General features: G+C 59.1%; 49 protein-coding genes and 2 pseudogenes (1 of these 51 running past the window's edge). 36 read left to right on the forward strand and 15 right to left on the reverse strand.

The annotated features are described in order from the left end of the window. The 3 genes from AC1DWM_RS12645 to AC1DWM_RS12655 form a co-directional block, all read left to right on the forward strand. Positions 1 to 3,458 (forward strand): RHS repeat-associated core domain-containing protein (locus tag AC1DWM_RS12645; protein WP_477795308.1); only part of this gene is annotated, 3,458 nt, incomplete at its 5' end. Then, positions 3,458 to 3,874: a hypothetical protein gene (locus AC1DWM_RS12650; protein ID WP_223511608.1), complete on the forward strand. Its 417-nt coding sequence runs from the start codon at positions 3,458 to 3,460 to the stop codon at positions 3,872 to 3,874. The genes AC1DWM_RS12645 and AC1DWM_RS12650, both read left to right, overlap by 1 nt. Positions 3,875 to 4,317: 443 nt before the next feature. After that, on the forward strand, positions 4,318 to 4,641 hold the full coding sequence (locus AC1DWM_RS12655) for a hypothetical protein (protein WP_223511610.1): 324 nt from the start codon (positions 4,318 to 4,320) through the stop codon (positions 4,639 to 4,641). Between the two features lie 230 nt (positions 4,642 to 4,871). Here AC1DWM_RS12655 and AC1DWM_RS12660 read toward each other — a convergent pair whose 3' ends face one another. Further along, positions 4,872 to 5,078: a hypothetical protein gene (locus tag AC1DWM_RS12660; protein ID WP_477795309.1), complete on the reverse strand. Its 207-nt coding sequence runs from the start codon at positions 5,076 to 5,078 to the stop codon at positions 4,872 to 4,874. A 329-nt stretch (positions 5,079 to 5,407) separates the two neighbouring features. Between AC1DWM_RS12660 and AC1DWM_RS12665 the strand changes: the two genes are divergently transcribed. The 3 genes from AC1DWM_RS12665 to AC1DWM_RS12675 all read left to right on the forward strand — a co-directional run bounded on the left by AC1DWM_RS12665 (position 5,408) and on the right by AC1DWM_RS12675 (position 8,108). Next, entirely contained in the window at positions 5,408 to 5,623 is a 216-nt protein-coding gene (locus tag AC1DWM_RS12665; RefSeq protein WP_452625868.1) for a TOBE domain-containing protein, read from the forward strand. 222 nt (positions 5,624 to 5,845) lie between these two features. Next, complete coding sequence (locus AC1DWM_RS12670; protein ID WP_477795310.1) at positions 5,846 to 6,865, forward strand: ABC transporter substrate-binding protein; 1,020 nt, start codon at positions 5,846 to 5,848, stop codon at positions 6,863 to 6,865. Between the two features lie 16 nt (positions 6,866 to 6,881). After that, the gene (locus AC1DWM_RS12675; protein WP_477795350.1) at positions 6,882 to 8,108 is read left to right on the forward strand and encodes an RtcB family protein; all 1,227 of its coding nucleotides are present in this window, start codon (positions 6,882 to 6,884) and stop codon (positions 8,106 to 8,108) included. A gap of 238 nt (positions 8,109 to 8,346) precedes the next feature. Here the strand turns inward: AC1DWM_RS12675 and AC1DWM_RS12680 are convergent, their stop codons facing one another. The 3 genes from AC1DWM_RS12680 to AC1DWM_RS12690 form a co-directional block, all read right to left on the reverse strand. Further along, a complete protein-coding gene (locus AC1DWM_RS12680) occupies positions 8,347 to 8,760 on the reverse strand; it encodes a VOC family protein (RefSeq protein WP_223511616.1) in 414 nt (137 codons plus the stop codon). A gap of 186 nt (positions 8,761 to 8,946) precedes the next feature. Continuing rightward, complete coding sequence (locus AC1DWM_RS12685; RefSeq protein ID WP_223511618.1) at positions 8,947 to 9,549, reverse strand: TetR/AcrR family transcriptional regulator; 603 nt, start codon at positions 9,547 to 9,549, stop codon at positions 8,947 to 8,949. Then, positions 9,536 to 10,387: a 3-hydroxybutyryl-CoA dehydrogenase gene (locus AC1DWM_RS12690; protein ID WP_452625870.1), complete on the reverse strand. Its 852-nt coding sequence runs from the start codon at positions 10,385 to 10,387 to the stop codon at positions 9,536 to 9,538. Before AC1DWM_RS12690 ends, AC1DWM_RS12685 begins: the two co-directional genes overlap by 14 nt. 167 nt (positions 10,388 to 10,554) lie before the next feature. Here AC1DWM_RS12690 and AC1DWM_RS12695 point away from each other — a divergent pair, with 167 nt between their 5' ends. Further along, positions 10,555 to 11,574, forward strand: coding sequence for an AraC family transcriptional regulator (locus AC1DWM_RS12695; RefSeq protein WP_477795311.1), 1,020 nt, complete (start codon positions 10,555 to 10,557; stop codon positions 11,572 to 11,574). Next, positions 11,574 to 13,385 (forward strand): ABC transporter ATP-binding protein, encoded by a 1,812-nt coding sequence (locus AC1DWM_RS12700; protein WP_223511643.1) that lies wholly within the window; start codon positions 11,574 to 11,576, stop codon positions 13,383 to 13,385. Before AC1DWM_RS12695 ends, AC1DWM_RS12700 begins: the two co-directional genes overlap by 1 nt. On the opposite strand, the gene AC1DWM_RS12705 is transcribed toward AC1DWM_RS12700, so the two are convergent. Both AC1DWM_RS12705 and AC1DWM_RS12710 read right to left on the reverse strand, forming a co-directional pair. Next, entirely contained in the window at positions 13,357 to 14,283 is a 927-nt protein-coding gene (locus AC1DWM_RS12705; RefSeq protein ID WP_477795312.1) for an alpha/beta hydrolase, read from the reverse strand. The two genes, AC1DWM_RS12700 and AC1DWM_RS12705, sit on opposite strands and share 29 nt — an antisense overlap. 323 nt (positions 14,284 to 14,606) lie before the next feature. Beyond that, a complete protein-coding gene (locus tag AC1DWM_RS12710) occupies positions 14,607 to 15,329 on the reverse strand; it encodes a pirin family protein (RefSeq protein ID WP_477795313.1) in 723 nt (240 codons plus the stop codon). A gap of 359 nt (positions 15,330 to 15,688) precedes the next feature. On the opposite strand from AC1DWM_RS12710, the gene AC1DWM_RS12715 reads away from it, so the two are divergent. Beyond that, a complete protein-coding gene (locus AC1DWM_RS12715) occupies positions 15,689 to 16,639 on the forward strand; it encodes a GlxA family transcriptional regulator (protein WP_477795314.1) in 951 nt (316 codons plus the stop codon). 185 nt (positions 16,640 to 16,824) lie between these two features. Beyond that, entirely contained in the window at positions 16,825 to 18,309 is a 1,485-nt protein-coding gene (locus AC1DWM_RS12720; RefSeq protein ID WP_477795315.1) for an ATP-binding protein, read from the forward strand. Here AC1DWM_RS12720 and AC1DWM_RS12725 read toward each other — a convergent pair. Further along, entirely contained in the window at positions 18,274 to 21,078 is a 2,805-nt protein-coding gene (locus AC1DWM_RS12725) for an ATP-binding protein (RefSeq protein WP_477795316.1), read from the reverse strand. The two genes, AC1DWM_RS12720 and AC1DWM_RS12725, sit on opposite strands and share 36 nt — an antisense overlap. Before the next feature lie 424 nt (positions 21,079 to 21,502). Here AC1DWM_RS12725 and AC1DWM_RS12730 point away from each other — a divergent pair, with 424 nt between their 5' ends. Beyond that, on the forward strand, positions 21,503 to 22,078 hold the full coding sequence (locus AC1DWM_RS12730) for a flavodoxin family protein (RefSeq protein ID WP_223511627.1): 576 nt from the start codon (positions 21,503 to 21,505) through the stop codon (positions 22,076 to 22,078). Positions 22,079 to 22,109: 31 nt separating this feature from the next. Continuing rightward, a complete protein-coding gene (locus AC1DWM_RS12735; RefSeq protein WP_223511628.1) occupies positions 22,110 to 22,934 on the forward strand; it encodes an alpha/beta fold hydrolase in 825 nt (274 codons plus the stop codon). Between the two features lie 181 nt (positions 22,935 to 23,115). Here AC1DWM_RS12735 and AC1DWM_RS12740 read toward each other — a convergent pair whose 3' ends face one another. Next, the gene (locus AC1DWM_RS12740; RefSeq protein WP_223511629.1) at positions 23,116 to 23,556 is read right to left on the reverse strand and encodes a helix-turn-helix domain-containing protein; all 441 of its coding nucleotides are present in this window, start codon (positions 23,554 to 23,556) and stop codon (positions 23,116 to 23,118) included. A 239-nt stretch (positions 23,557 to 23,795) separates the two neighbouring features. Between AC1DWM_RS12740 and AC1DWM_RS12745 the strand changes: the two genes are divergently transcribed. From AC1DWM_RS12745 to AC1DWM_RS12775, 7 genes are all read left to right on the forward strand, one after another. Next, complete coding sequence (locus AC1DWM_RS12745) at positions 23,796 to 24,716, forward strand: LysR family transcriptional regulator (RefSeq protein WP_223511630.1); 921 nt, start codon at positions 23,796 to 23,798, stop codon at positions 24,714 to 24,716. Between the two features lie 586 nt (positions 24,717 to 25,302). Further along, positions 25,303 to 25,608 carry a DUF6124 family protein gene (locus AC1DWM_RS12750; RefSeq protein ID WP_223511631.1) on the forward strand — a complete coding sequence of 102 codons (306 nt, stop codon included), beginning with the start codon at positions 25,303 to 25,305 and terminating at the stop codon, positions 25,606 to 25,608. 308 nt (positions 25,609 to 25,916) lie between these two features. Continuing rightward, positions 25,917 to 26,333: a DoxX family protein gene (locus AC1DWM_RS12755; RefSeq protein WP_477795317.1), complete on the forward strand. Its 417-nt coding sequence runs from the start codon at positions 25,917 to 25,919 to the stop codon at positions 26,331 to 26,333. Continuing rightward, positions 26,326 to 26,919, forward strand: coding sequence for an antibiotic biosynthesis monooxygenase (locus tag AC1DWM_RS12760; protein ID WP_477795318.1), 594 nt, complete (start codon positions 26,326 to 26,328; stop codon positions 26,917 to 26,919). The genes AC1DWM_RS12755 and AC1DWM_RS12760 overlap by 8 nt, the downstream gene beginning before the upstream one ends. Next, on the forward strand, positions 26,916 to 28,760 hold the full coding sequence (locus AC1DWM_RS12765; protein WP_477795319.1) for an amidohydrolase: 1,845 nt from the start codon (positions 26,916 to 26,918) through the stop codon (positions 28,758 to 28,760). Before AC1DWM_RS12760 ends, AC1DWM_RS12765 begins: the two co-directional genes overlap by 4 nt. A gap of 70 nt (positions 28,761 to 28,830) precedes the next feature. Further along, positions 28,831 to 29,457, forward strand: coding sequence for an isochorismate family cysteine hydrolase YcaC (gene ycaC / locus AC1DWM_RS12770; RefSeq protein ID WP_223511634.1), 627 nt, complete (start codon positions 28,831 to 28,833; stop codon positions 29,455 to 29,457). 216 nt (positions 29,458 to 29,673) lie between these two features. Next, entirely contained in the window at positions 29,674 to 30,570 is an 897-nt protein-coding gene (locus tag AC1DWM_RS12775; protein ID WP_477795320.1) for a LysR family transcriptional regulator, read from the forward strand. Positions 30,571 to 30,713: 143 nt separating this feature from the next. Here AC1DWM_RS12775 and AC1DWM_RS12780 read toward each other — a convergent pair whose 3' ends face one another. From AC1DWM_RS12780 to AC1DWM_RS12795, 4 genes are all read right to left on the reverse strand, one after another. After that, complete coding sequence (locus AC1DWM_RS12780; protein WP_477795321.1) at positions 30,714 to 31,400, reverse strand: dTMP kinase; 687 nt, start codon at positions 31,398 to 31,400, stop codon at positions 30,714 to 30,716. Next, complete coding sequence (locus AC1DWM_RS12785; protein WP_477795351.1) at positions 31,397 to 32,215, reverse strand: radical SAM protein; 819 nt, start codon at positions 32,213 to 32,215, stop codon at positions 31,397 to 31,399. Before AC1DWM_RS12785 ends, AC1DWM_RS12780 begins: the two co-directional genes overlap by 4 nt. 327 nt (positions 32,216 to 32,542) lie before the next feature. After that, positions 32,543 to 32,869: a hypothetical protein gene (locus AC1DWM_RS12790; RefSeq protein ID WP_477795322.1), complete on the reverse strand. Its 327-nt coding sequence runs from the start codon at positions 32,867 to 32,869 to the stop codon at positions 32,543 to 32,545. An 18-nt stretch (positions 32,870 to 32,887) separates the two neighbouring features. After that, positions 32,888 to 33,601, reverse strand: coding sequence for a hypothetical protein (locus AC1DWM_RS12795; RefSeq protein ID WP_477795323.1), 714 nt, complete (start codon positions 33,599 to 33,601; stop codon positions 32,888 to 32,890). 429 nt (positions 33,602 to 34,030) lie between these two features. On the opposite strand from AC1DWM_RS12795, the pseudogene AC1DWM_RS12800 reads away from it, so the two are divergent. After that, positions 34,031 to 34,342: pseudogene (locus AC1DWM_RS12800) on the forward strand (LysR substrate-binding domain-containing protein); the annotation flags it as partial. 463 nt (positions 34,343 to 34,805) lie between these two features. On the opposite strand, the pseudogene AC1DWM_RS12805 reads toward AC1DWM_RS12800, so the two are convergent. From AC1DWM_RS12805 to gspG, 3 genes and pseudogenes are all read right to left on the reverse strand, one after another. Continuing rightward, positions 34,806 to 35,390, reverse strand: a pseudogene (locus AC1DWM_RS12805) (hypothetical protein); the annotation flags it as partial. 151 nt (positions 35,391 to 35,541) lie between these two features. After that, the gene (locus tag AC1DWM_RS12810) at positions 35,542 to 36,729 is read right to left on the reverse strand and encodes a type II secretion system F family protein (protein ID WP_477795324.1); all 1,188 of its coding nucleotides are present in this window, start codon (positions 36,727 to 36,729) and stop codon (positions 35,542 to 35,544) included. A 12-nt stretch (positions 36,730 to 36,741) separates the two neighbouring features. Then, positions 36,742 to 37,176 (reverse strand): type II secretion system major pseudopilin GspG, encoded by a 435-nt coding sequence (gene gspG / locus AC1DWM_RS12815; RefSeq protein ID WP_223512704.1) that lies wholly within the window; start codon positions 37,174 to 37,176, stop codon positions 36,742 to 36,744. A gap of 195 nt (positions 37,177 to 37,371) precedes the next feature. Here gspG and AC1DWM_RS12820 point away from each other — a divergent pair, with 195 nt between their 5' ends. The 16 genes from AC1DWM_RS12820 to AC1DWM_RS12895 all read left to right on the forward strand — a co-directional run. Next, the gene (locus AC1DWM_RS12820) at positions 37,372 to 37,980 is read left to right on the forward strand and encodes a lytic transglycosylase domain-containing protein (protein WP_223512707.1); all 609 of its coding nucleotides are present in this window, start codon (positions 37,372 to 37,374) and stop codon (positions 37,978 to 37,980) included. Between the two features lie 207 nt (positions 37,981 to 38,187). Continuing rightward, on the forward strand, positions 38,188 to 44,010 hold the full coding sequence (gene mnxG / locus AC1DWM_RS12825) for a manganese-oxidizing multicopper oxidase MnxG (RefSeq protein ID WP_477795325.1): 5,823 nt from the start codon (positions 38,188 to 38,190) through the stop codon (positions 44,008 to 44,010). A 126-nt stretch (positions 44,011 to 44,136) separates the two neighbouring features. Then, positions 44,137 to 46,089, forward strand: coding sequence for a YncE family protein (locus tag AC1DWM_RS12830; protein WP_477795326.1), 1,953 nt, complete (start codon positions 44,137 to 44,139; stop codon positions 46,087 to 46,089). A gap of 13 nt (positions 46,090 to 46,102) precedes the next feature. Beyond that, positions 46,103 to 46,759: an SCO family protein gene (locus AC1DWM_RS12835; protein WP_223512713.1), complete on the forward strand. Its 657-nt coding sequence runs from the start codon at positions 46,103 to 46,105 to the stop codon at positions 46,757 to 46,759. Beyond that, a complete protein-coding gene (locus AC1DWM_RS12840; protein WP_477795327.1) occupies positions 46,756 to 47,376 on the forward strand; it encodes an SCO family protein in 621 nt (206 codons plus the stop codon). Before AC1DWM_RS12835 ends, AC1DWM_RS12840 begins: the two co-directional genes overlap by 4 nt. A 9-nt stretch (positions 47,377 to 47,385) precedes the next feature. Continuing rightward, the gene (locus AC1DWM_RS12845) at positions 47,386 to 48,936 is read left to right on the forward strand and encodes a cytochrome c/ABC transporter substrate-binding protein (RefSeq protein ID WP_477795328.1); all 1,551 of its coding nucleotides are present in this window, start codon (positions 47,386 to 47,388) and stop codon (positions 48,934 to 48,936) included. 13 nt (positions 48,937 to 48,949) lie between these two features. Further along, a complete protein-coding gene (locus AC1DWM_RS12850; protein WP_477795329.1) occupies positions 48,950 to 49,903 on the forward strand; it encodes a peptidylprolyl isomerase in 954 nt (317 codons plus the stop codon). A gap of 219 nt (positions 49,904 to 50,122) precedes the next feature. Continuing rightward, positions 50,123 to 50,656 carry a response regulator gene (locus AC1DWM_RS12855; protein WP_223512719.1) on the forward strand — a complete coding sequence of 178 codons (534 nt, stop codon included), beginning with the start codon at positions 50,123 to 50,125 and terminating at the stop codon, positions 50,654 to 50,656. 85 nt (positions 50,657 to 50,741) lie between these two features. Then, positions 50,742 to 52,448: a GspE/PulE family protein gene (locus AC1DWM_RS12860; protein WP_223512720.1), complete on the forward strand. Its 1,707-nt coding sequence runs from the start codon at positions 50,742 to 50,744 to the stop codon at positions 52,446 to 52,448. Further along, positions 52,429 to 53,232 (forward strand): hypothetical protein, encoded by an 804-nt coding sequence (locus tag AC1DWM_RS12865; protein WP_223512722.1) that lies wholly within the window; start codon positions 52,429 to 52,431, stop codon positions 53,230 to 53,232. Before AC1DWM_RS12860 ends, AC1DWM_RS12865 begins: the two co-directional genes overlap by 20 nt. A gap of 1 nt (position 53,233) precedes the next feature. Next, a complete protein-coding gene (locus AC1DWM_RS12870; RefSeq protein ID WP_223512724.1) occupies positions 53,234 to 53,779 on the forward strand; it encodes a PilN domain-containing protein in 546 nt (181 codons plus the stop codon). Beyond that, entirely contained in the window at positions 53,766 to 54,314 is a 549-nt protein-coding gene (locus AC1DWM_RS12875) for a GspMb/PilO family protein (protein ID WP_223512726.1), read from the forward strand. The genes AC1DWM_RS12870 and AC1DWM_RS12875 overlap by 14 nt, the downstream gene beginning before the upstream one ends. Further along, positions 54,314 to 54,829 (forward strand): hypothetical protein, encoded by a 516-nt coding sequence (locus AC1DWM_RS12880; RefSeq protein WP_477795330.1) that lies wholly within the window; start codon positions 54,314 to 54,316, stop codon positions 54,827 to 54,829. Before AC1DWM_RS12875 ends, AC1DWM_RS12880 begins: the two co-directional genes overlap by 1 nt. Continuing rightward, positions 54,826 to 56,844, forward strand: coding sequence for a secretin N-terminal domain-containing protein (locus AC1DWM_RS12885; protein WP_477795331.1), 2,019 nt, complete (start codon positions 54,826 to 54,828; stop codon positions 56,842 to 56,844). The genes AC1DWM_RS12880 and AC1DWM_RS12885 overlap by 4 nt, the downstream gene beginning before the upstream one ends. Before the next feature lie 2 nt (positions 56,845 to 56,846). Then, positions 56,847 to 57,320 (forward strand): type II secretion system protein, encoded by a 474-nt coding sequence (locus tag AC1DWM_RS12890; RefSeq protein ID WP_223512735.1) that lies wholly within the window; start codon positions 56,847 to 56,849, stop codon positions 57,318 to 57,320. Between the two features lie 4 nt (positions 57,321 to 57,324). Further along, positions 57,325 to 57,671 carry the 5' portion of a type II secretion system protein gene (locus AC1DWM_RS12895; RefSeq protein ID WP_223512738.1) on the forward strand. The gene runs 28 nt beyond the window's last position, so the window shows 347 of its 375 coding nt (coding positions 1-347); it begins with the start codon at positions 57,325 to 57,327; its stop codon lies beyond the right edge, outside the window.

A 57,671-nucleotide genomic window follows, 5' to 3' on the forward strand; every position in this document is an offset into this window, starting at 1 on the left:
ATTCCTTATCCCATCGACTGGAAATCGACGGCGACACGGTCATCTGGATCGACCACGAAAACCGTCGCACTACATTCCCGCTGCCGTCCGCCGAACGCCCGGCCATTCACAACAGCCTGTCGCGCGCCGCGATTTATCTCGGGGCTGAACCCGAAGAATTGATCCTCGCCCGGGCCGGTGACGACGCGCGGTTTTATCACTTCCGTAACGGTCGATTGACCACGATCAGCGACGTTTACGACAACCGTCTGCGCATCACTCGCGACCGTCATGAGCGCATCCAGCGCCTCGACAACGGCGCCGGCCGCGCTTTGCGCTTGCGCTATGAACGCAGCCATTTGGTCGCCATCGACTATCAGGTGTTTGTTCCGGCGCAGACCCTCGAGGCGTCCTGGAAGACTGAGCAAACCCTGGTCAGTTACGCCTACGACGAACGCGCGCAACTCATCGAAGCGAGCAACGCCGCCGGTGAAAGCGAACGCTACGACTACGACGACCAGCACGTCATTCTCCAGCGGCAACTGGCCGGTGGGGCAAGCTTCTTTTGGGAGTGGGAACGCTTCGGCAAAGCGGCGCGCTGCATCCGCCACTGGGCCTCGTTCGCGCAGATGGACGCGCGCTATGTCTGGGATGACGCAGGCAGCGTCACGGTGCACAACCTCGACGGCAGCGAAGAGGTTTACGTCCACGACGAGCGGGCGCGGCTGGCGCGCAAGGTCGAGCTGGACGGCGGTGAACAGCTCAAGGCTTACGACGATCAAGGACGGCTGGTTGCCGAACAGGACACGCTCGGCGCCGTCACCGAATACCGCTACGACGACGTCGGACGCCTGGTGGCGCTGATTCCGCCAGAAGACGAGCCAACGGCCTACGAGTATCGCAACGGTTTCCTGCACGCCCGTTATCGCGGCAAAGCCGTGTGGACCTGGCAGCGCAATGCGCAGGGCGATGTCACCGAGGCTATCGATCCTGACGGTCAGGTCACCCATTACCACTACGACGCCAAAGGTCAGCTGCTGTCGATCCGTTATCCAGACAACAGTCGGCACGTCTTCGTCTGGAATGGCCTAGGGCAGCTGGTTGAGGAAACGTTGCCGGACGGCGGGCAGCGGCGCTTTTCCTACGATGCCTTGGGGCGGCAGCTTACCCGTCAGGACGAACACGGCGCGGTCACAAAGTCGCAATGGGATGCCGTTGGCCGACTAATCCAGACGATCCTTCCCACTGGGGCGAGCCGCGCCTACAGCTACAACGCCTACAGCAAAATCACCGCCGAACGCGACGAACTCGGCCGCATCACGCGCTACGAATACCTCGACGACCTGCACCTGGTCAGCCGCCGACTGAATGCCGACGGCACACAGCTGCAATACCGCTACGACAACGCGCAGCTGTTGCTCACAGAAATCGAAAACGAGTCCGGCGAGAAATATCGCCTGGACTACACCCCCGGCGGCTTGATCCGACAAGAAACCGGATTCGACGGCCAACGTACGGCGTACGCCTACGACCTCAATGGCCATCTGCTGGAGAAAACCGAATTCGGCGCTGACGGTTCGCAGCTGATCACCGCTTACGAGCGGGATGCGGCGGGGCGGTTGCTGGTCAAAACCCTGCCCGACGGCATCCAGGTCAAATACCGCTACGACAGCCTCGGTCGGCTGATTGGCGTCGACGACGGCCACGACCATCCGCTGGAATTCGAGTACGACCCACAGGACCGGCTGATCACCGAGCATCAGGGCTGGGGCACCCTGCGCTATGGCTACGACGCCTGCGGCCAACTCAAGCGCCTGCGCCTGCCGGACGGCAGCAAACTCGACTACCACCACGCCAAGGGCGGCGCACTCACCGCCATCGACCTCAACGGCGCACGGCTCACCACTCACCAGTTCGCCTTTGGGCGCGAGCAGCAACGCCAACAAGGCCAGTTGCTCAGCGACTATGCCTTCGACGATCAGGGCCGTCTGAAAGCCCATGCCGTCAGCCAACAGCAACAACCGCTGTATCGCCGCGACTATGCCTACAGCGCCAACGGCAATCTCGACCATATCGCCGACACCCGCCACGGCCAACGCAACTACACCTACGACCCGCTCAACCGCCTGACCCGCGTGCGCCACACCCGCGACACTCCGCCGGAAAGCTTCGCCCACGACCCGGCCGGCAACCTGCTGATGCAGGACCGGCCCGGCGCCGCGAAAGTGCTGGGCAATCGCCTGCTCCTGCAAGGCGACCGCCATTACGACTACGACGCCTTCGGCAATTTGGTTCGTGAACGCCGCGGCACCGCGCAAAAACTCGTCACCGAATACCGCTACGACTGCCAGCACCGCTTGATCGGCGTCACCACCCCGGACGGTCGCACCGCCAGCTACCGTTACGACGCCTTCGGCCGCCGCATCGCCAAAACCGTCGACGGCCACACCACCGAATTCTTCTGGCAAGGCGACCACCTCGTCGCCGAAAGCAGCCGCGAACACTACCGCAGCTACGTCTACGAACCCGGCAGCTTCCGCCCGCTGGCGATGCTCGACGGCAAAGGCCCACGCAAGGCTTGCCCGTTTTACTACCAACTCGACCACCTCGGCACGCCGATGGAACTGACCGATTTTGGTGGTGAAATCGTGTGGTCGGCGAAATACAACGCCTACGGCAAGGTTACGCATCTGGCGCTGGGCGGGGGCGAGCAGCTTGAGCAACCGTTACGGTTTCAAGGGCAATACTTCGACGCCGAGAGCGGCCTGCACTACAACCGGCATCGGTACTATGATCCGGATGTTGGACGGTATCTGACGCCTGATCCGATCAAGTTGGCGGGTGGGCTGAATCAGTACCAGTACACGCCGAATCCGACGGGGTGGGTTGATCCGTTGGGGTTGAGCGGGAACTGTCCGCAGTCGGGTAAGTCTGGGTGTCAGGCGCCGGATGATACGACTGGCGTTAAGGTTGATGAGGGTGAGCCGGCGCTGCCAAAGCTGACAGGTGATCAGCGAAGGGCGCGGATTGATGAACTAGCGGAAGCGAATGCGAAGCGGCGTGTTACGGAAATGGAAGAAAAATATGACATGCACACAGTCAAAAAACACAGCTCAGAAATATCTGACCAAGCGCTCAAACAACGAGCAGTTAATGGTGCCGATCCTCATACCGGTGAGGTTGCGAGAGGCGCTAGAGGGAACTTGAGCTCTCAATTCAGAAACTGGCGTATGCATTTGGGAGCATTGAATAAAGCTATGACAAGGGAAGTGTTAGGTTTGAGCCCGCATACAGGGAAGGATCACAATAATTACCCGATTGTAAGGATGGAGCTACCTGGGGCTGGGCGTGGTTATAAACCAAACAGGAGAGACGCTCGCAACCCAACACTAAATGAAGATTTGAATTGGTTTGAAATTAAGTTCGATAAGGACAATGTGCGTCGGCCTTTTACAGGTTTTCCTGCGGAGAGCAAATAATGTTGCGAGATCCATTTTCAAACGAAGAGTTCCAGCCCGATTTGATGTGGTTTATTGGCGTCTTTGATGTTTATGATCGCGAGGAAACTCGGGGTGTGGAGCTGGAAGTATTTAATCCTAATGATCGCTTTGACAGAGCGGAGCTGATCAAAAGATACAGCTTGAATCTAGGTTATCTGTCCTATCGACATAAGCTCGTGCTGCTGGATTTTCTTGCGGAAAAGCTAAGCGATGCGTCTTATGATTTTCAGAGTTTGTTTGATATAAACGAAGAAGATGCGGGGAGTTGGCCGCGTGGCGAGTGGTATGCATTGGAGGATTCCCGTGGATTTCTTCAAGATGTCTATTTGTTGGCTCAGGAGGCCTGGAAGGAAGACCTTCTTAAAGCGAGTCTTGAGGATCGGGCCAACTGGTGATGGAGCAGGTGGCGGCTGTCAATCTGGAATCCCACGCATCGGCATTCTCAATGCCAATCGCCAGCACTACGGCATGTTTAAGTTCTGTTTAACACAATCGTTATTATTACGAAATTTCTGGACAAGTTCGTCGGAAGTTTCCTTCAACCTGCAGCGGTTTCCATGAACTGGTGTGAAGTGAGATCCATGGATAGTCTATGGCTGTCGCTGCAAATGCAGCGGCAGGGTGTAGGAACCCTTACTCCAACGTGCATCAGTACTGTCGATTGATTGCGGCGCTTATATCGAGTCCGTAATATCCTTCGCGGCGGCTGTGTGCGGGACACGTTTCGACGTGGCTGAGTTGGAGTATCTCAGTTTCCTACTCCCGCGCACGGCTGCCACCCAAGCCCGTAGGAAAGGCCGTTGGTAGCTTCAAATACATACTCCAAGGTCTCTAAAAAATGAAAACACTTCACCCCGATCCACCCTATGAAAAACCAACCCCCCACCCCAACAACCGCTTCATGGCCCTCACCAGCAACTGCACCGACATGCCCACGCTGTTCGTCGATACCCACGCTCCGCTCGATGTTTTGTATGACGCCGCCAACTATCGAATTCGTGCCGTCACGCAGGTGCTGGAAAACATGTCGATGCGAGGTTCGGTTGAGTGTGAGTCGTTCATCCTTAGTGATTTTGCGATGCTGTGCGCCATTCCATTGCGGGATGGATGCGACGTGCTGGATGTGATTGGGCGGCGGTTGCGGGCACGGCCTTCGGAGTAACTCCGCTGAATGATCGTTCCCACGCTCTGCGTGGGAATGCAGCCCCTGACGCTCTGCGTCAAATCGGTGCCCGGCTCGACGCCGGAGGTGTGACTGGAACGCGGAGCGTCCCTGGAGGCATTCCCACGCGGAGCGTGGGAACGATCATCGGTTCGTCTTCAGCGCACCAAATAAGTGCGCAATAAGTGGTCATCAATCGATTGGTGCCACTTCTTGGTGCGCAAACACGCTCAGAGCTGGTAGGCCGGTACCTGTCCGAGGTGGTTGTCCTGCGCGCCAGCCATCAGGTGCAGTGGAATATGCGGTGGTTCTTCCAGGGAGGAGACGTCGATGCTACCCACAATTTGAACGTGCCGCTCAACCAATCCGGTCGACTCTTGTACTTGTGTTTTAGCCATTCTCGCGTGGTTCGCTGCGATTTCACTGAGGGTTGACACGTTAAATCTCCGGGTGACACACCAAGCGTTGCGCTGGGGTCCTTAATTATTAATTTGATTGTTGCCGCGTCAGAATTACGTCGTTTCCGTGCGGCTACGACCGGCCTGTGCAATCCCCGCGCCAGACACTTTGAGCATTTGCGTCCAGGGTTTCCCTATGCGACGAATGGTTGTAGTGCACCAAAACCTGACAATGGCATGACGGTTTAATATTCTATAAAGGAATAAATAGATAATTATTTATTCCTTTTGTTGTTTGTGCAGGTGGTGCACTTTGAGGGCCTGCGCATCCGAACGGATACGCCCGCCATCAGACAGGAAGCCTCATCATGACCATCAAAGCGATCAACGTCCGTAATCAGTTCAAAGGCGTCATCAAGGAAATCGTCCAGGGCGACGTGGTGTCCGAAATCGACGTGCAAACCGCCTCCGGAATCGTTACCTCCGTGATTACCACCCGCTCAGTGCGCGATCTTGAATTGAAAGTGGGTAGCGAAGTGATTGCCTTCGTCAAATCCACCGAGGTCTCGATCGCCAAGCTCTGACCCCGACAGTCAGTTCAGCCAAAACGCACTTTGTAGCAGCTGGCGAAGCCTGCGTCCGGCTGCGCAGCAGTCGTGAAACCTGAGTTTGCGAGGTCTTCCTGACACGCCGCATCGTCTGATTTCACGACTGCTGCGCAGCCGRACGCAGGCTTCGCCAGCTGCTACGGACTGTGTCATTCCTTAACTTATCGGCATTAGAGGCTCAGTCACCTTGAGGTTTTCATGACGACACCTTTCAAGCGCAACGCATTGACCCTGTTGGCCACTTCCGTGGCGGCGCTGAGTGCGTTACTCAGTCCTGTCGTTCAGGCCGAAGGCAAAATCAGCATTGCCCAGCAATTTGGTATCGGTTACCTGATTCTGGATGTGGTGCGCGACCAGCAGCTCATCGAGAAACATGGCAAGGAGCAGGGCTTCGACATCAAGGTCGACTGGAGCAGCATCTCGGGTGCCACCGCAATGAACGAAGCGCTGCTGGCCGGTGCGCTGGATGTTGTCTCGGCAGGCGTGCCGCCGATGTTGACGATATGGGATCGGACCAAGGGCAAACAAAACGTCAAGGCCATCGCTTCGTTAGGGTCGATGCCCAACTACCTGTTGACCAACAATCCGAATGTGAAAAGCCTCAAGGACTTCACCGAAAAGGACCGCATCGCGGTGCCGGCAGCGGGTGTCGGTTTCCAGTCGCGCACTTTACAGATCGAAACGGCCAAGCAGTTTGGCGCGGACAATTTCAAAAAGTTTGACGACATCTCGATCAGCTTGGCCCATCCCGATGCGACGTCGGCGCTGATTGCTGGCGGTTCGGAGATCAACTCACATTTTTCCAGCCCGCCGTTCCAGTACCAGGAACTGCAAAGTCCCAACGTGCACAAGGTGCTGAGTTCCTACGACGTGCTGGGTGGCCAGGCCACGTTTAATGTGCTGTACACCACTGAGAAATTCCACGACGAAAACCCGAAAACCTATAAGGCGTTTTACGCGGCGCTGGCCGAGGCCGAGAAAATCATCAAGGCCGATAAGTCGGCGGCAGCCCAGACCTATATCCGTGTGGAGCAATCGAAACTATCCTTACCCTTGGTTGAGAAGATCGTCGCCGACCCCGAAATCGACTTTACTGTGGTGCCACAGCGAACCTATATCTACGCCGAGCAACTGCAGGCGTTAGGTGTGCTGAAAAACAAGGCTGACAGTTGGAAAGATTACTTCTTTGAGGAAGCACATGGCGGTGCAGGCAGTTGAGAAAAAATCGCACATCATGCAAACACCGACCTATCAACTACTGGAAGTCGCCCACGGCAAACCGATCAAACTCTGGACCGAAGGCGTCCCGGTAGAAAACGAAGCCAGGCAACAGTTGATCAACACCGCGAAGATGCCGTTCATCTTCAAACACCTGGCGGTTATGCCTGACGTCCATCTGGGCAAGGGCTCGACCATCGGCAGTGTGATTCCGACGGTGGGCGCGATCATTCCGGCTGCCGTCGGGGTCGACATTGGCTGCGGCATGATCGCCGCATGCACCACGCTGACGGCGGCTGATTTACCCGACAACCTGCACGGCTTGCGCTGCGCCATCGAAAAAGCGGTGCCCCACGGCCGCACCATGGGGCGTGGCATCCGGGACAAGGGTGCCTGGGACAGTGTTCCGAAACAGGCCAATCACGCCTGGGCCGCCCTGGATCCACGGTTCAAGGCGATCACCGCCAAGTACCCGAAACTCGCCAACACCAATAACCGCGTGCACTTGGGTACGTTGGGCAGCGGCAACCATTTCATTGAGGTGTGCCTGGATGAGACCAACCGGGTCTGGTTCATGCTGCACAGCGGTTCACGCGGGGTCGGTAACGCCATTGGCAACCTGTTCATTCAACTGGCCCAGGCCGACATGCGCCAGCACCTCGCCAACTTGCCGGACCGTGACCTGGCCTACTTCAACGAAGGCAGCCGCCACTTTAATGACTACGTCGAAGCCGTGGGCTGGGCCCAGGACTTCGCCAGACAGAACCGTGCATTGATGATGCAATCGGTGATTCAGGCGACACGCAAAGTGATCAGCAAGCCCTTTGAGGTGGCGCTGGAGGCGGTGAACTGCCACCACAACTACGTGCAAAAAGAGCGGCACTTTGGTCAGGACATACTCGTCACCCGCAAGGGCGCGGTATCGGCGCAGAAGGGCGAGTTGGGGATTATTCCCGGATCGATGGGCGCGAAAAGCTTCATCGTCCGCGGGCTTGGCAATGAGCAGTCGTTCTGTTCCTGCAGCCACGGCGCCGGACGCACCATGAGTCGCACCAAGGCGAAAAGCCTGTTCACTGTCGAAGACCAGATCCGCGCCACCGCCCATGTCGAGTGCCGCAAAGATGCGGCGGTCATCGATGAAATCCCGATGGCCTACAAGGACATCGACCACGTCATGCACGCCCAGCGCGAACTGGTGGAAGTGCTGCACACCCTGCGTCAGGTGGTGTGCGTAAAGGGCTGAGCCCTTCGGCAATAGTGAGTCAGGCCAGAAAACCCAGCTATTTCAGGCTAATGCCGATCAGTTAAGGCGTTGAACGCAGCAATCCTTGTGGGAGCGAGCCTGCTCGCGAAGACGGTGGCACAGTCAACACTTGCGTTGCCTGACAATCCGCCATCGCGAGCAGGCTCGCTCCCACAGGTTTTACGCCTTAACTGATCGGCATTAGCCATTTCAGGTTGGGCTTTTTCATGCCTGACGGTCACTGATCCTTCTCGCAATTGACCATCCACGACACACCAAACCGATCCACCAGCATGCCGAAACGCGCCGCCCAAAACGTCTGTTCCAGTGGCATTTGCACGGTGCCGTCTTTCGACAAGGCCGCGAAGACGCGTTCAGCTTCCGCGATGCTGTCGACATTCAGCGATACCGAAAAACCGGCCATATCATCGACAGGACGATCCGGAGTGGTGTCGGACCCCATGATGGCCTGATCCCCCACGACGAGTCGGGTGTGAATGATCAGGTTGTGAAGATCCGTCGGCACGTGTTCGCCGGCCGGCGTCTCGCCGAAGGTCATCATGGCTTCGATCTTGCCGGGCAAGCTTTGGGCATAGAAGGTGAAGGCCGCTTTACAGTCGCCGTTGAAGATCAGGTAGGGATTGATTTTCATGATTTGCTCCCGGTAGCGAAGGAAGCCGAACGAGGTTGGATTAACCGTCAGCTCCGCAGTGATTGGACGCCATTAGCAAAGCGTTAGAGGGAGTGATTGGCAAAATTTTTTTAGATGTTTTTTCTATTGAAACGCTGGGTTTTATGACGTCTAGCGGCCTCGGTGTGCTGACATTGCGTCAGCTCCTCAGGCCACTGCACGCGGTGCCGAGGGCCGAAGCAGGCGCTCAATGGCCCCGCTCACCAGGTTCTCCAGCAGTTCATCATGCTCATGTTCGTTCAGCGAATGTTGCATCAACCAACTGGGGGCGCTGTTGAGCAAGTTGGCGATGGCGTGTGCAGTGGCACGTTGCGCCTGTTCACCGACCCGGGATTTGGTGCCGATCATCAGCAGCAATCGCTGTTCGTATTGCTCGCGCAATTGCCGGACGCGCGCTTGTTGCTCGTCATTGAGGCAACCGGCATCACGCTCCGCCAGACGAAAATGCCAGGGCATTTCCCGGTGCAGATTCAAATGCGCGCGGATCAGGCTTTGCAGTTTGTCGCGTTTGGCCGGGCCCTTTTGATCGAGGCGACCCAGGGTCGCCAACAGTTCTTCGTAGAACTCCTCGATCAGGTCGAGCAGCAAGTGCTGCTTGCTCGGGTAATGGTGATACAACGAACCCGGGGAGAGCCCCAGGCACGCGGCCAGTTCACGCATGCCGACCTGACCGAAACCCTTGCTGGAGAACAACTCCAGCACTTTGTCCCGGTACTCGGCAAAGCGCGAGCAACGTTCAGGCATAGGCATAGAATCCACGTCCTGTTTTGCGCCCCAGATAGCCGGCGGCGACCATTTCCTTGAGCAGTGGAGCAGGGCGGTACTTGCTGTCGTTAAAGCCGTCGTGGAAGGCTTCCATAATGGCCAGCAGGGTATCCAGACCGATCAGGTCCGCCAGGGCCAGCGGGCCGATCGGCTGGTTGCAGCCCAGACGCATGCCAGCGTCGATGTCTTCGGCACTGGCCAGACCTTCCTGAAATACCAGAACCGCTTCGTTGATCATCGGCACCAGAATCCGGTTGACCACGAAACCCGGGCGGTTGCCGGCGGTGATCGCGGTTTTGCCCAGGGTTGTCGCCATGTCCAGGGCGAGGGCGTGCGAGCTGTCGCTGGTTTGCAGGCCGCGAATCACTTCAATCAGGCCCATCACCGGCACCGGGTTGAAGAAGTGCAGGCCGATGAAGCGCTCAGGCTGGCTGACGCTGGCGGCGAGTTGGGTAATCGACAGCGACGAGGTGTTGGAAGCAATCACGCACTCGGCACTGACCTGCGCGGCAATTTGTTGCAGCACGCGCAGTTTCAAATCGAGGTTTTCGGTGGCCGCTTCGATCACCAGTTGCGCGTTCTGCAGGCTATCGTACTGGGTGCTGGTGCGAATCTTGTCGAGGGCTGCGTTCTTCTGCTCCTCGGTCAACGTTTCCTTGGCGACCTGGCGATCAAGGTTTTTGCTGACGGTTGCCAGGGCCTTTTGCAGGGCACTGTCGGAGATGTCGATCAGGGTCACGTTGAAGCCAGCCAGCGCACAGACCTGCGCAATGCCGTTGCCCATGGTGCCCGCGCCGATCACGCCAATGTTTTGCAGATTCATGTTGCCGTCCTTCCGGTCATACCGTGCGATACCTTGGCCGTGACAACGGTCGAAGGCGTACTATTGGCCGCGAGTCTAGAACCGGCAGCCCGGTTGTCCTATGCCGCAACTGTTCAACGGTGCTGGCGTTTTTTGCCAGTTCAAGTGTTAGGGAGAGAAACGTTCACATGCGGGAAAACGACTCGGTTGCCGTTTATTTCGTGCAGGCAATGATCCATGCACTGGCGCAAGATCCGCAGCGCCTGAAGGCTGCGCTGGAGCAGGCCGGTATCGACCCGGCGTTGTTGTCTGAGCCCACGGCGCGGGTGTCGGCCAGCGCGTTTGCCGAGCTGTGGTTGATTCAGATCCGCGAATTGAACGACGAGTTTTTCCGCCTCGACTCCCACGGCATGCCGCCGGGCAGCTTCGCGTTGATCTGCCGTGCCTTGATTCAGGAGCCCGACCTGCATAAAGCCATGCGCCAGTGCCTGGCCAATTTCGGTCTGTTCCTGCGCGACTTCCGCGGCACCCTGACGGTGCGCGGCAAGCGCGCATTCATCAGCCTGGACACCCACGCGCGAAACGACGAGGTCAGCCGTTTTGGCGAAGAGACGTTTCTGGTGCTGATGATCAGTCTGCTGTGCTGGCTCGGCGGGCGACGCATACCCATCGATCGCGCGGACTTCCGTCATGAACGCGTGTCCCTCAGCGATGACCGCCTGCTGTGGGGCCCCAACCTGACCTTCGGCGCCRAGCGCACCGAAATCGAATTCGCCAGCCACTACCTGCGCCTGCCGGTGGTTCAAGATCTGGCCTCACTGAAAGTATTCCTGCGCACGGCCCCGCAATGGCTGGTGATCCGCTTCCGCAACCAACATGGCCTGGCCTCGCAAGTCCACCAGCGCCTGCGCAACAGCGACTACAGCGAATGGCCGACCTTGCAGGACTTCGCCCTCGAGCAACACCTGAGCCCCAGCACCTTCCGCCGCAAATTGGAGCGTGAAGGGTGCTCATATCAGGAGATCAAGGACGAAGTGCGGCGAGGCGTGGCCTTTGAGCAATTACGCCAGAGCAAGGCGAGCATCAGTGATATCGCTGAGCGGCTGGGCTTTCAGGAACCGAGCGCGTTCCATCGGGCGTTCAAGAAATGGACGGGGGAGAGCCCGGGGCGGTATCGGGCGCGGTTTCAGGTGGAGTGTTCGGGGTGATCCCCATAGTTGGCCGCTTCACCGCCTTGTTCGACCAGGCCCGACGCGCCTTGCTGCTGGTCTGGGGCACCTCTCGCGGATTATTCCTCGGCCTGGTCCTGGCCACCCTGATTGCCGGTGTTCTCCCGGCGCTGGCCGCCTGGATAGGTCAACGCATCGTCGACGCAGTGGTCAGTGCCATGCAGTTGCACGCGCAGCAAGGCAGTGCGCCGTTGTGGCCGGTGGTGCGTTATGTGTTGATGGAGGCGGGGGTGCTGGCGTTGTTGTCTGGTACTCAGCGGGCGTTGTCGGTTCAGCAGTCGCTGTTGCGGGTGCAGTTGGGGCAGAAGGTCAACACGATGATTCTGGAGAAAGCCCAGACGTTGTCGCTGATGCAGTTCGAGAATTCCGAGTTTTACGACAAGCTGGTGCGGGTGCGGCGCGAGGCTTCGACCCGGCCGCTGGCGTTGGTGATGAAGTCGTTGGGGTTGATCCAGAACCTGATTGTGCTGATCAGCTTCGGCGTGTTGCTGGTGCACTTTTCGCCGTGGGCGCTGGTGCTGTTGGTGGTCGGTGCATTGCCGGTGTTTTTCGCCGAGGCGCATTTTTCCGGGGATGCTTTTCGGCTGTTCACCCGCCGGGCGCCGGAGAGTCGGCAGCAGAATTACATCGAGACGCTGTTGTCCCACGAGGGGTACATCAAAGAGGTCAAATTGTTCGGTTTCGCGCCGCTGTTGTTGAAGCGTTATCGCGACACGTTCGCGCGTCTCTACGCCGAAGACCGCCGGTTGACGTTGCGTCGCGATGGTTGGGGATTTGTCCTCGGCCTGCTCGGCACGTCGGCGTTTTACCTGGCGTATGCGTGGGTGGTGGTCGATACCGTTCACGGCAACATCAGCCTGGGGCAAATGACCATGTACCTGGTGTTGTTCAAGCAGGGGCAAACCGCGGTCAGCAGTAGCTTGAGCGCCATCAGCGGTCTCTATGAAGACGGCCTTTACCTGTCGAGCCTTTATGAATACCTGGCCGAACCGGTGGTGGCCGATTCCGGACATCTCACCGAGGGCGCGGTGCCGGGCGATGGTTTGCGTTTCGAGAACGTCAGTTTTCGTTATCCGGGTGCGAGTCGTGCGGCATTGGAAGGCATCGATCTGCACCTGGTTCCGGGGCGCAGCCTGGCGCTGGTGGGGGAGAACGGCTCGGGCAAGACCACACTGATCAAGTTGCTGACCCGTTTGTACCGACCCGATCAAGGCCGTATTTTGCTCGACGGCAGCGATTTGCAGACCTGGAAGGAGGACGTGCTGCGACAGCGCATCGGCGTGATTTTTCAGGATTACATCCGCTACCAATTCTCGGTGGGCGAAAACATCGGCGTCGGCGACACGTTGGCGTTCAATGATGAACAGCGCTGGCAGGACGCGGCGGCGCAGGGCATGGCCGCGCCGTTCATCGAGCGTCTGGATCGCGGGTATGCCACGCAATTGGGGCGATGGTTTGCCGGTGGGCAAGAGCTGTCCGGGGGGCAGTGGCAAAAGATTGCGCTATCGCGTGCTTACATGCGTCGCGACGCCGATATCCTGATTCTCGATGAACCGACGTCGGCACTCGATCCGGCGGCGGAAGCGGCGGTGTTCGAGCATTTCAGCGAGCACACCGAAGGTCGCATGACGTTGCTGATTTCCCATCGGTTTTCCAGCGTGCGCAATGCGGACCACATCATTGTGTTGGACCAAGGGGCGATTCTTGAACGTGGCGATCACGACAGCCTCGTGGACGCGGGCGGACGCTACGCGCAGTTGTTCAACCTGCAAGCCCGGGGTTACCGCTAGGTTTTGCTTTCATCAAACCATCGATTGCCTGGCGATATTGGCTTCCACCCAGACTCATGCTGTTGTTATGCGTACCACCGGGCACCAGCAGCAGGCGCTTGGGTTGATTGGCGGCGTTGAACAATTGCTGGCTGAAACGTGAAGGCATGAGCGGGTCGGCCAGGCCGTGAACCACCAACAGCGGCATGTCGATGTCGACAATCTTGTCGATGGAATCGAATTTTTGCGACACCAGCCAACGCACTGGCAGCCATTTCACCGGCAGGTTGTTGTCGGCCACTTGCGCCACGGCATCGCCCAGCGTGGTGAACGTGGACTCGATCACCAGGCCGCGCACCGGCACCGCGACATGCTGTTTTTTCGCCTGTGCGGCCAGGTCCGCCGCGAGGTCGATGGCCACCGCGCCGCCCAGGGAATGGCCGTAGATCAGACGCTTGCTGGCGTCCGGCTGCATTTGGGTGAAGCGTTCCCAAGCGGCTCGGGCGTCTTCGTAAACGCTGGCTTCCGAGGGCAGATCACCTTGGCTTTGGCCGAACCCACGGTAGTCGATGGCCAGCACCGAGTAGCCCATGGCGCGCAATTGCTCAATGCGAAACCCCTGGCCCGTCAGGTTCCAGCGCACGCCGTGCAGGTAGAGGATCGACGGCGCATCACGGCGCTCGGCGGGCCACCACCAGGCATGCAGGTTTTGCCCCGCCCTGAAACGGGAGGGATTGATGTCGAATTCCTGCACATCGTCCGGCAAGCCGCGGTACCAGCCCGCGTTACCCGGCTCGATGCGAAACAACAGCTCGCGCTCCTTGTACTTGAGCACACCGCAACTCACCGGCAGGCCGATGATCAGCATGGCCATGCACAGCAGCGGCAGCCAACGACGGCTCATCCAACTCGACAACATGCGGCGGTCCGGAAGATCAGCGGGAAAGGACGGGTTTTAACAGATGCGTGGCGGGGGCGGGGACAATTGCGACAGCCGTATGAATAGGCGGTAAATCATCGGGCCCCTTCGCGAACAGGCTCGCTCCCACATTTGACCGAGTTCTTCCAGAAGAAATGCGATCCACTGTGGGAGCCAGCCTGCTCGCGAAGGGGCCATTACTGCCAAAGCCAAATCCCGATCAATCCACCTCCCTCCATACGCGCATACGCCTGCGACGCATTGGCAAGCGTATACACCTTATCGATCATCGGTAGGCAACGCCCGGCTGCGAACTCTTGATCTTATGGCATTTCAGGCAGTTCTTGCGGGCGCAGGTCGAACACCAGTACTTCGGCATCCACACCGTTGCTTAACGTCAGCACCTGCTCATCGCGAACCCGCACGCCGTCACCTTCCTGTAACGGCACGCCGTTGAGTTCGACACTGCCACGGGCCACATGCACGTAGGCATAACGATTCGCGGCCAGTTCCAGCGCGGCGCTTTCCTTGCCGTCGATCAGCGCGGCGTACACCCGTGCATCCTGGCGCACCTTCAGCGAACCCTTGTCGCCGTCGGGGGAGATGATCAGTTGCAGGCGCCCGCGCTTCTTTTGCGTGCTGAAATGCTCTTGCTGATAACGCGGTTTTGCGCCGCTCACTTCTGGCACGATCCAGATTTGCAGGAAGTGCACGGGCCGTGTCGCCGAGTGGTTGTACTCGCTGTGGGCCACGCCACTGCCGGCGCTCATCAGCTGCACGTCACCGGGGCGGATCACCGAACCGGTGCCCAGCGTGTCCTTGTGTTCAAGCGCACCGTCGAGCACGTAGGAAAAAATCTCCATGTCGCGGTGCGGGTGCTGGCCGAAACCTTTACCGGCTGCCACGCGGTCATCGTTGATCACCAGCAGGTCGGAAAAACCCTGTTCTTTCGGGTTGCGGTAGTTGGCGAAGGAAAAGGTATGGAACGACTTCAACCAACCGTGATTGGCCGCGCCGCGATCAGAAGCTTTGCGAAGGGTCAGCATGATGAAATCTCCTGTTGGGACGTTGATTCGTCCGAGTGAGGAGAAGATTAATGGTTACTGGTTGATGCAATAAGTAGATGGAAATTGAAACACTGTCTCGTTCGGGTTGACAGTTGTGTGCGGGCGATCACGTATTCTTCTCCGACGCTGACGCCGCGATTGGCCATAATGCACAGCACCTTTTAATGCCGGACACATCACCCCTGTGGGAGCGAGCCGGCTCCGGGCGGCGTTCCGACGATAGCGGTGTATCAGTTGACATCAATATTGACTTTGCCTCCGTCATCGCGAGCAGGCTCGCTCCCACAGGGACCGGTGTCTGGCCAGTATTCTTTTCTGACTTCAGTGATTTTTAACCCATGAAAACCGTCGCTATGGTGCTGTTTCCGGACTTTCTACTGCTCGACATGGCAGGTCCCATGGAAGTGTTTTCCATCGCCAACCGATACCTGGCCCCGGCTGACCACTACATGCTCACGACCATCGGCACCGAGCCTGAAGCGTTGCGTGCCTCCAATGGCGTCAGGGTTCAGGCCGATCTGCACATTGATCAGGCAATTGAAAGTTACGACCTTCTGCTGGTGCCAGGCGGTCCTGGTGCCTATAACGAGAAATATCCACCGTTGCTCGGCTGGCTCAAGGGCGCTGTGAATCGTGCCGGACGCTATGGTTCGATCTGCACTGGCGCCTTTTTGTTGGGGCACGCCGGTTTGCTCGACGGTTACCGCGTGACCACTCACTGGCATTACACCGAACGGTTGATCAAAGGTTTTCCCAAGGCAACGGTGGAGACCGATCAGATTTATGTGCAGGACCGCAATCTCATTACCTCCGGCGGCGTAACCGCCGGCATCGACCTGGCGCTGGCAGTAGTCGCCGAAGACCATGGCAAAAAAGTCGCGCAGGACGTGGCCAAAGTGCTGCTGGTGGTGATGAAACGCCAGGGAGGGCAGGCGCAGTTCAGCCCGCTGATGGCTACGGTCGCTCCCCATGAAACACCGATCACCCGACTGCAAAACTATGTGCTCGAGCATCTCGATGAAGCGTTCAGCATCGAACGCATGGCCAGCCTGGCAGCCATGAGTGCGCGCCACTTCACCCGGGTTTTTGCCAGGGAAGTGAACATGACGCCCATGGAGTTTTTGCAAAACGCACGCATCGACCGCGCCAGGAGCCTGCTGGAAACCAGTGACGTGCCGCTCAAGACCGTGGCCTTCAAAAGTGGCTTCGGCAGTGTGCGGCACATGCGTTTTCTGTTCAGCGAAAAACTCGGCCTGACACCCAGCCAATACCGTGAACAGTTCAGCTAGCGCCTTGTGTCCGTTGCACGCACCGTGATGGCCGGTATGCTCCCTCCGTGGCCGTTGAACCGTCACTGAGGTCTGCCAAGATAGCCGTGAACTCTTTGCAATGGAGGTGCGGGAGCCTGGAGGGCGGGTGCGAAGGATGTTTGAGGCACTTTGAGCCGGGCCAGGTTTTCAGCACGCGAACGTGCATGAACAGCCTCACACATTTACACCGCGAAGCGGTGCTGCATTTCGGCCCCTACGCGTTTCACCAGCGGCAACGGCTGATCCTTGAAGGTGATCGGCCGCTGCGCATGGGCGGGCGAGCCCTGGACATTTTGCAGGTGCTGGTCGAACGTGCCGGGACGGTGGTCAGCAAGGACGAGTTGATTGCCCAGGTCTGGCCGACGTCGGTGGTCGAAGAAATCAACCTGCGCGTACACATCGCTGCGTTACGTCGCGCCTTAGGCGATGGGCAGGACGGCCAGCGCTACATCGTCAACATTCCACAATGCGGGTACAGCTTTGTTGCCCCGGTGCAGCACGTGCCGGCGGGCGTGCCTGTGTCGATCCAGACTGTTCAAAAAGCTCAGCACAACCTGCCTGCACGACTCACGCCGGTGACCGGTCGTGACTCGATTGTCGGCAGTCTGGTCCGCCAGTTACCGCTGCGGCGTCTGATGACACTGGTCGGCCCCGGCGGGATTGGCAAGACTACCGTGGCGTTGCGTGTGGCCGAACTGTTGTTGCAGCACTATCAGGACGGCGTCTGGCGGGTTGATCTGGGGGCGATCGATGATCCCGCGCAAGTGCTTGACCACCTGAGGCGCACCCTCGAACTGGACGTCGGGACGCCCCTTGATGGATGGGCGCAGCGCCATGCGTTACTGGTACTCGACAACTGCGAGCACCTGCTTGAGCGTTGCCGGACATTGGTCGAAAGCCTGCTGATCGCGGCGCCCCGGCTGTCGATTCTGGTCACCAGTCGCGAGCCTTTGCTGGCCGCTGGGGAAACGCTCGTGCGTTTACCGCCACTGGCGGTGCCGCCCGTCTGCGAACTGCAAAGTGTCGCCCAAGTCATGGGGTATTCGGCCGTGCAACTGTTCGTCAGTCGCGCCCGTGCCCGTCAACAAGGCTTTGTCCTGCGCGAACAAGACCTCATAGCCGTGGGTGACATCTGCCGCAGGCTCGATGGTTTGCCGTTGGCCATCGAGTTGGCCGCCGCGCAAATCGACGCATTGGCGCTGGTGGGGTTGCAAGCCCAGCTCGATAACTGTTTTCAACTGCTGACCCAGGGCCGCCGCACCGCCGTCCCCCGGCATCAAACCTTGAAAGCCGCGCTGGACTGGAGCTATGAACGGCTGAGCCCGTTAGAGCAAACGGTATTGCAGCGCCTGGCGGTGTTCAAAATGGCCTTCACCCTGGACGCAGCCATTGGCGTGATGAGCTGCGCGGTGCTGCTGCCTGGTCGCGTGAGGGAGGCGGTGGAACACCTGGTGCTCAAATCACTGTTATCGCTGGAGCAGGGTAGTGGTGTGAGCCGGTACCGTTTCCTCAACACCACCCGCACGTATGCCCTGGAAAAGCTTGAACACAGTGGGGGGGTGCGCGATTTTGAAAGGCGTTATGCCCGCTACATCAGCCGGGCGCGTGGAATATCAGGCGGGCAGGTGGCGTTGCAACTCGTCGAGTAACCGGCGGACTTTTATCAGGTCCGGTGTGGTAAAGCCTTCGGTGAACCGCTGGTAGATCGGCGCCAGCAGCTCATGGGCTTGCTGATAGTGGCCCTGGCGCTGCCAAAGTTGTGCCAGCGAAGTGGCGCTACGCAGTTCCCAGGCGAGGGCGCCTTGGGTTTTGGCCACGTTCAGCGCCCTGATCAGTACGGCCTCGGCCGCCTCGGTTTGCTGCGGGCAATCCTCTGCCAGCAGCGCGTTCGCGCTGGCCCGCAGAATCTCTGCTGTGCTCCAGCCTGCGGTGCCGGTATCCGCTCGCTGCAGCAAGGCGTTATCGACGAAATCGTTGTCCAGCGTGACCATGATGTCCTTGATCAACCCGGTGCCAGGTGAAACTGACAATTGCGTTTGCGCCGGGTCGATCACTTGCGCGTAGTGGCGCGCCCAGGTGTAGAACAGCAGCACAGAATGTTTTTGCGCTTGCTCCAGCAGCAAGCTCAGCAGCTCGCGAGCGCTGCGGGTGTCGCCGTTGTAATGGGCGATCAGACAGCCGGCCAAGGCCAGTGTGTAGCAAATCGAGGTGCCATGGTTGATCTGAACCGCGATGTCCAGCGCCTGGCGCGCCGTGCGCCAGGCTTGCTCCGGTTGGCCTTGCAACCACAAGATGCGCGCCAGAATCGTCAGGGCGGCCACGCTCTGATCGTATTGCACGCCAAAACCGTGGGTGAAGCGGTTGAGGTGGCCGCTCTGGGCCATGCGCTGGATCACTTGTCGGGCATCCGCCCCCGCTTGTTCTTGATCCCCGGCAAAGTGCAGGGCCAGCACCCGTAAGCGGTGAGTGCTCAGCGACAGAACGGCTTCACCTTTTGCGCTCAACCGGTCGAATTGCTGGCTTTGCTCAAGCGCCATTTGATAGTTGCCGCAACTGAGGCTGACCGCCATATGCCCGGACACCGCCCGCTGCTGACCGGCCACGTCACTGCACTGTCTGGCCAGGTTTCTGGCGCTGACGAAGGCTTCGATGGTTTCCGGCGTGCCGCCCTGGGTGTGGTAACAGGAGCTGCCCAGGGCAAGCTTCAGGGCCATTTTCAGATGAAGGCAGGGCTCGGGCGTCGCATCGAGCAGCGTCAGGGCCTTGCGTACATACACGCCATGTTCCTTGAGCAGCGAAAGTTCCTGCCACAGCGGCGTGGACGTTGCGGCCAAGCGGATCGCCAGCGCTTGCGGCCCGTGTCCGTTCAAGCCCCAATCGAGCGCCGCACGAATATCTTCCAGGCCTCGGGCATAACGCTCGATCCACACACCGGTGGGGATGTGCTCCCAGTCATTCTGGGCCTGATGCATCAAGGCCAGGCAGCGTTCGGCATGGCGGATTTGCGTGTCCGCCAAGTCAGTGGTCTGGTCGAGTTTCTCCAGGGCATAGCTGCGTGTGGTGTCGAGCAGGCGGTAGAACACTTCCTCATCGCCCACCTCCACGTTGAGCAGCGACTTGGCCACTAATTGGGTAATCGCGCCAAACACCTTGTCGGGATCGATGTGTTCACCGACGATCACCGCGGCGGCCGACTCCAGGGTGAATCCGCCCCTGAACACGCTCAATCGGCGCAGGCAGGTTTGTTCGCAGGCCGTCAGCAGTTCGAAGCTCCAGTCGAGCGTGGCGCGAAGGGTCTGGTGCCGGCCCAACACCCGCTGACACCCTTGGGTGAGCAGGCGAAAACTGCCTTGCAACTGGTCCAGCAGTCCACTCAAACCAAAGTTGCCGACTTGTGCGGCGGCCAGTTCGATGGCCAGCGGAATCCCGTCCAGACGATGACAGATGTCGACCAACAGTGGCAGCTCGTCATCACTCAATTCAAAGCTGTCGTGGCTGGCCATTGCCCGCTCGACAAACAATTGCAGCGCCGAAAACGTCATGGCCTGAGTGCGGTCCAGCACGGCGATGGAGGGTGGACAATCCAGCGATTCAAGGCGCTGAACAAATTCGCCTTCGGCCCGCAGGCTCTCGCGGCTGGTGGCCAGAATGTGCACCTGCGGCGCGCCCCGCAGGATGCCTTCGCAGAGCAAGGCAATGGCGTCGAGCAGATGCTCGCAATTGTCGATCACCAGCAGCATCTGCCGGTCGCGCAGGAAGGCGGCTAGTTCGCTCATGGGTTCGCCGTCGTGCAAGGATAAATTCAGCAGCGTCGCCAAATGCGTGGTGACCATCAACGGGTCGTTGATCGGTGCCAGGTCCAACAGGCGAATGCCGTCCCGGTAGCGCCCGATCAGTTGTTCGGCGACGCGCAGGGCCACGGTGGTCTTGCCGATGCCGCCAGGGCCGACGAGGGTGATGAATCGCTGGCGTGCCAGTTGCGTCACCAGGGTGTCGACCAGGGACTGGCGACCGATCAGGCGAGTGCGGCGCACGGGCAGGTTATGGCCGTTGGGCACAGGCCTTTTGGTGTCGGGGTTTAGTTCGATCAGTTCCAGTGAATAGGGCGCGACAAAGCTATAGCCGCGCTGCGCCACGGTGACGATATAGCGCTGGCCGGCCTGGCCATCGCCGAGGGCTTTGCGCAGTGCCGCCATGTGCACCCGCAGGTTGATGTCTTCCACCACGCTTTTGGGCCAGACCGCCGCGATCAGTTGCTGTTTGCTGACCACCTGGCCGGCGTGGTCCAGCAGGATCAACAGAATGTCCATGGCACGTCGGCCCAGGCGCAAGGGCTTGTCAGCCTCCATCACCAGGCGTTGTCCGGGGTAGATCCGGTAGGGGCCGAAATGCACAGCCTGCTTGGGGGAAAGGGTCAACGAGGCACTCCAGCTTGCATCCGTCCAGGATGTGGTTTTCGAGCATATTCCTCAGGTTTTTCCGTCAACGCAACGAGGGTTTGGGTGACTGTCGGGTGGTCGCCACGACTGCAGCACCCGACACAGGCAGCCGGTGCCATGTTTACGGTAGCAAAGGCTGCGTTATGGTTTTTGGCGCGCCATGGAAAATTAACAACGTTTAACTCGTCCTGCGTCTGGTCTACGTCCAAAACTCTCATCCTTCAACTTCCACCGATCAGTCGCAGTTCGCAACACCTGTAGGAGCCGAGCTTGCTCGCGATAGCGATGGATCAGTCGACATTGACTGTGACTGACACACCGCTATCGCGAGCAAGCTCGGCTCCTACAAATGTGGTGTTGGCATTGAAGTTAAGCAGGGATTCTTATTCATGAGGACACGGGAATGAGCAACGTGGTGGTGGTCTATCACAGCGGCTACGGGCACACCCGGGTCATGGCGCAGGCCGTCGCCCAAGGGGTGGAACGGCATTTGGGCAGCACCTGCCAATTGATTGCTGTCGAAGAAGTGGAAGACCACTGGGACCGATTGCACCACGCCGACGCCATCATCTTTGGCGCGCCGACCTACATGGGCAGCGCCTCGGCACCCTTCAAAGGATTCATGGAAGCCTCTGCGGCGTTTTACCTGGCCCAACCCTGGCGCGACAAGTTGGCGGCCGGGTTCACCAACTCCGGCAGCCTGTGCGGCGACAAGCTCAACACCTTGTTGCAGATGGCAGTGTTCGCCGCCCAACACTCAATGATCTGGGTTGGTCTGGACGTGCTGCCGGCGCGCTCCGGCACCGGCGTGTTCGATGGGCAGATGAATCGCCTGGGCAGCTCGCTGGGTGCCATGTCCCAGTCAAATGTCGAGCAACCTCCCGAACTGGCCCCGCCGCCCGAGGACCGCTGCACCGCTGCGCACCTGGGCGAGCGGGTGGCCCGGCTGGCCGAACGCATGAACCACTCACCGCTTTGATTCACCCCAACCCTCGCTAAGGAGATATCGCATGAGTACGTTCACCACCCGAGACGGCACCGAGATTTACTACAAGGACTGGGGCACCGGTCAGCCCATCGTCTTCAGCCATGGCTGGCCGTTGAATGCCGACAGCTGGGAGTCGCAGATGATGTTCCTGGCTTCTAAAGGCTACCGTGTCATCGCACATGACCGTCGTGGTCACGGGCGCTCCAGCCAGCCGTGGACCGGCAATGACATGGACACCTACGCCGACGATTTGGCGCAGTTGATCGAGTTGCTGGACCTCAAAGACGCCGTGCTGTTCGGCTTCTCCACCGGCGGTGGCGAGGTGGCGCGCTACATCGGTCGCCACGGCACTGGCCGCGTGGCCAAGGCCGGGCTGATCTCTGCGGTGCCGCCGCTGATGCTCAAGACCGAAGCCAACCCCGGTGGTCTGCCTATCGAGGTGTTCGATGGCATTCGCCAGGCATCACTGGTCGACCGCTCGCAGCTGTACATCGACCTCGCCAGCGGGCCGTTCTTCGGTTTTAACAAACCGGACGCCAAACCGTCACAAGGCATGATCGACTGGTTCTGGGTGCAAGGCATGGCTGCGGGCCACAAAAACGCCTACGACTGCATCAAGGCCTTCTCCGAAACCGACTTCACTGAAGACCTGAAGAAGTTCGACATCCCCACCCTGGTGGTGCATGGCGACGCCGATCAGGTGGTGCCGATCGAAGCGGCGGGCATCGCCTCGGCAGCACTGGTCAAAGGCTCGACGCTCAAGATCTACCCGGGTGCCCCCCATGGCCTGACGGATACCCACAAGGATCAGCTCAACGCTGATTTGCTGGCGTTCCTCAAGGGATAACGTGCCACGATGCGTTCGGCTGTAGCAGCTGTCGAGCAGCGCGAGGCGGCGTTCGGCTGCGCAGCAGTCGTGAAACCTGATCACGCGKTCTATCTGAAACACCGCGGTGACTGATTTGACGACTGCTGCGCAGCCGAATGCAGCCTCGCGCTGCTCGACAGCTGCTACAAAGTGTCGGGCTTTACTGTGCGTGAAGTTGAGCGGTGTAGGTGCTGCGCAGGGGCCGGGCGCGGGCAACACGGCAGCGCCAGGCAAACGGATTGATGCCTTCGCTGCGGGTGAAGATGTGGCAGAAGTGTGCCTGATCGCAGAAGCCGCATTCGAGGCTGATTTGCGTCAGCGTCAGGTCGGTGTTCTGGATCAGTTGTTTCGCGCGGGCGATGCGTTGGTTGCGAATCCAGTCTTGTGGCGAGAGACCGGTGCTGCATTTGAACGCGCGGGAAAAATGACTGCGCGAGAGGGCGCAGGCCCGTGCCAGTTCGCAGACCTCGACGGTTTCATCGAGACGGTCGAGGATCAGTTGTTTCACCAGCCTTTCGCGCCACGGGGTCAAGCCGCCAGTGGTCTTCTTTGGCGATTCAGTGACTGCCGCGAGGGCAGCGTTTTGCTGAGAATGAGCCATGACAAATGTCCGTGTCGGTGAGCTTCATTCTTGGGCGCGGGGCGTTGGCAGGCGAGTTAAACGTTGTTAATTCCGCCCGTGCGCAATACCCGCAAAGGCGCTAACTCAGCACATTGCTGCAATTTTTTCGGGCGCGGTACATGCACGATCGACGTCATCCGGTGGCGTTGCGCGTGACCGCTGATCGAGTAAAGTCTCACCGCTTCATGCCAGGCTCAACACACAAGGGAACAGTGCCTATGAACCGTAATGATCTGCGCCGCGTCGACATGAACCTGTTGGTGATTTTCGAAGCGTTGATGTTCGAAAAGAACCTGACCCGTGTCGCGGAAAAACTGTTCATGGGCCAACCGGCGGTGAGTGCGGCGTTGGGGCGGTTGCGCGATCTGTTTGACGATCCGTTGTTGCTGCGTAACGGGCGTGGCATGGAGCCGACCGGACGGGCGCTGGCGATTCTCAAAGAATTGCAGCCGGCGATGGATACGATCTCGGGGGCGGTCAGCCGGGCCAAGGAGTTTGATCCGGCGACCAGTTGCGATGTGTTTCGCATTGGGCTGTCGGACGACGCCGAGTTCGGCTTGTTTCCGCCGTTATTGCGGCAACTGCAAGAAGATGCACCGGGGATTGTGGTCGTGGTGCGCCGAGCCAACTACCTGCTGATGCCGGCGTTGCTGGCCTCCGGGGAAATCTCCGTGGGCGTCAGCTACACCACCGACTTGCCGGCCAACGCCAAACGCAAAAAACTGCGGGACATTCCCTGCAAAGTGCTACGCGGGGACAAGCGACCGGGCACGCTGACGTTGGATGAATATTGCCAACGGCCTCACGCCATGGTGTCGTTCTCTGGCGACCTGAGCGGCAACATCGATCTCGATCTGGCCAAGCTCGGTCGCAGTCGCCGCGTAGTGTTGGGAGTACCGCAGTTCAGCGGCTTGCGCGCATTGCTCGCCGGCACCGAAATGATCGCCACCGTGCCGGACTATGCCGCGTGTGCGCTGGTGGAAGGCTGTGGGTTGCGGGCTGAAGATCCGCCGTTTCCAATTGATGCGGCGCAGCTTTCGATGGCCTGGAGCGGGGTACATGACAATGACCCGGCGGAGCGGTGGTTACGGTCGCGGATCAGCGAGTTCATGTCCGCACCTTTACCGCTTCCGGCTTGAACACGGCGACCTGCGGGCCGACCAAATTCCTCCGAACCTGCACCAAACCACTGTAGGAGCTGGCTTGCCTGCGATGCCGCCCTCACAGCCCACCAATATCTGGCAGAAGACCCCCGGCCCAACGTGGGAGCGAGCCTGCTCGCGATAGCGGTGTGTCATTCAGCATTGATGGTGGCTGATCCTGCGTCATCGCGAGCAGGCTCACTCCCACAGGGAATGTGTACGGATTCGAAGGCTGTGTTTAATCGTGTTTAGCGTTACTTCCTGAAAGCTACAGCGCCTTGCGCCGTTGCCTATGACTACGCCAGAATCCGCCGGCTTGTGTGCTTTGACCCTGAACTCTATCGTTTCCGCATCGCTGCCAATCAGCGATCGGGTATAGCGACCCGGACTATTCAAAGTGCATCAGTGCTCCAGACTTTGTTGCAGACTTTTGTCGTCTGCAATTACGTTATGGCGGTTGTATGCGGGAGACCTTCGGGTCTACCGGGTTGCCTTTGACCGGTTCGCTAACCTGCGTACAGCCGCCACCCTTACTTGTTTAGCGACAAGTTCCGGTGGCGCCATTTTCCAAAGGAGCGTCACCATGTTCAAAGCCACACCCAATCCCCCGGAATCCGATGACCGCGCGCCGGATCACTCTCTCAATCCCCTGAAAGTCACTTTCCCACCGCGCAAGCCCAGCACCATTTATCTCATCGCCCCTGGTGTCGACACCGAAACCCTGTTGGTCAATGCCTGCGAATCCCTGGCCTCGGCCAGCGTCATGGCCAGCGATTTCGCCGGGCTGATGGAAGGGCCGCATCGCAACACGATGCTCGGTATTCAACAGAACATCATGTTGGCTGAACTGGCAGTGAATCGGGCGCTGGACATTGTTGATCCGCAATAACTCTGTCCGTTGAAAAAACGGCCTCGTCGAGGCCGTTTTTTGTGCCTGGCAGAAGCCTTCCAGCAACGAAAATCCCTGTGGGAGCCGGGCTTGCCCGCGATGGCGGTCATCCAGTCAACAATGATGTTGGCTGACCCTCCGCTTTCGCGGGCAAGCCCGGCTCCCGCAGGATATTCGTTGCATTGCAGATCAGCGTGTACTCGCAAAAAGAGCACACCCATCCAATTTTTCCCGTTCCCGCGCCGTCACTATCGAATGATGTCTCGGCACCTCGCTGCCGGTGGTTTTTTCATTTGTGAAGGTAGCCCATGAACGCTTCGCGACGGGATGAACGGGCTCAGGACTTGGGTCTGCTTTTTTTGCGGGTCAGCAGCAGTTTGTTCCTGCTGTGGGTGCACGGTTTGCCGAAGCTGCTTAACTACAGCGCTCAACTGCAAATCATCGAAGACCCTTTCCACTTGGGCGCGAACGTCACGCTGATGCTGGCAATTTTCGCCGAGGTATTGTGCCCCTTGCTGATCATCGCCGGGGTGCTGGTGCGTTTGGCGTGCCTGCCGATTTTGTGTGTGTTGTGGGTGGCGTTGTTGGTGGTGCATGCGCAATGGAGTCTCGATGAAGGGCAGTTCGGTTGGCTGCTGTTGATTCTGTTCACCAGCATTTTCATCGCCGGGCCGGGACGGCTGGCGTTCAATGTCCGATTCGCCGGAGCGTTACGGTATGCCTGAGTCCAATCGTTTTGAGGAAGTCGTGACCCTGGTCATCAAGCACCGGGTGAAGGCGGGATTTGAAGTGCCTTACGAAGCCTGGCTACGCAACATTGTCAGCATCGCCGGGCAGCAGGAAGGGCACCTGGGTGTGGACGTGATGCGCGGTAAAAGCGCCGGTCTCGACATGTACACCTGCGTGTTGCGCTTTTGCACCACCGAGGCGATGCAGCATTGGCTCGATTCGCCGCAGCGGCTGGAACTGGTCCGCGAAGCCACGCCGATGCTCGCCGATGGAGACCAGACCGAGGTTAATCCGGTCAAGGAATTTTGGTTCGCGCCGCAATCCGATACCGCGTCGCCACCGCCGCCGCGCTGGAAACAGGCCGTGGTGACGCTGTTGGTGATCCTGCCGCACACCTTGCTGGTGCCGCTGATCTGGGGGCCGCTGCTCCAGCTCAATGCCTTCCTCTCCAGTTACGTGGTCGCGACGTTCCTCATCACCCTGACCATCGTGGTGTCGGTGGTGTACCTGTTCATGCCGATGGCGACGCGCCTGTTCGCGCCCTGGTTATCTCCTTCCACTCAACCCAAGGAAACGCGATGAACGCCGATCTGATTCTATTCAATGGCCAATTTCATACCGTTGACCGTGAAAATCCGCTCGCCAGTGCCGTTGCCATCCACGACGGTCGTTTCGTTGTGGTCGGCACCGATGCCGAGGCCATGGCCCTGCGCGGTTCGGGTACGCAGGTCATCGACCTCAAGGGCCGCTGCGTCATCCCTGGACTCAACGACTCGCACCTGCACCTGATCCGTGGCGGTTTGAATTACAACCTCGAACTGCGTTGGGAAGGCGTACCGTCGCTGGCCGATGCCTTGCGCATGCTCAAGGATCAGGCCGACCGCACGCCGACGCCGCAATGGGTGCGGGTGGTCGGTGGCTGGAATGAATTCCAGTTCGCCGAAAAACGCATGCCGACCCTCGAAGAATTGAACCAGGCCGCGCCGGACACGCCAGTGTTTGTCCTGCATTTGTACGACCGCGCCTTGCTCAACCGTGCCGCGTTGCGCGTGGCCGGATACACCCGCACGACGCCGAACCCGCCGGGTGGTGAGATTGTGCGTGATGCCAACGGTGAGCCGACCGGAATGCTGGTTGCGCGGCCCAACGCGATGATTTTGTACTCGACGCTGGCCAAGGGRCCGAAGTTGCCGCTGGAGTATCAGGTCAACTCGACCCGTCAATTCATGCGCGAACTCAATCGTCTCGGCCTGACCAGCGCCATCGATGCTGGCGGTGGTTTCCAGAATTACCCGGACGATTATCAGGTGATCGAGCAACTGGCCAAGGACCAGCAACTGACCATTCGCATCGCCTACAACCTGTTCACCCAGAAGCCGAAAGAAGAACTGACCGACTTCAAGAACTGGACCAGCAACGTGACCCTGCACCAGGGCGACGACTACCTGCGGCACAACGGCGCCGGGGAAATGCTGGTGTTTTCGGCAGCGGATTTCGAAGACTTCCTCGAGCCGCGTCCGGACCTGCCACAAAGCATGGAAGACGAACTGGAACCGGTGGTGCGCCACTTGGTGGAACAGCGCTGGCCGTTCCGTTTGCACGCCACCTATAACGAATCGATCAGCCGCATGCTCGACGTGTTCGAGAAGGTAAACCGCGACATTCCGTTCAACGGTCTGCCATGGTTTTTCGATCACGCCGAAACCATCACCCCGCAGAACATCGAGCGGGTGAGGGCGCTGGGCGGCGGCATTGCAATTCAGGATCGGATGGCGTTTCAGGGCGAATACTTTGTCGAGCGTTACGGCGCCAAAGCCGCTGAAGCGACGCCGCCGATCAAGCGTATGTTGGCCGAAGGTGTACCGGTTGGCGCTGGCACCGACGCCACGCGAGTGTCCAGCTACAATCCCTGGACCTCGCTGTACTGGATGGTCAGCGGCCGCACCGTGGGTGGGCTTGAGCTGCACGCCGAAGGCTTGTCTCGGCAGACCGCGCTGGAACTGTTCACGCACGGCAGCGCCTGGTTTTCTTCCGAGCAGGGCAAGAAAGGCATGATCAAGGTCGGCCAACTGGCGGACGTCGCAGCGCTTAGCGCGGACTTTTTCAGCGTCGACGAAGAAGCGATCAAGTGGATCGAGTCGGTGCTGACGGTAGTTGGCGGCAAAGTGGTGTACGCCGCCGGTGACTTCGAAAAGCTTGGGCCGGCCAGTGTGCCGGTGCTGCCGGACTGGTCGCCGGTAGCGAACGTGCCTGGCCACTGGCGTCCGACTTCGCCGATGCAGACGCAGACGCAGGTTCACCATTGCAGCGGACCCTGTGGCGTACATTCACACAGCCATGAAAAGGCACGTTTGTCGAACGCCCCGGTCAGCGATTTTGCGGGTTTCTGGGGCGCCTTCGGCTGTTCGTGCTTCGCATTCTGACGATCAAATAAAAAGCGCCGGCCGCGTTGGCCGATGCCCTGAGCGATAAACATCCACCGAGGAGTTTCACATGAGCAACGTTCCGTACAAACGCCTGAACAAAGACGATGCCGTTGTCCTGTTGGTCGACCACCAGACTGGCCTGATCTCACTGGTTCAGGATTTCTCACCCAACGAATTCAAGAACAACGTGCTGGCCCTCGCGGACCTGGCCAAGTTCTTCAAACTGCCGACCATCCTCACCACCAGCTTCGAAAACGGCCCGAACGGTCCGATGGTGCCGGAGCTCAAGGAGCTGTTCCCGGACGCGCCATACATCCCGCGTCCAGGCCAGATCAACGCGTGGGACAACGAGGACTTCGTCAAGGCCGTCAAAGCCACAGGTCGCAAACAGTTGATCATCGCCGGTGTGGTGACTGACGTGTGCGTGACCTTCCCGACACTGTCGGCGCTGGCGGAAGGGTTTGAAGTGTTCGTCGTCACCGACGCCTCGGGCACCTTCAACGAAACCGTGCAGCAAGCTGCCTGGGCGCGTATGACCGCGGCCGGTGCGCAAATGGTGAACTGGTTCTCGGTGGCCTGCGAGCTGCAAGGCGACTGGCGCAACGACATGGAAGGCCTGGCGAACCTGCTGTCGCCGCGCATTCCGAACTACCGCAATTTGATGAACAGCTATTCGGCGCTGACGTCGAAGTAAGTCACTTCAGCTACAACGCATAAACCTGTGGGAGCGAGCCTGCTCGCGAAAGCGGTGGATCAGCCAGCATCTTTGTTGGATGGGCTTCCGTATTCGCGAGCAGGCTCGCTCCCACAGTGTTTGTGCTGCTCCTTAACGCCGTGGCCACAGATTAATAGGATGCCAAAAAGCTAAGAAGCGGCTATAAAGTTGTCGACTGTCAACCACGGTATGACAATGAACCCGTTCGAAGACATGCGTATTTTTTGCCAGGTCATGGACTCCGGCAGCTTCACGGCGGCGGCTGATCAATTGGGGCTGTCCAAGCAGTTCGTCAGCCGGCGTTTGATGCAACTCGAAGAGCGCCTGGGCGTGCGTTTGCTCAACCGCTCGACGCGGCGGCTGGACGTCACGCCACTGGGGCAGAGTTATTACGAATCAGCCTTGCGCCTGCTGAGTGAGGTCGAGCAAGTAGAGCAGGGCATTGCCGGGCAGACCACTGAGCCACGCGGCACCCTGCGCATCAGCGCACCGTTGTCGTTTGCGGTGGCGCATTTGGGTTGCCTGCTGCCAGTGTTCTTGCAGCGCTATCGTGACGTCACTGTGGAAGTGGACCTCAGCGATCGCCCGGTGGATTTGCTCGGTGAAGGCTACGACCTGGCGTTGCGCATCGGCATTCTGGAAGACTCGACGCTGATCGCCCGACGCATCGCGTCAATTCAGCGCGTGTACTGCGCCAGCCCGACGTACCTGGCCGAGCGCGGTACGCCGCTCAAACCCGAAGACCTGCACAGCCATGACTGCCTGCCCTATGGCCACAGTCGTCAGGTGCAATGGCGGTTCGAAGGGCAGGGCAAACCGCTGACCGTCAATGTCACGGGCAGGATGCGGGTCAACAACGGTGAGTTGCTCAAGGATGCGGCGATTGCAGGGATGGGGATTACCTGGTTGCCGACGTTTATCGTCGGTGCCGCCTTGAAGGACGGTAGGCTGGTGCCGGTGCTGGATGCGTTTCGGCCTGAGCCGCTGACGTTATCGGCGGTGTATCCGCAGCACCGTCAGAGTTCGCGACCGGTGCAGGCGATGATCGAGTTTTTGCGCGAGCGTCTGGATCAGACTGAGGGTGTGCTCTAAGCCTCACATACAGATCCCCTGTGGGAGCGAGCCTGCTCGCGATGGCGGAGTGTCAGACGACTTCAATGTTGAATGACAAATGGCTATCGCGAGCAGCTTGCTCCTTCGGAGGATCGTTAGTTAGTACGTTTGTCACTCGAACCCTATACCTCACCGAGTATGCTTCGTACCGCTCTGATTGCTCTATCAAGGACAGCATCCTCACTGAGGTCGGTAGTATCAATCCTCACCCAATTTGCCATTCCACATTGCTCATAGCTGGACCGAACCCTATTTTGATACGCAATGAAACTTTTAAGGCGATCTTCATTGCCACCGTCATAGGCGCCGCTCTCACTAAGGCGGAAAGCCCCCTTTCTTTGCGCTGCAAGAGTCGGATCGACATCCAGAAAAATGACGGCATCCGGCTTTCTAATTGTCGAGAATAATTTCAAAGCTTCCTCAGCCAAGTCAGTATTTTTTAATAAAAAGCGTGCTAGATATTTATAGTGCCAGCCATCTGCAATGCAACTAACGCCTGAGTCCATTAGTGGTCTGATGGCAGCATAATCTGTGGCATGAAACCAGGCAGATATTAAGCTAATCCAATGTCTATCACCTAACTGCTCCAGTGGGGCATCATCCGGATAATCCCAAAGTATTTCACGTATGCGGGACATGTGAAACTCTGCATACCCTGATGATACGGGTGGCCGATTCTTATCTATATACTTGATATCGGAACGGGATTCACAAATCTTGTCAAAGGTAGCCCTTGCAATGGTTGACTTTCCTGCTCCGTCAGTGCCTTCGAATGCGATGAATAATGGTTGCCCAAATGAAGTATTCATGCAAATCCCCCTAGGTAAGCTTCCGTATCTAATGAATTTCTACCACTGCCCTCGATTAAGGGTTGAAATCCTTCTCTGCGATATATTTCCGTCATCTTCTTCCCAATCGTCATCAGGAAGTCTATTGATGGGCGCTGTCTATCAGAGTATTGCGAGCCAGCGTCAGGGTGAAATGCTGCAACAGCAGGCACCACTCCCATATCTCCGAAATATTCGATGCCTTCAATAATTGACTCCAGCGGTTCCATCCCTGCAACAAAACCTGCATATACATTGCCACGACCTAGTACCTCGACAGCGGCTTCGAAAGCGGCCAAGAACCGTTCGCGAGTATAATCCCGAGCCTTGCCAGGGCAAACTTCTTTAAATAGAGTCGGATTAAAAACCTCTAAGCTCATTGACATATTATTGCCATTTTTTTTGAAGCGATCAAAAAGACGGAAGTCCTTAGGTGGCATAGAAATCAAGTGGTAGTCCAAAGTGTTTTGAGAATTGGTCTCTTTTATTCGCTCAAGTAAATCTATATGCATTGAGTATCCTTTGTCATAGTTTGGAACCGTGCCACCGTTCAATAGAACTCTTTTGTATCGGCCGCTCTCATCTTTCATGGCTCTAGCTACGGCTTCACCAGCGAGATCACCTTTTATGCGCATCTTGTGATCGGATAGAGTTTCTCTTACTGCTCCCAACGAGCAAAACTTGCACTCACTCCCATCATTGAAATAATAGCAGTGACCCGGAGAGAAGATTCCGAGGGTGGAATCGCCATATACCGTTATATGTTTCTCAAATGGTTCTTTGTTGCTGAGGTAAATGAAACAATTAACTCGATTTCAATGTCGTGCGTATTCAGGTCATTCGATCTGGCTATTTTGACCAGTGATGTTAAAAAAAATCCGATAGCCACCACGGTTAGAAAAGAGATCGTCGCCCAAGCGAATGACGCATCGCTAAGGGATTCAACGATGTAATGTCCAATAAACGAAAAATAAACCAATGAAGCAGCCATTTCTCCAATTCTGGAAAATATCAGGGGGATGGCTAGCCGGGTAATTTCCATATTTGGCAACCGGAGATCGTTGATAAATACAAAGGGCGTTTGAACAACTGAGTCGTTTGCGATACTGGAAAAATGACGTTCCTCAATCCCATTCTTTAAGTAAGCTAATTAAAGATGGAGTACCTTTCGCAGCGAAATATTTTTTTCTGAAGTAGTATTCACATTTTGATATTTTGTGTTTGGTTTGTTTCCGTTTGTTAAACTCCTCATCCAGGGCAAGCAGAGATTTTTGCGTTGATGGGTAAGTTTTTGATTTTTCAAGCAGCCCTTCAATTGCTAAAAATACTGTGTCCATGTAGGTGAGCGTGTCTTGGATGTATGATCTGCATTCAACTTCCGTGATCGCGCCACGTCTGGCCAAAGAAAAAAATGTATGTTTGATTTCATCGAACCCTTCAATCCTGAACATGTTTGAATAAACCCACTTTTAGTGCTTGTTTGTTGTGCCTGTTAAGTAAGTAAAGCTCATCGTGGTTTTTAGCATCATGTCCCGAGCGATCTCACAACCCATCCAAAGATTTCCTGACTGCCAGCAACCTTGAATATCTTGAAATGCATAAAACACGGGGAGTTTTTCACGATGAGCTACATAAATGTGTTTCTCCACAGGTATCTTGGATTTCAGTTCATTGAATTTTTCCTCGTTTTTCAGTGCGTGCCCAATCAATGATCTATGGATAACATTGTTCTCCGTGTTTGATAGCACTGGATCATAAAGAAAACGTTGATCGTTGGAGATTTCATCAAATGCTGTTTCTATTTTGTTAATAATGTCTTCCAATTCAGAAAATGTTATGTAGTCACCGTCAATATGGATGCTGGTTTCGCCATAAAAATCGGTGGTGTTATGTACTTCTTCATCTTGACTTATGTAGTGATAATTTATATCTGTAACTAAAGCATGGTGGCGGCTTTTAATGCTGCTTGCTTTCGGGCGTTGCTCGCACAAGATAATACAGTCGATATCGGAATGAATGGTTCCTATACCTTCTATTAAAGAGCCTGAGATGACGAGGATGCTTGTGCTCTCTAAAACAGCTCTTTCGAGTAGATAGTTTTTTGGGATCGAGATTCTGTCATTTAATATGGATATCTCGTCGTCTAATATGTTTGACTGCTCAATTTTAATGAGTGGGATCATATTTGTTGCTCCTTGCGAAAGAGTAAGCGGATCCTTTGCGTGACTTTAGTAAGCTTGAAAGGGCGCGATTCAAAAAAATCTGGATGGTGTTTGCTTGCGTGTTGAAACCCTAGTTTTGGTACGGGCTATTCGTCAATATTTGAATTGAAACAAGAATTGTCTTGCGTGCATTGAAGTCGAGGTGTCTAAACTGTAACGGAAATGTCATTTTTATTGAATGTTTACTCCTGCAGAATTAACGCGTGAAAGTATGGAGTTGTTCAATACTGCAGGGTGCTGGCCTGAAGTTCCGATGGCATATAAAGCCAAACGAGCAACTCTCGTTGGCTCGGGAATGTGTGCCGTTGTTCAATCCGTTCTCCTCCAGTGGCTCACACCAACGTGAACGCCATGGTTGTTTAAGGTTCTGGATGGGGGCCACGAAGTTGGCGTCAGGTGCAATGGCGGTTCGACGGGCAGGGCAAACCGCTGATCGTCAATGTCACGGGCAGGATGCGGGTCAACAACGGTGAGTTGCTCAAGGACGCGGCGATTGCCAGGATGGGGATTACCTGTTTGCCGACGTTTATCGTCGGCGGGGCCTTGAAGGACGGCAGGCTGGTGCCGGTGCTGGATGCATTTCGGCCTGAGCCGTTGACGTTGTCGGCGGTGTATCCGCAGCACCGTCAGAGTTCGCGACCGGTGCAGGCGATGATCGAGTTTTTGCGCGAGCGTCTGGATCAGACTGAGGGTGTGCTCTGAGCCTCACATACAGATCCCCTGTGGGAGCGAGCCTGCTCGCGATGGCGGAGTGTCAGACGACTTCAATGTTGAATGACAAATGGCTATCGCGAGCAGGCTCACTCCCACAGGGGATTGCTGGGGTTCCCGTGTTTAGCGGTTATCAGCTCTTCTTGTCATCGCCGACTTCGCCATTGGCATGTACGCCACGGTCATCGCCAACTTCGCCGTTGGCATGTACGCCACGGTCATCGCCGACTTCGCCGTTGGCATGTACGCCACGGTCATCGCCGACTTCGCCATTGGCGCGTACGCCTTTGTCGTGGGCGACTTCACCGGCGCGATGAACGCCATTGTCGTGTTCCACTTCACCGGCGCGATGAACACCATTTTGGTTGTGGGACACTTCACCGGAGCGATGAACGCCATTTTGGTTGTGGGACACCTCACCGGAGCGATGAACGCCATTTTGGTTGTGGGACACTTCACCGGAGCGATGAACGCCATTTTGGTTGTGGGACACTTCACCGGAACGATGGACGCCATTGTCGTGGGCCACTTCACCGGAACGATGAACACCATGGTCATCGCCTGCTTCGCCGTTGGCATGAACGCCATGATCGTCGCCAGGTTCGGCGTGCGTGCCACTGCGCCCGGAGTTGGAGGAGGCTGTGTTGCCGGAATGGCTCGAGCCATGGTCGCTGCCACTGTGATCGCTGCCGCTATGGCCACTGCCGCTATTACCGCCGCTGCCACTGTTGCCGCCGCCACCGTGACTGCCGCCGCCACCGCTTCCACCGCCGCTGTTGCCGCCGCCACCGTGACTGCCACCGCCGCCACCGCTGTTGCCGCCACCACCACCGTGACTGCCACCGCCTCCACCGCCATTACCGCCACCACCACCGCCACCGCCACCGCCACTGCCGCCACCGCCACCACCCCCGCCGCCACCACTACCATCCTTGGCCTGAGCGGTTGACATACTGGACAAACTGTCCGGTATCAATACGGTGGACGCCGACAAGACCGCGCCAATAGCTACTGCAAGTAAAAGCTTGTTGATGTGCATGTCGTTCTCCGTCTTCTTGTTCAGGGTTGGAGCGTTGATGAACAATGCAACGTGCTGCTCGATTCAGTAGAAGAACACCTCAGTGTTCTGATTTATTCAGATGTAACGTCGATAAAAAATGCAATGTACCGTTCGACCCTGTTCCAGAGGGTCAGTGAATGCTTGAGGCCAGCTCGAAAATCGGCATGTACATCAGGATCACGATGACCCCGATCAACAGGCCAATGAAGGTCATGAGCAGAGGTTCAAACAGCCGCACAAACCATTCGAGCCAGCGACTGATTTCTTCGTCGTAGAAGTCGGCGCTGCGCTCCATCATTTGCCCGAGGTTGCCGGACTGCTCGCCAGCGCGCAGCAAGCGCAGGGATACCGGGGTCACGAGGTGATTGAGCTCAAGCGCAGCCGACAGCGATTGACCCTCGCGCACCCGTTCGCAGGCTTCGTCCAGGCGTGTGCGGGAGGCCACGGTGAGCAGGCCACGCACCATGCCCATGGCCGTGACGAGGGGAATGCCACCTTGCAGCAAAATCCCCAGCGAGCGGTAGAAGCGCGCCAGTTCATACATGAAGATGCGTTGATGGATCGCCGGGAGTTTTTCGATCAGACGGTCTACGCCCCGACGAAAGGCCGGTTGGCGCTGGAGGAAGGCGAGGGCGGCGATGAGCGCCAGCAACCCGCCGAAAAATTCGCCCTGATGCGCGTGGAGGAACATCCCGCTGGTCATCAGGACTTGCGATAGCCACGGCAGGTTCGACCCCAGACCTTCGAACACCAGGCTGAAGCGCGGAACCACGTAACCCATCAAAAACAAAACCACGCCACCTCCCACCACCAGCAACAGCATGGGGTAGATCGACGCGCTGACGATTTTCTGGCGAACCTCGTCCATGCGCTGGCGATAGCTGACATATCGGCCCAGGGCTTCGCCCACGGCACCGGTCTTTTCACTGGACTGTACCAGCGCAACGTACAACGGCGGGAAAACCCCCGACAACTGGCCCAATGCCTGGGAAAACGATTTGCCCTCATAAAGCAAGCGCACCAGCTCACTCAAGGTTTTACGGGCTTGTGGCGCGGATTCTTTTTCGGCCAGGCTTTCCAGCGCATCGATCAACGGTAGGCCCGCATTGAGCAATGTGGTCAGTTCCTGGCTGAATAAAACCAGGTTGAAGGTCTCCCGTTTTTGAAGACGCAAGGCGCGCCAATGCCGCTCGGCGTGCAGGCTGACCACCCGCATGCCCTGGTCTTCGACAATTCGCCGGGCTTCGCTGTGGCCGGGGGCCTCGACGGTCATCGAGACCACACCGGCCTTGCCCACGGCTTTGAGATGAAAGCGCATGGTCTCCCCTCGTCATTGCCAGCTGGTGACTTCGGCGTTTTCGCCTTCGCCGCCGGGCTGCCCGTCCTTGCCCATGGACAGTAAATCGTACTCACCGTTTTCGCCAGGATAGCGGTAAGTGTAGTTACGGCCCCATGGGTCCTGGGGCAATTTTTTCTGCAGGTAAGGGCCGGTCCAGTGGGTTTCGTCGCTTGGCGCAGTGACCAGCGCCTGCAAGCCCTGTTCGGTCGACGGGTAATGGCCGACCTCCAGGCGATACAAATCCAGTGCCTTGCCCAGGCCTTCGATTTGCGCCTTGGCGACTTTGACTTCGGAACGGCCCAGTTGGGCGAAATACTTCGGCGCGACGATACCGGCCAACAGCCCCAGCACCACCAGCACCACCAGCAGTTCGAGCAGGGTGAACCCGCGTTGAGTACGCCGGGCACGAAATAGACGTTGTTTCATGATGACCTCACACAATCGGCAGAAGGGTCGCAATAAAGGCTTATGCAATAGCCATGCTCAGCTTTGGGCAACCTTCTGGACTCCCCGTGCCATGGGCCTTCGCGCTTACGGCGCAGAGCTTGCATATGGCTGATTCACGATCGGCCACTGGGGCAATACCCCCAATTTTCGGGGCCGGCCAGGGGAGGTAGAACAATGAAAACACTCACCACTGGATTACTCGGATATTTGCTGCTGACCAGCGTTGCACAGGCCGACGTATTCGTTTCCGTGGACGCCAAGGGCAGCTACGTGCTGTCCAACGTTCACCGTCCCGGCCGCACCTATGAACGGATCATTCGCGAGCCTGCCGCTGCGGTCGTCAGCCTCGATCAGCAGCCCCAGATGATCGCCGCGCAACCCTATGCCGAGCTGGTCTCGGCGGCCGCCACGGCCAATGAAGTGCCGGCTGCGCTGTTGCATGCGGTGATCCGCGCCGAGTCCCGTTACAACGCCGATGCAAGGTCCCCCAAGGGCGCTGGCGGGCTGATGCAATTGATGCCCGACACCGCGCGGGAGATGGGCGTGAAGGATGTCTACGATCCCAAGGCCAACATCCAGGGCGGCGCCAAATACCTCAAGCGTCTGTTGACCCTGTTCGATAACGACATTGCCCTTGCGGTAGCAGCCTACAACGCCGGGCCGCAAGCGGTGCTCAGCCGTGGCGGAGTGATCCCGCCGTTCGCCGAAACCCAGCGTTACGTACCGGATGTTTTACGCCAATACCGCCGCCTGCAGGGCCTGGCCGTGGATGCGCCGTTGTAATCGAAAACGGCGTGCCGACAACCCCCAATAGTGGGGAATTTTTGCCCCGGCAGAAAAGTGGGGGAATAAGTGGGGAATACCCCCCCGATTTATCAAATTATCAATATAACTAGCTGAAAAATAACAAAAATATTTGTGGCATGGGGATTGCTTTGCCGCACTTGTCGAGAATTACTCCTGTGAGCACCCACCGCGAGGCCCGTGGTCATGACCGGCATACCTTACGCTCCGACGTTGTTTCATCTGCTGCTGTTGGTGGCGTCGATGCTCGGCATCGAGCTGGCCGAAGCTGCCGTGCGTTGCGAGCGTAATCTGGTGGCGAACGTCGTGGCGCTGGATCAGCCGCTGATGTTCAACCGCCTGGGTGCACAGAACGCTAATGGCATGATGTTCGCCCTGCGCCGCGACGTGGTCGATGACAACAATATGTCTTTGGCCCGGGGCGGGGCGGCGGTGCCGGGCAAAGTCTCGCTGCGCCCCGACAAGCGTCCGCGCCCATTGGTGCTGCGTGTGGCCGCCGGTGATTGCCTGACGATCAACCTGCAAAACCTGCTGGCGTATCAGGCCAACCCTGGCAAACACGAAGAGACCGAAGTCGAGGGTGAAGAAGGGGGAGCAACCGGCAATGCCGACGAATTCAAGGTCGATGAGCAAGTCACCGACCGTCACGTCGGCTTCCAGGTCAACGGCCTGCAAGCGGTCAACAGCATTGACGACATCGCCTCCTTCACCGGGCGCAACGCCAACACGCTGATCCCGCCAGGCGCCACCCGTTCCTACACCTTGTACGCCGAGCGCGAAGGCGCATTTGCCGCCAGCAGCCGTGGCGCCACCTTCGGTGGTGAAGGCGATGCGGGCAACGTGGCCAACGGTCTGTTCGGCGAAGTGGTGGTGGTACCCAAGGGCGGCCGTACCTATCGCAACACGGTGACTGAAGAAGAGATGCGCCTGGCCAGCGCTGGCCGTACTCCGGCCGGCCAGCCGATTGTCGATTACCAGGCGCGCTACCCGCAGCGTGAGCCGTGGATCCGTGAAGGCAAGGCCGGCACGCCGATCATCAACATGGTCGACGGCAATGAAATCATCTCCAGCGAGAGCGACGCGATCGTGATGGGCAGCAACGCCGACGGCAGCTTTGCGCCCTCGACCTATCCTCTGGAATCCATCGGCAAACGCAACCCGGCGCTGCCAAACCGGCTGGAACCGTTCCGCGATTTCGCTTCGCAGTTCCAGGATGAAACCGCCGTGACCCAGGCATTCCCGGCGTATTGGGCTGACCCGGTGATGGCCCACGTGCTGGAGCCGACCCGCGACTCGTTCATGATCAATTACGGTTCCGGCGGTATGGGCGCCGAGGTGGTGGCCAACCGTTTGGGCGTCGGGCCGATGCACGATTGCCTGTCCTGCGCCTATGAAGAATTCTTCCTCAGTTCCCACACCGTGGGGGACGTGGCGATGCTGGTGGACGTACCGGCCAATGTCGGCCTGGAAAACATTCGTCCGGGTGAGACGCCACGCGCCGATCAGGTCGGGGTCAAGGCGACCATGGCGCTGTATCCGTCCGAGCCGTCGAACGTCAACCACAGCTACATCGGTGACTTCGTCAAATTCCGCAACACGCACAACGGCCACGAACAGCACATCTTCCACCTGCACGGCCATCAATGGCTGTTCAACCCCAACGACGATAACTCCGACTATGTAGACGCCCAGGGCATTGGGCCGGGCGCCGGTTACACCTACGAAATCGCCAACGGTGGTTCGGGCAACCGCAACCGCGTGGCGGGCGATGCGATCTATCACTGCCACTTCTATCCGCACTTTGCCCAAGGCATGTGGGCGATGTGGCGAGTACACGATGTGTTTGAAGAAGGCACCAAACTCGAAGTTTCCCAACAAGGTAACGACGGCTATCACAGCGAACCTTACGCCCTGCGCAGCGGTAAACCGGCGGCGGGTGCACGGGCCTTGCCTGATGGCGAGATCATTGCCGGCACGCCGATTCCAGCAGTGGTGCCGCTGCCAGGCAAAGCCATGGCGCCGATGCCGGGGAAAGTGGCAGTCGTGCCGAAGATCAGCGAAACCCTGGTGGCCGGTAATGGCGATGACGATGAGGAGGGCGATGACGACGGCGAACATCACGGTGGCAGCGGTGGTGCTCAAGCCATCGGCTCCCTGGCCCTGGTCGACCGCAGCGAAGCCAACCGCAATGCCGACGGCAGCCTGAAAAACCCTGGCTATCCGTTCTGGATCGGCGGCATGGAAACATCGGTCGGCCAACGTCCGCCAACCCCGCCGCTGGACATGCTTGACGCCGCCAAGGCGCAATCCCTGAAAACCAGCGGCAATGCCTTGTGGGCTAACCTCGACCCGGCGCAGTCCGGTGGCTGGGATGGCGGTTTGGGGCGCCACTCGCTGGATGGTTTCTCCTCGGGTGGTGAGGCGCACACCGTGACCACTTCGCTGGATTTCTCCAAGGAAGTGACCCGGGCCAAGCCGATTTACATGCCCGAAGAGGGCACCGAAGTTGAACAGGCGGCCATGGCGTTCCACGCCAAAAAAGAACACGCGAGCTACGCCGTACTGCCGGGCAATCAAGTGGTGGCGCGCAACTTCCGCACCAACGGTGCCTTGCCGACGGCGGGTGCGCCGTACTACGAACCGTGCATGGACGATCGGCAAAAACGCCTGACCGCCAGCGCCGGCACGGGCGAATTCAACAGCGGCGAACGGATCGACGGCCTGTCGTTCACCGGTTCGTCGACCTTCACCGCCGACCGCCCACGCATCTACAAAGCGGCAAACATCCAGTTTGATGCGGTGTACAACAAGGTCGGCTACCACTTCCCGCAAGCGCGCATTCTGGCGCTGTGGGAAGACGCCTGGCCGGTGATCACCAAACAGCGTCCGCCGGAGCCTCTGGTGATGCGCATGAACACCTTCGACTGCGTGCAGTACCAGCAAACCAACCTGGTGCCGGCCATCTACGAGATGGACGACTATCAGGTGCGCACACCGACCGACGTGATCGGCCAGCACATTCACCTGCCCAAATGGGACCTGACCGCCGCTGATGGCTCGGCCAACGGCTGGAACTATGAAGACGGCGTGCTTTCCCCCGGTGCCGTGCAAGAGCGCATCCACGCCATTCGTCTATTCAACCAGTGCGAAGGCACCGACCCGCGTGACGGCACGCCGGTCTGCCCTAAAGCCAAAAATCATCCGTTCTTTGGCCAATATGGCCGGGCTGACTGGGTGGGCGCGCGCACGGCGATGCAGCGCTGGTTTGTCGATCCGGTGGTCAACACCAAGGGCGTCGACCGTGGCCTGGGGACCATTTTCACCCACGACCACTTAGGCCCATCGACGCACCAACAGATCGGACTGTACGCCACGGTGCTGGCAGAACCGGCCGGTTCCACCTGGTTCCACGCCGAAACCGGCGAGCCGTTGTACAGCGGCGCGCGGCAGGATGGCGGGCCGACCTCGTGGCAAGCGGTGGTGTCTACCGGTGATCTGGATGGCGACGGCAAGAACGACAGCTTCCGTGAGTTCTTCCTCGAATACAGCGACTTCCAGCACGCTTATGAAGCTGGTGTGTACGTCGGCGCCGGCCCCAATGGCGTGCCGGATGCGCAAGCCTTCCCGGCCACCGCCGACAGCTTCCGCTACGCGATCAACCCGCCGGTGCGCAAGGAGGCCGCAACCCTGCTTGAACAGGTGGTCGAAGCGCGCGGTGGACTGTCGCCTGGCTGCCCAAGCCGGCCTTGCCCGCAAGCCATCTCGGTGGATGATCCGGGGATGTTCGTGGTCAATTACCGCAACGAACCGCTGGCCCTGCGGGTGTACGACCCGAATAAGATCGGCCCTGACGGCAAGCGCGGCATGCAGGCCGACGGCCTCGGCGGCGACCTCGCGTACGCCATGCAAAGCCGTACCGACCGGGCGATCCCGGCGATGAACCTGGCGCCAAACCAGGTCACCGCCGCCACCGGCCCAACCGGCGGCACCACGCTGTTTCCGCCACACATCAACCGTGGCGGTGCGAAGCCGGGTGACCCGTTCACGCCGATGCTGCGTACCTACACCGGTGACAATGTGCGGCTGCGGGTGCATGCCGGCGGTCACGAAGAAGAGCACAACGTGACCCTGCATGGGGTGAAGTGGCTGCAAAGCGGTTCAGGCTTCGGCAACAGCTCCAACTCCGGCTGGCGCGCGTCGCAAATGATCGGGATCTCCGAGCAGATGGGCTTCATTGCGCCGGTCTCGATGCTGTCCAGTTCGGCGGCGACCACCGGGGATTATCTGTACTCGATGGATGCGTCCCTGGAAGGTTACTGGAGCGGAATCTGGGGCGTGATGCGCAACTACACCGCGCAACGCAACGATCTGTTCGTGCTGCCAAACAACCCGAAACCGATCGGCGCGCGCAACACCGCGGCATTCGATGGCACTTGCCCACGGGTTGGCGCCAATCCGAACGGCAATGGCAATCGCCCCACCGTGCAACGCAACTTTGAAATAGTCGCGGCACTGGCCAACGACATCCTCGGCAATCCGCTGAACCTGTCCATGGCGGATCCGGCGGGGCTTGGCCAGCATGTCGGCGGGGCGTTAAATCCGGCGGGCGGTACGTTGGTGTACAACTCCCGTGCAGTAAGCATTCCTCAGGTCACGGTGAACGACCCTGAGGACGGGACGACCTTCACCATCGGCGGGCAAAGCGGCCCATTGCATGACCCGACCGCGATTCTGTACGTGCGCAAGGCCGACCTCGATCCGGCCACCGGCAAGCTGAAACCCGGTGTACCTGTCGAACCGCTGGTGCTGCGCGCGGCGGCCGGTGACTGCATCAACATCACCCTGGAAAATCGCCTGCCGAGCGTGATGCCGGACCTGACCCAGACGGCGTCGGTGATGGGCATGGTCAAGCGTGACCGCAACGGTGGCGAAGGCTCGACCACCTTCAGCAACAACCTGATGCGGCCGTCCAGTCACGTTGGTCTGCACGCGCAACTGCTGGCATATGACATCACCAAATCCGACGGCACCAACGTCGGCGTCAACCCGATCCAGACCGTACCGCCACGCGTTGGCAACAGTGGAGCGTACCCGACTCGTACTTATCAGTACTACGCCGGGCACCTGGAGCGCGAAGGCAAGCCGAACATGCAAGGGGGCCGCAATGTCGACCACATCAACGCCACGCCGGTGGAGTTTGGCGGGTTGAATTTCACCCCGGCGGACGTGATCAAGCAGCCACAAAAAGGCCTCGGTGGTGCGATGAGCATCCTGCCGGTCGGCGCGACCTGGGTTGAAGACACGCGCAAAGTCAATGCTACGGTCACCGCGCCTGGGCAGACCAGCTACCGCGACTTTGCGATGGTCTGGCAGAAGGCGTTGAACATGCGCTGGGCCAATGGTCGTCCGGTGGAAGGCATTGCCTCGGAAGCGGGTGTGCCGACTGATCCGCAGGACAACTCGAGCATGGCGATCAACTATAAAACCGAACCGATGTGGTACCGCTTCGGCCTGCCGCCGGATGCGCCTTTCGGTCACGCCAACGGTTTTGGTTACGGCGACGTGCCCAACGCGCACATGGCCTTTAGCAACGCGCTGGTGGGAGGCGATCCGCAAACGCCGGTGCTGTATGCGAAGCCGGGGCAACCGTTCCGCACCCACATCCTGATGCCGACCGGTGGCAGCCGCGGTTCGACCTTCCAGCTTGACGGTCACGTCTGGTCGGTCAACCCGTTCCAGTCGGAGAAGAGCGACACCGGCGGTTACCCGATGTGGACGCCTGGCGTGGGTTCGGTGCGGTTCGGCTACAACCCGATGTCGATGTACATCGGCGCCCACGAAAGCATCCTGCCGGCGGCGCACTTCAGCTTCATGCACCCGAGCGCCGGGGGCAGCAATGCGATACCGGGCGACTACCTGTTTCGTGATTACGCGGCGTACGGCAATACCGCAGGGCTTTGGGGATTGCTGCGGGTGACCAACGAACCTGAACCGGCGCCAGCTCCGTAGGTGTAGGAGCAAGGCTTGCCCGCGATAGGAGCACCTCGGTTTTGACCGGGTGGCTGATGACGCCATCGCGAGCAAGCTCAGCTCCTACAAGCGAAAGGCAGACACAGATCTGAAGGGGAAAGAGGGATGAACAGGACTATCAAAATCGCCAGTTGTGCGCTGGTTGTCGGGGCCGTGCTGATCAGCCTCGGCGTCTGGCGCACCGCGCCGCCCGACATGCCGAGCAAGGTCGCCCTGCCGGACACCTGGAGCAGCCAGAGTCTCTCCCGTGACGGTATTTCGGTGGCGCTCGAGGTCAAGCCGTTAGCCGGGGGCGGCGTGCTGCGCGAAGGTGAGTTCGCCGACGTGCAGTTCCGGGTCAACGACAGTGCCTCGGGCCAGCCGTTGTCGGGCGTCAATCCCGGCGCCTGGCTCGACCCCGAAACCGTCGCCGCCGACCAGGCCCAGGGCCGCGAGCAAAGCTGCAAGTCGCGGGTCGGGGTGTTCCTCAAATCCAGCATTGGCGCGCGGCCGTTACTGGACCTCAACAGCTATTTTCTGCTGGTGATGAATCGCGATGCTAGCGTTTCGGTGGTCGACCCGTCGGTATCTGTGGGGGGCATCACCAGCACCATGGCACGGATCAACCTCAAACAGCCGCCGATGGATTGGGTGACCCCGAAGGACAACAAACGGGTGTTTGTGTCGATGCCGACGGCCGGGGAAGTGGCGGTGATCGACAGCGAGCAATTCAAGTTGCTGGAGTCGGTGACTGCCGGCAGCAACCCGGTGCGTGTGGCCCTGCAACCGGATGAGCGTCTGCTGTGGGTCGGCAACAATGCGTCGAAAGCCGACGAGTCCGGCGTCACGGTGATCGACACCCACAGCCTCAAGACCCTCAAACACCTGGCCACCGGGGCCGGGCATCACGAAATCGCCTTTAGCAAGGACAGCCGCTTTGCCTTCGTCACCAACCGCGACGACGGCACATTGAGCATCATCGACATCGCCAGCCTGACCGTGAGCAAACAACTTAAGAGCGGCTCGCACCCGCTATCGGTGGCGTACTCGCCACTGTCCCAGGCGGTGTATGTCGCTGATGGCCAGGACGGCACCGTGACCGTGGTCGACAGCGCCAGCCTGGCGGTGCGCCGGGTGATCAAGGTAAAGCAGGGCCTTGGGCCGATAGGGTTCAGCGATGACGGTCGATTCGGCATTGTGCTCAACACGCTGGAGAACCAGGCCTCGGTAATCGACGCCGCCACCGACTCGCTGATCCATGAAGTAGACGTGTCGGCCGAGCCGTATCAAGTGGTGTTCACCAAAGCGTATGCCTATGTACGCGGACTGGCGTCGGCCAAAGTCACGATGATCAACCTGTCGTCGCTGGGCCAGGGTCGCACGCCGATCAGCCAGGGTTTCGAAGCCGGGCCGCAGCCGCCACGGCTGGCCGGTGATCTGCCGCTGGCGTCGAGCCTGGCGGTGTCGCGGGACGACAACGCGGTGTTTGTGGTCAATCCGGTCGACAACACCACCTATTTCTACGCCGAAGGCATGAATGCGCCGATGTCCGGCTACCCCAATCGCGGGCAAGTGGCACGGGCGGCGATGGTTATCGACCGTAGCCTGCGCGAGGTCGAACCGGGGCTGTACAGCGCGCGGATCAAGCTGCCCTCGGCCGGGCGTTTCGACGTGGCGTTTCTGCTCAACCAACCGAACATCATCCATTGCTTCACGGCATTGGTTGAGCCCGACAAACAACTCGTCCAGCACGCTGGCGTGCCCAAAGTGGAGTTCATGCTCGACAAGGCCACGACCGCCATCGGCAGCCCTTACGTGGTGCGCTTTCGCATCGTCGAGGGCCAGCAGAAGGCCCGGCGCAGCGGGGTCAAGGATGTACAGGTGCGCTACTTCCTCGCCCCGACTTCACGGGTTCAGGAAGTCGCCGCCCTCGACGTGGGCAACGGCATCTATGAGGCTCCAGTGACCCTGGACCAGAACGGTGCGTGGTACTTGCACGTCCGTGCGGTGTCGCTGGGTGCGAATTTTGACGACAAGACTTTTGCCAGCGTGCGGGTTCTGCCCGGCAATATGAACTGAAGAGGACACTGACATGAACCGTTTCGCACATCGTGGATTGCTGACGTTCTGCCTGTTGACTGCCGGTATCGGTCTAGCCCTGGCGCACTCGGCGGATGAGCATGCCGGGCACGACATGCCGGCCCAAAGCGCCAGTTCCGAAAGTGCCCAGGTCAAATTCGCCGATGTGGCACTGGTGGACCAGGACGGTAAACCGGTGCGCCTGGAAAAGGACCTGATCAGCAACAAAATCGTGGTCATGAGCTTCATCTACACCAGTTGCACCACGGTGTGCCCGGTGGTGTCCTCGATCATGGGCAAGGTGCAAAAACAACTGGGTGCGCGGGTCGGCGGCGAGGTGCAACTGGTGTCGATCAGCGTCGACCCGCAGCGCGACGACGCCAAACGCCTGAACGACTACGCCCGCAACTTCCAGAATGGCCCGGGCTGGAGTTGGCTGACCGGCAGTTCGGAGTCGATCAATGAAACCCTCAAAGGCCTGGGCTCGTTCAGTGGTGACTTCAAGAACCATCAGCCATTGATCCTCGTCGGCGACGGCAACAGCCGTCACTGGACACGCTACTACGGGTTCACCGACCCGGCGGTGCTGACTCGTGAGGTCGAGAAACTTAGCGGCCAGCGCAATACCCACGTCAAACACACCGCCATTGCCATGGAGCAACAGCCATGAGAGCGCTCGCCTTGACCCTCATGTCGATGTGCTTTGGCCTGTTCAGCTTGACGGCATTTGCCCACGAAGGGCACGAAGACGCCGCGCCAGCGGTGGCTGCCGCGCAACCGGCGACCGGCACGCACGATGCACAAACCTGGTTCACCGACACGCCGTTGCAGGATCAGAACGGCGAGACCTTGCGTTTCTACAGTGACGTGCTGCAAAACCGCGTGGTGCTGCTGAACGTGATTTTCACCAGTTGCAACGATGCCTGCCCGCTGATCACCCGCAAGCTCAAGGAAGTGCGTGAGTTGCTGGGCGACAAGGCGGATGGCATCACCTTTATCTCCCTTACCAGTGATCCGCTGCGTGATACACCGGCGGTACTCAAGGCCTATACCTTGAAGCAGGGCGTCGATGGGCCCCACTGGCTTTTTCTTACCGGCGACAAGGCGCAAATGGACCTTGTCCTGGGGCGTATCGGCCAGATTGTGCCGACCCCCGAACAGCATTCAACGCAGTTGATCGTCGGTGATGTGGCGAACAAGCGCTGGAGCAAAATCCGCTCCGATGCCCCGGCCGCCGCCATTGCTCAGCGCTTGCAGTTGCTGACCATGCCCGTGGCCGGTCGCTGAGTGCGCGCCATGAAAACCTCCCTCGTCCTCGGCCTTCTACTGCTTGGCGGCATTCCTTTCGCCGCCCATGCATTAGCGTTGACCCCCAGCGAAAGTGCGGGCAAACGCCTGTACCGCGAAGGCGTGTCCGAGAGTGGTGAACCGGTCATGGCACGGGTCGGTGCCGCCGATATGCTGCTGCCGGCCAGCAGCTTGCCGTGCGCCAACTGTCATGGCGCTGACGGTCAGGGGCGGCCGGAAGGCGGGGTACGTCCCCCGGACATCAGTTGGTCGCGCCTCTCCAGCCGCTATGGCCAGGAGCAAATCAACGGCCGCGACTATCCGTCTTACACCGAGGGCACGCTGGCTCGCGCCATTGCGCAAGGTCGCGACTCAGCCAACAACCGACTCGACCCGGCGATGCCGCGGTTCGTGCTGTCGATGAAAGATCAACGCAACCTCACGGCCTACCTCAAGCGTGTGGCCGAAGACCGCGACCCCGGTTTGACCGCCGACAGTTTGCACTTGGGTACGTTGTTGCCCAGTCAGGGACCCTTGGCAGACGAGGGCGTCACCGTAGCGGCAGTGCTCAAGGGCAGCGTGGCCCGGATTAATGCGGCGGGTGGCATCCATGGTCGGCAATTGCGCCTGACCATTCTCGATCCTGGCCTGGACCGCGCGAGCGCCGAGTGGTCGCTGGACCAATTGATCGAGCAGGAGCAAGTGTTCGCCCTGATTGCACCGCTGGCACCGGCGCTGGACGCGGACCTGGCGGCGCGTCTGGAACAGGTGAGAATTCCGCTGATCGGGCCGCTTTCGTTGCAGGGCTCGGCGCAGGCCAGTCGGCAAATCTTTGAACCGTTGCCGGGGCTGCGCGAACAGCTGATCGCCCTGGCCAACTACGCTGCGGCCAGTTTGCGTGTGCTCCAGGGGCCGACGCTGATTACCTACCCGGACGAACCGAGCCAACGGTTGGCGGCGCAAAACCTCGGTCAGTACTTGCAAGATAACGCCTGGAAACAGGTGCGCCTGCAAGCCTGGGACGAGGCCCAAGACGAACTGCCGCTGGGCTCGCGGTCGGTGTTTTACCTGGGCAGCGGCAGCGGCTTCTGTCGTCTGGCCGAACGTTTGCAAACGGCGGGGCAGGTGCCTTATCTGTTCGCCGCGTCGAATCAGGTGGCCGGTGAGGTATTGAATGTGCCCAGTGGATTTTCCCGTCGGTTGTTTTTGGCCTACCCGTTCGTGCCCAGTGACTGGACGCTGGCCGGACGCCTGGCGCTGACGCAATTGCGCGAAAAACAGGGACTAGGCGGTCAGCACTCAGTGCTGCAAGTCGGCGCCTACAGTTCGATGCAACTGTTGAGTGAAGGCATGAAGCAGGCCGGGCGCGACGCCAGCCGCGAGAAGCTCATCAGTGCCCTGGAAGGCCTGCACGATTTCGATACCGGGCTGACCCCGCTGATCAGCTTTGGCCCGGGTCGACGCCAGGGCTTGAGTGGAGCGCATGTCGTCACGGTGGACCTGCCCGGCCAGCGCTTCTTCCTGGTTGCCCCCTACAAACCCATTAGAGTCATGCCTTGAACGGAGGCCGATCATGAAACTCAACACTGTGCTGATACTGCTGACACTGTGGGCTTCGGTGGCGTTCTGCAGCAACGGGCCGGCTGCTGCGCGGGTCAATGGAGAAGAGATTTCCGAATTCCGCCTGGAGCGCTATTTCGCCGAATTCCTCGAAGATCAGGGCCGGGCTGTGGGCAACATTCGTAACCCCAAGGCGTACAAGCAACTGCGTCAGAAGGCGCTGGATGCGTTGATCGACAAGGAGTTGTTGTGGCAGGAAGCGGTCAAGCGCGGCGTGGTGATCAGCGACGCCGACGTGCAAAACCAGGTCGCCCAGACCCGGCAAGCGATCGGTGGGCCTGAGGTGTTTGCCCGCCGGCTCGAAGACGCCGGTTTCGATGAAGCCGGTTTTACCGAATACACCCGCCGTGAGTTGGCGGCCCAGCAGGTCTTTGCCGACCTGATTCAGGTGGACAAGCCGGATGAAAAACAGGTCAGGGCGTTTTACGAGGAACACCGCGCCGACATAAGCCGGCCGGAAGAAATCCAGGCCCGGCACATTCTGATCAAGGTGCCCCAGGGTGCCGATGCCGCCACAGTGGAAGCGGCACGGCTACGCTTGATAGAGATGCGCGTGAAAATTAGCCAGGGCGAAGACTTTGCCAGCGTTGCCCAGGTCGGCTCCGAAGACGCGACTGCCAGCGAAGGTGGGGACTTGGGCACTTTCCCTCGTGGGCGCATGATGCCGGAGTTCGAAGCAGCGGCTTTTGCTCTGGCGCCGGGTGACGTCAGTGAGCCGGTGCGCACGCCACTGGGTTGGCATTTGATTTACCTAAAGAACCACTGGGATGCGGCCGATGTCACAGAAACGCAGGGGCTTGAAATGGTACGGGCGTACCTTGCCCGGCAGGAACAGGCTCAGGCTCGCCTGCAAGTCTTGGCGCAGCTTCGATCAAGCAATCGAATCGAACGGATTGATGATGATTAACGCTTGTCCCCCCAATAGTGGGGAAAGCATCATTGCAAATCCTGACGCTTCCCCGTTTTTGGGGGACGGAATTCGTGAGCGAAAAAGTTTTATCATGAGAATCAAAGAGATGTTCCGGTCGAAAACCGGCTCTCAGTCTGGCATGAAGTGTGCGTTAGCCTAATTAGGGCACGTACTCCCAGGCACGAATATCGGACCTGTGGTTACAAGGAGTCGACCTTGTTGAACAAAATATTGGTTGTTGAAGACGAACAGCTGCTTGCACAAAACCTCCAGGATTATCTGGCGGCGCAAGGGCTGGAAGTCCTGGTAGCGAACGACGGTGCGAAGGCTATCGGCGAAGTCGAAAGATTTGCACCCGACGTGATGGTGTTCGATTACCGCTTGCCCGATATGGAAGGCTTTGAGGTGCTCGATGCCGTCCGCCAGAACAGGAAGTGCCACTATGTGTTGATTACCGGGCACCCAACCGCTGAAGTATGTGAGCGGGCCCGGCAACTGGGAGTCAGCCATATCCTGTTCAAACCATTTCCTTTGGCGGAATTGGCCCGTGCAGTCTGTGACCTTTTAGGGATGAAGCGCGAACCCAGAACGGGCGTAAGCACCTCCGAAGGATTCGTCGAGCGACGCCAGAGCAGGAACGAGAGTTTCCCGCTGCAGTTGTACGACGGTAGTTGGGTGCTTGCGGATCGCCGAAAAAAAACTTCGGCCTCCATGGCGCCAGACGACGAACAACTGCTCACCGGGGAGTAATTGGCGCGACAAGCCGTTCCGGCACCCGCCGCAATGACTCGCCGCGCCGACTGGGCTTAAAGCCCCGGGTGTTGGAGAGCATTTCATGGACCGTCTATCCCTTGCCGTCGAACCGGCGTTGTTGGAATGCGTACCGTCTCGTTTTTCCAGTGAGCAATTAGCCCAGGCCCGGGCTCGCGCCACCAGTTCCGGCGAACGGGTACTGGAAGCCCTTGGGGTGTTGAGCGAACTGGCCCCGATGCCCTTCATCCAGTGCCTCGGCACAACCCTGCACTATCCGGTGCTCGACACCGACAGCCTGTTCAAGGCCATCCCGGTATTCGACCGGGTCACCCTGGCCCAATGCCTCAAGCGCGAATTCATCCTGCTGCGTCACGAGGATTCGGTCATTGGCGTGTTTGCCGACCCCTTTGATACAGCGCGCCTGGCCTGGATCGACGACTGCCTGCACGGTGCTCCGCTGTACCTGGTGCATGCCGACGACCTCAAAGCCTACCTGGCGCGTCACGAAGAGAGCTTCCACGCGGTGGAGTCGCTCAATGCCCAATCCGATACCGGCGTCGAAATCGATAACCTGCAAAGCCTGTCCCTGACCAGCATCAGCGAAGACGCCAGCGTCGTCGTCAAACTGGTCAACTCGACCCTCTACGACGCCTTGAAAATGCACGCCAGTGATATCCACCTGGGCACTACCGGCAGTGGCCTGGTGATCAAGTACCGGATCGATGGCGTGCTGAACAACATCAGTAAAATCCAGGGCAGCGAATTCGCCGAGCAGGTCATTTCCCGGGTCAAGGTCATGGCCGAACTGGACATCGGCGAAAAACGCGTGCCCCAGGACGGTCGCTTCAAGATCGGTATCAGCGGCCGGCAAATCGACTTCCGGGTGTCGATCATGCCGAGCATTTTCGGTGAAGACGCAGTGCTGCGGGTCCTCGACAAACAAGACCTGGCTGACAAGGTCAACGGCGTGCAATTGCAGGCGCTGGGCTTCGAAGAGGAAACCCTGCGCCAGTTGCGGCGCCTGGCAGCCGAACCTTATGGCATGGTGCTGGTGACCGGGCCGACCGGTAGCGGCAAAACCACCACGCTGTACGCGATGATCACCGAGATCAACCATGGCGTGGACAAGATCATCACCATCGAAGACCCCGTGGAGTATCAACTGCCGGGCGTGCTGCAAATCCCGGTCAATGAAAAGAAAGGCCTGACTTTTGCCCGTGGTTTGCGCTCGATCCTGCGCCATGACCCGGACAAGATCATGGTTGGTGAAATCCGCGACCCGGACACCGCGCAAATTGCCGTGCAATCGGCACTCACCGGGCACTTGGTGTTTACCACCATCCACGCCAACAACGTGTTCGACGTGATCGGTCGTTTCACCCAAATGGAAATCGACCCTTACAGCCTGGTGTCGGCCCTTAACGCGGTGCTGGCGCAGCGCTTGATCCGTCTGGTCTGCGCCAGTTGCAGTGCGCCGGTCACGCCCACCGACGACGAGTTGCAGGCGTCGGGTCTCGATCCAAAAGAAGTCGGGCACTACCACTTTGTGCATGGCAAGGGCTGCGGCCACTGCCGGGGCACCGGGTATCGCGGGCGCAGTGCAATCGCCGAGCTGCTGCACCTGGACGATGAGCTGCGGCAAATGATTGTAGAGCGCCAACCCATTTCGAAAATCAAGGCCCATGCGTGCAAACGTGGCCTGCGCCTGCTGCGCGAGTCGGCACTGGAGCTGGTGCAGCAGGGTCGGACCACGCTCGAGGAGATCAATCGTGTCACTTTTGTCTCGTGATCGGTATATCGCCGTGCTCGGCGCCAGTGGTGTCGGCCTGGGCCAGCGCAAGGGCAGCGAAACCCTGTGGTTGGGTAGCGTCGGCTTTATCGATGAAGGCTTCCATGCCTGGGCAGTCGCCCTCGAAACCCTCGACCGTTTGCTGGGCGAACACGCTCAGGCCGGTGCGGAATTGAGTGTGGTTATTTCCGGGCACTTCAGCCGTTTTTGCCTGGTGCCCTGGAGTGAAGAGATCAGTACCCCCGACGAATTGCTCGGGTTCGCCCAACTGTGCTTCGAAGACCTTTACGGTGTCCCGGCTCAACCCTGGAGCATCGTGCTGTCGGCCGAGCCTGCGGGTTACGACCGGATCGCCACTGCGCTGCCGCAAGACTTGCTGACGCGTCTGCGCAGCCTGGTCAGCGGTCGCGACCTGCGCTTGCGTTCGGTGCAGCCGTACCTGATGGCCGCGTTCAACCACTTCGATAAGAGCTTTGCCGGTGGCGACTTTCTGTTTGTGGTTGCCGAGCCGGTGCGCAGTGTGTTGCTGCTGGCGCGGGAAGGGCGTTGGGTGGCGGTGCGTTCAGTGGGTAGCAGTGACAGCGATGCCGCACTGACCGCACTGATCGGCCGTGAAAGCCAACTGCAGGCTTCCACCAGCGAACGGCCGTTCAATCTCTACCTGCATGCCCCGGCGCGCATCGACTCACACCCTGACGTGCCCGGTGTGCAGTTGCGCACCCTTGAAGAAGACCAGACATCCGTACGCGACAGTTTGTACGTCATGTCTCGGGCGGTGGCCTGACATGCGCCCGCTGATGCTCGACTTCCAGCCGCGCCGCCGTTCCGGCCCATTGGGCTGGAGCTTGCTCGGCGGTGGCGTGGTACTGGCGCTGGTGTGTTTCTTCGCCCAGCAGCACCTCGACGAACAGGCCTCGCAACTGCAAGGGCATTTGCAGCACGCCCAGCGTGCGCTCACCGGCGACACCGGCAGCAAAGTCACCTTGACCCCTGCCGAAATCCGCGAGCAGGCGCAGAACCTGGCCGAAATGCGCAAAGTCTCCCAGCAACTGCGTCGGCCTTGGGAACGCTTGTTCGCCATGCTCGAAGCCATGCCGCGGGAAAACGTCGCCTTGCTGACGCTGACCCCGGACGCTCGCAAAGGTCAGGTGCGCATCAGCGCCGAGGCGCGGGATCTGGAAGCCATGCTTGAATTTCACCAACGCCTGGAAGCCAGCGACGAGCTGTCCGACGTGTCGTTGCTCAGCCACGAAATCGTCGCCAACGTGCCGGAACACCCGGTGCAATTCAGCCTGTCGGCCAGTTGGGAGATCGGCGATGCGAGTCCCTAAATTGATCATCCACGAATACCTGCAAGGTCTGGGGATTCCCGGCCTGGCCGGCATGGCGCTGCTGCTGGTAGCCTTGATGTATGGCCTGGGCGGCTTGATGCCGGATTGGCAAGCGCTGCAACAGCTAAGCCAGCAGACCCGTGAAGCCGGCGAGTACCTGGCCAAGGTTGAAGACGGCAGCGTCGCTGCCCCGGTAGTGCCGCAACGTCAGCTCGATGACTTCCGCAGCAAATTGCCGGCGCAACCTCAGGCCACCGTGGCCATCGACAAGATCTACGCATTGGCCGCCCAGGAACGCATCACCCTGTCCCGTGGTGAGTATTCGCTAGGCATCGACCCCAAGACGCACCTGGCCCGTTACCAGATTCTGCTGCCGGTGCGCGGCAGCTATCCGCAACTGCGGCGCTTCCTGCACGCCTTGCTTGGCCAGTTGCCGGCGGTGGTGGTGGAAGACATGGAGTTTCAGCGTAAAAAAATCGCCGACACCGAGCTGACCGGGCGGATCCGCATGACCCTTTACCTGTCGAGGTCATGATGAATACCAAGCGCGTAATGAGTTGGGTGGCGTTCTTCGGCGTGGCCGGGGGGCTGGCTTGGGGGCCTCAATACTTCCAGCAAGCGGAGGAGGGTGAGGGTACTGGCGCCGTGACCACCCCGGCCAAAGGAAAAACCGGCGGCGCGTTGCCGGCGGTATCTGCCAATGGCAAACCGGCGGTGATCAAGGACCTGAGCCCGTCCGGCGACCTGTTCGGCGCCAGCAGCTGGAAGCCGGCACCGACCCTGGCCAGTGTCACCGAACAACCCGTCAACCAAACCCCGGTAGTCCAAGCCCCCAGCGTACCGCCGATGCCTTTCCAGTTCATTGGCAAGCTTGATGACCATTCCGATCTGCAAGTGTTTTTGCAGAGCGGTGAAAAAATATACGTCGTACGCAAAGGGGATGTGATCGACGACATCTGGCGGATCGAGCGGATTTCCGATGTGGAACTGAGCTTTGTCTACTTGCCTCTGCATTTGTCCCAGACTTTGTCTTTGGGGAGCGAACAATGAACCGATCCCGTTTACTGCTGAGCGTCTGCATCGTTGCAGCGCTGGCCGCGTGCAGTTCGGCGCAGATCGCGAACCAGGAAGGCACCGAGCTGATCGAGTCGGGGCAGTACGAAGCCGGCCTGGCGCGTATCGAAGAAGGGTTGCGCGAAAACCCTCGCGATACCTCGCTGCACATAGCCCTCACCAGCGGACGGGCTCTGGCAGTGACATCGTTACTGACCCAAGGCGACATGGATCGTGCACAACGCGATTTCCCCTCTGCGCGCCTGGCTTACGGCCGAGTGCTGAACATCGAACCGAACAACCGCCGCGCTCAGGACGCGCTGCGCCAACTCGACTACTTGCGCAGCATGGATGAAAAACTCGAACTGGCCCGTGGCGACTTGCGTCGTGGCGACATCTACGGTGCCGACCGTCAGGTCAAACAGATCCTCGAACTCGACCCGCAGAATGACGGCGCTCTGGAACTGCAGGCCAGCATTCGCCTGGTGCAGAGTCGCAACGTAGTCCCGTATCCACAACTGCGCACCCGGCTGGACCGTCCGGTAACCCTGGAATTTCGCGACGCCAACCTGAAAACCATCTTCGAAGTGCTGTCCCAGGTGGCCGGGTTGAATTTCATCTTCGACAAGGACCTGCGCCCGGACATGAAAGCCACGATTTTCGTGCGCGACGTGCGCATCGAGGACGCCGTGCAACTGCTGCTGCAACAGAACCAGCTGCACCAGAAAGTGGTGAACGAAAACACCCTGCTGATCTACCCGGACTCGCCACAGAAGCTCAAGGATTACCAAGAGCTGGTGATGCGCACGTTCTATCTGACCAGCATCGATGCAAACACCGCGCTGAACATGATCAAAACCATGCTCAAGACCCGCGACGTGTTTGTGGACGAGCGCCTCAACACCTTGACCATGCGCGACTCCGAAGATGCCGTCCGCATGGCGGAAAAGCTCCTGCAATCACAGGATCAGTCCAACCCGGAAGTGGTGCTGGAAGTCGAAGTGATGGAAGTGGCCCGTCAACGGATTCTCGACCTCGGCCTGCAATGGCCCAACACCTTCGGTGTGATCAACACCGACGGTTCGCCTGTGACGATCCTCGATCAACTCAAAGGCATCGACTCCAGCCGGATCACCATTTCGCCGTCGCCGCAAGCCAAGATCAACGCGCAAGACAACGACATCAACACCCTGGCCAGCCCGGTGATTCGTGTTACCAACCGTGAACAGGCGCGCATCCACATTGGTCAACGCGTGCCGATCATCAGTGCGACCTCGGTGCCGTCGACTCAAGGGCCGGTGATCACCGAAAGCGTCACCTACCTCGATGTCGGTCTGAAGCTCGAAGTGCAACCGATCGTGCACTTGAATAATGAAGTGGCGATCAAGATCGCTCTGGAAGTCAGTAACGCCACGCCGCTGGAACCGACCCGCCAGGGCACCATTCCGGTTCAGGTCGATACCCGCAACGCCCAGACCACGCTGCGTCTGCATGACGGCGAAACCCAGATCCTGGCCGGTCTGGTGCGTAACGATCATGGCAGCACGGGTAACAAGATCCCGGGTCTTGGCGACATTCCAGGCCTTGGCCGGTTGTTCGGCAGCAACAAGGACACCGTCGGCAAATCGGAGCTGGTGCTGTCGATCACCCCACGGATCGTGCGCAACCTGCCATACCAAAGCCCTTCGGACATGGAATTCCAGACCGGTACCGAAACCAGCATGCACGTCCAGGCGCCGGATCGTGGGATGCAAACTTCGATTGAGCCTCAGAGCAACGAACAGCAGGTGGCTGGCGTGACCACCCAAGTGAGCGGCGGTCGGCCGGTGGCTGGCGTGACTACCCAAGTGAGCGGCGGTCGGCCGGTGGCTGCCTCCACCCAAGTGAGCATCGGTCGGCCGGCGGCCGCCTCCACGCAAGTGAGCGTCGGTCGGCCGACGGCCGCCACTACCCAAGTGACCGTCGGCCGGCCGCTGGCTGCCACCACCCAAGTGACCATCGAGAAGCCTTGATCATGAACGCCTCGCAACGTGGTTTTACCTTGATCGAAGTCGTCGTGACGCTGGCCCTGATCGGCCTGCTGGCCAGTATGGCCGCGCCGCTGACCGAGACCATCGTGCGCCGGGGCAAAGAGCAGGAATTGCGCACGGCGCTGTACCAGATCCGCGACGCCATTGACGACTACAAACGCGCCTTTGACGCCGGTTATATCGAGAAGTCGCTGAACAGCAACGGTTATCCACCCAATCTTCAAGTCCTGGTGGAGGGCGTGCGCGATGTGCGCAGCGCCAAGGGCGCCAAGTTCTACTTTTTGCGCCGCATACCCCATGACCCGCTGACGACGGTCAAGCGTGACGACGAAGGTGGCTGGGGCTTGCGCTCATATGACAGCACGGCTCAAAACCCGCGCGACGGTGAAGACGTCTTTGACGTCTACTCCAAGGCTCGGGGCAAAGGGCTCAACGGCATCGCATACCGGGAGTGGTGAGCATATGCGTCGGGAAAAAGGGTTTACCCTGTTAGAACTGATGGTGGTCATGGCAATCATCGCGACGTTGATGACCATCGCCTTGCCACGCTATTTCAACAGCCTCGAAACGTCGAAAGAAACCACGCTGCGCCAGAGCCTGTCGGCCATGCGCGAAGCACTGGATCACTACTACGGCGACACCGGACGTTACCCCGATTCGCTCGATCAACTGATCGAGCAGCGTTACCTGCGCAACGCGCCGATGGACCCGATTGCCGAGCGTAAAGACACCTGGGTGCTGGTCAAGCCACCGGATGGCGTGGCGGGCGGGGTGGCCGATATCAAAAGTGGGGCCACAGGGAGGGCGCG

This window comes from Pseudomonas sp. P4_C8 (assembly GCF_056401975.1).

Bases quoted from the DNA above. Each gene is read 5' to 3' on its own strand.
- AC1DWM_RS12650 (WP_223511608.1), top strand. From the start codon at position 3,458: ATGTTGCGAGATCCATTTTCAAACGAAGAGTTCCAGCCCGATTTGATG.
- AC1DWM_RS12655 (WP_223511610.1), top strand. From the start codon at position 4,318: ATGAAAACACTTCACCCCGATCCACCCTATGAAAAACCAACCCCCCAC.
- AC1DWM_RS12665 (WP_452625868.1), top strand. From the start codon at position 5,408: ATGACCATCAAAGCGATCAACGTCCGTAATCAGTTCAAAGGCGTCATC.
- AC1DWM_RS12670 (WP_477795310.1), top strand. From the start codon at position 5,846: ATGACGACACCTTTCAAGCGCAACGCATTGACCCTGTTGGCCACTTCC.
- AC1DWM_RS12675 (WP_477795350.1), top strand. From the start codon at position 6,882: ATGCAAACACCGACCTATCAACTACTGGAAGTCGCCCACGGCAAACCG.
- AC1DWM_RS12680 (WP_223511616.1), bottom strand. From the start codon at position 8,760: ATGAAAATCAATCCCTACCTGATCTTCAACGGCGACTGTAAAGCGGCC.
- AC1DWM_RS12685 (WP_223511618.1), bottom strand. From the start codon at position 9,549: ATGCCTATGCCTGAACGTTGCTCGCGCTTTGCCGAGTACCGGGACAAA.
- AC1DWM_RS12690 (WP_452625870.1), bottom strand. From the start codon at position 10,387: ATGAATCTGCAAAACATTGGCGTGATCGGCGCGGGCACCATGGGCAAC.
- AC1DWM_RS12705 (WP_477795312.1), bottom strand. From the start codon at position 14,283: ATGTTGTCGAGTTGGATGAGCCGTCGTTGGCTGCCGCTGCTGTGCATG.
- AC1DWM_RS12710 (WP_477795313.1), bottom strand. From the start codon at position 15,329: ATGCTGACCCTTCGCAAAGCTTCTGATCGCGGCGCGGCCAATCACGGT.
- AC1DWM_RS12715 (WP_477795314.1), top strand. From the start codon at position 15,689: ATGAAAACCGTCGCTATGGTGCTGTTTCCGGACTTTCTACTGCTCGAC.
- AC1DWM_RS12720 (WP_477795315.1), top strand. From the start codon at position 16,825: ATGAACAGCCTCACACATTTACACCGCGAAGCGGTGCTGCATTTCGGC.
- AC1DWM_RS12730 (WP_223511627.1), top strand. From the start codon at position 21,503: ATGAGCAACGTGGTGGTGGTCTATCACAGCGGCTACGGGCACACCCGG.
- AC1DWM_RS12735 (WP_223511628.1), top strand. From the start codon at position 22,110: ATGAGTACGTTCACCACCCGAGACGGCACCGAGATTTACTACAAGGAC.
- AC1DWM_RS12740 (WP_223511629.1), bottom strand. From the start codon at position 23,556: ATGGCTCATTCTCAGCAAAACGCTGCCCTCGCGGCAGTCACTGAATCG.
- AC1DWM_RS12745 (WP_223511630.1), top strand. From the start codon at position 23,796: ATGAACCGTAATGATCTGCGCCGCGTCGACATGAACCTGTTGGTGATT.
- AC1DWM_RS12750 (WP_223511631.1), top strand. From the start codon at position 25,303: ATGTTCAAAGCCACACCCAATCCCCCGGAATCCGATGACCGCGCGCCG.
- AC1DWM_RS12755 (WP_477795317.1), top strand. From the start codon at position 25,917: ATGAACGCTTCGCGACGGGATGAACGGGCTCAGGACTTGGGTCTGCTT.
- AC1DWM_RS12760 (WP_477795318.1), top strand. From the start codon at position 26,326: ATGCCTGAGTCCAATCGTTTTGAGGAAGTCGTGACCCTGGTCATCAAG.
- ycaC (WP_223511634.1), top strand. From the start codon at position 28,831: ATGAGCAACGTTCCGTACAAACGCCTGAACAAAGACGATGCCGTTGTC.
- AC1DWM_RS12775 (WP_477795320.1), top strand. From the start codon at position 29,674: ATGAACCCGTTCGAAGACATGCGTATTTTTTGCCAGGTCATGGACTCC.
- AC1DWM_RS12780 (WP_477795321.1), bottom strand. From the start codon at position 31,400: ATGAATACTTCATTTGGGCAACCATTATTCATCGCATTCGAAGGCACT.
- AC1DWM_RS12790 (WP_477795322.1), bottom strand. From the start codon at position 32,869: ATGTTCAGGATTGAAGGGTTCGATGAAATCAAACATACATTTTTTTCT.
- AC1DWM_RS12795 (WP_477795323.1), bottom strand. From the start codon at position 33,601: ATGATCCCACTCATTAAAATTGAGCAGTCAAACATATTAGACGACGAG.
- AC1DWM_RS12810 (WP_477795324.1), bottom strand. From the start codon at position 36,729: ATGCGCTTTCATCTCAAAGCCGTGGGCAAGGCCGGTGTGGTCTCGATG.
- gspG (WP_223512704.1), bottom strand. From the start codon at position 37,176: ATGAAACAACGTCTATTTCGTGCCCGGCGTACTCAACGCGGGTTCACC.
- AC1DWM_RS12820 (WP_223512707.1), top strand. From the start codon at position 37,372: ATGAAAACACTCACCACTGGATTACTCGGATATTTGCTGCTGACCAGC.
- mnxG (WP_477795325.1), top strand. From the start codon at position 38,188: ATGACCGGCATACCTTACGCTCCGACGTTGTTTCATCTGCTGCTGTTG.
- AC1DWM_RS12830 (WP_477795326.1), top strand. From the start codon at position 44,137: ATGAACAGGACTATCAAAATCGCCAGTTGTGCGCTGGTTGTCGGGGCC.
- AC1DWM_RS12835 (WP_223512713.1), top strand. From the start codon at position 46,103: ATGAACCGTTTCGCACATCGTGGATTGCTGACGTTCTGCCTGTTGACT.
- AC1DWM_RS12840 (WP_477795327.1), top strand. From the start codon at position 46,756: ATGAGAGCGCTCGCCTTGACCCTCATGTCGATGTGCTTTGGCCTGTTC.
- AC1DWM_RS12845 (WP_477795328.1), top strand. From the start codon at position 47,386: ATGAAAACCTCCCTCGTCCTCGGCCTTCTACTGCTTGGCGGCATTCCT.
- AC1DWM_RS12850 (WP_477795329.1), top strand. From the start codon at position 48,950: ATGAAACTCAACACTGTGCTGATACTGCTGACACTGTGGGCTTCGGTG.
- AC1DWM_RS12860 (WP_223512720.1), top strand. From the start codon at position 50,742: ATGGACCGTCTATCCCTTGCCGTCGAACCGGCGTTGTTGGAATGCGTA.
- AC1DWM_RS12870 (WP_223512724.1), top strand. From the start codon at position 53,234: ATGCGCCCGCTGATGCTCGACTTCCAGCCGCGCCGCCGTTCCGGCCCA.
- AC1DWM_RS12875 (WP_223512726.1), top strand. From the start codon at position 53,766: ATGCGAGTCCCTAAATTGATCATCCACGAATACCTGCAAGGTCTGGGG.
- AC1DWM_RS12880 (WP_477795330.1), top strand. From the start codon at position 54,314: ATGAATACCAAGCGCGTAATGAGTTGGGTGGCGTTCTTCGGCGTGGCC.
- AC1DWM_RS12885 (WP_477795331.1), top strand. From the start codon at position 54,826: ATGAACCGATCCCGTTTACTGCTGAGCGTCTGCATCGTTGCAGCGCTG.
- AC1DWM_RS12890 (WP_223512735.1), top strand. From the start codon at position 56,847: ATGAACGCCTCGCAACGTGGTTTTACCTTGATCGAAGTCGTCGTGACG.